Annotated in this window: 70 protein-coding genes and 1 other annotated feature (2 of these 71 only partly in view); of the genes, 66 read left to right on the top strand and 4 right to left on the bottom strand. The window is 43.3% G+C overall.

The genetic code is table 11. The annotated features are described in order from the left end of the window. The 51 genes from rpmG to rpsI form a co-directional block, all read left to right on the top strand. Positions 1–118, top strand: partial view of a 50S ribosomal protein L33 gene (gene rpmG, locus EC328_RS08940; protein WP_128426470.1) — the 3' portion only. It extends 32 nt beyond the left edge of the window; 118 of the gene's 150 nt are visible here — the last part of the coding sequence; the start codon falls outside the window, past its left edge; the stop codon is at positions 116–118. 25 nt (positions 119–143) lie between these two features. Beyond that, positions 144–356 (top strand): preprotein translocase subunit SecE, encoded by a 213-nt coding sequence (gene secE, locus EC328_RS08935; protein ID WP_128426469.1) that lies wholly within the window; start codon positions 144–146, stop codon positions 354–356. A 39-nt stretch (positions 357–395) separates the two neighbouring features. Beyond that, the gene (nusG, locus tag EC328_RS08930; protein ID WP_128426468.1) at positions 396–950 is read left to right on the top strand and encodes a transcription termination/antitermination protein NusG; all 555 of its coding nucleotides are present in this window, start codon (positions 396–398) and stop codon (positions 948–950) included. 89 nt (positions 951–1,039) lie between these two features. After that, a complete protein-coding gene (gene rplK / locus EC328_RS08925; RefSeq protein WP_128426467.1) occupies positions 1,040–1,465 on the top strand; it encodes a 50S ribosomal protein L11 in 426 nt (141 codons plus the stop codon). Positions 1,466–1,511: 46 nt separating this feature from the next. Further along, entirely contained in the window at positions 1,512–2,210 is a 699-nt protein-coding gene (gene rplA, locus EC328_RS08920) for a 50S ribosomal protein L1 (protein ID WP_128426466.1), read from the top strand. A 34-nt stretch (positions 2,211–2,244) separates the two neighbouring features. Next, positions 2,245–2,372: a sequence feature (ribosomal protein L10 leader region), on the top strand. Between the two features lie 22 nt (positions 2,373–2,394). Then, entirely contained in the window at positions 2,395–2,922 is a 528-nt protein-coding gene (gene rplJ / locus EC328_RS08915) for a 50S ribosomal protein L10 (protein WP_128427036.1), read from the top strand. 29 nt (positions 2,923–2,951) lie between these two features. After that, the gene (gene rplL, locus EC328_RS08910; protein ID WP_128426465.1) at positions 2,952–3,335 is read left to right on the top strand and encodes a 50S ribosomal protein L7/L12; all 384 of its coding nucleotides are present in this window, start codon (positions 2,952–2,954) and stop codon (positions 3,333–3,335) included. Positions 3,336–3,561: 226 nt separating this feature from the next. Further along, positions 3,562–7,290 carry a DNA-directed RNA polymerase subunit beta gene (gene rpoB / locus EC328_RS08905; protein ID WP_128427035.1) on the top strand — a complete coding sequence of 1,243 codons (3,729 nt, stop codon included), beginning with the start codon at positions 3,562–3,564 and terminating at the stop codon, positions 7,288–7,290. A gap of 142 nt (positions 7,291–7,432) precedes the next feature. Beyond that, the gene (rpoC, locus tag EC328_RS08900; RefSeq protein WP_128427034.1) at positions 7,433–10,951 is read left to right on the top strand and encodes a DNA-directed RNA polymerase subunit beta'; all 3,519 of its coding nucleotides are present in this window, start codon (positions 7,433–7,435) and stop codon (positions 10,949–10,951) included. 105 nt (positions 10,952–11,056) lie between these two features. Beyond that, on the top strand, positions 11,057–11,305 hold the full coding sequence (locus EC328_RS08895) for a ribosomal L7Ae/L30e/S12e/Gadd45 family protein (protein WP_128426464.1): 249 nt from the start codon (positions 11,057–11,059) through the stop codon (positions 11,303–11,305). A 14-nt stretch (positions 11,306–11,319) separates the two neighbouring features. Next, a complete protein-coding gene (rpsL, locus tag EC328_RS08890; protein WP_128426463.1) occupies positions 11,320–11,742 on the top strand; it encodes a 30S ribosomal protein S12 in 423 nt (140 codons plus the stop codon). Positions 11,743–11,846: 104 nt separating this feature from the next. Then, positions 11,847–12,317 (top strand): 30S ribosomal protein S7, encoded by a 471-nt coding sequence (rpsG, locus tag EC328_RS08885; RefSeq protein WP_128426462.1) that lies wholly within the window; start codon positions 11,847–11,849, stop codon positions 12,315–12,317. Positions 12,318–12,381: 64 nt separating this feature from the next. Next, positions 12,382–14,451: an elongation factor G gene (gene fusA, locus EC328_RS08880; RefSeq protein WP_128426461.1), complete on the top strand. Its 2,070-nt coding sequence runs from the start codon at positions 12,382–12,384 to the stop codon at positions 14,449–14,451. A gap of 23 nt (positions 14,452–14,474) precedes the next feature. Then, positions 14,475–15,668, top strand: coding sequence for an elongation factor Tu (gene tuf / locus EC328_RS08875; RefSeq protein ID WP_128426460.1), 1,194 nt, complete (start codon positions 14,475–14,477; stop codon positions 15,666–15,668). 341 nt (positions 15,669–16,009) lie between these two features. After that, a complete protein-coding gene (gene rpsJ, locus EC328_RS08870; protein ID WP_128426459.1) occupies positions 16,010–16,321 on the top strand; it encodes a 30S ribosomal protein S10 in 312 nt (103 codons plus the stop codon). 55 nt (positions 16,322–16,376) lie between these two features. Further along, entirely contained in the window at positions 16,377–17,003 is a 627-nt protein-coding gene (gene rplC, locus EC328_RS08865; RefSeq protein WP_128426458.1) for a 50S ribosomal protein L3, read from the top strand. 27 nt (positions 17,004–17,030) lie between these two features. After that, positions 17,031–17,654: a 50S ribosomal protein L4 gene (gene rplD, locus EC328_RS08860; protein ID WP_128426457.1), complete on the top strand. Its 624-nt coding sequence runs from the start codon at positions 17,031–17,033 to the stop codon at positions 17,652–17,654. Continuing rightward, positions 17,654–17,947, top strand: coding sequence for a 50S ribosomal protein L23 (gene rplW, locus EC328_RS08855; protein WP_128426456.1), 294 nt, complete (start codon positions 17,654–17,656; stop codon positions 17,945–17,947). The genes rplD and rplW overlap by 1 nt, the downstream gene beginning before the upstream one ends. A 26-nt stretch (positions 17,948–17,973) precedes the next feature. Then, positions 17,974–18,804: a 50S ribosomal protein L2 gene (rplB, locus tag EC328_RS08850; protein ID WP_128426455.1), complete on the top strand. Its 831-nt coding sequence runs from the start codon at positions 17,974–17,976 to the stop codon at positions 18,802–18,804. A gap of 23 nt (positions 18,805–18,827) precedes the next feature. Then, positions 18,828–19,115 (top strand): 30S ribosomal protein S19, encoded by a 288-nt coding sequence (gene rpsS / locus EC328_RS08845; RefSeq protein ID WP_128426454.1) that lies wholly within the window; start codon positions 18,828–18,830, stop codon positions 19,113–19,115. A gap of 19 nt (positions 19,116–19,134) precedes the next feature. Then, positions 19,135–19,470 (top strand): 50S ribosomal protein L22, encoded by a 336-nt coding sequence (gene rplV, locus EC328_RS08840; protein ID WP_128426453.1) that lies wholly within the window; start codon positions 19,135–19,137, stop codon positions 19,468–19,470. A gap of 17 nt (positions 19,471–19,487) precedes the next feature. After that, positions 19,488–20,162 (top strand): 30S ribosomal protein S3, encoded by a 675-nt coding sequence (rpsC, locus tag EC328_RS08835; RefSeq protein ID WP_128426452.1) that lies wholly within the window; start codon positions 19,488–19,490, stop codon positions 20,160–20,162. A 29-nt stretch (positions 20,163–20,191) separates the two neighbouring features. Further along, positions 20,192–20,635: a 50S ribosomal protein L16 gene (gene rplP / locus EC328_RS08830; protein WP_128426451.1), complete on the top strand. Its 444-nt coding sequence runs from the start codon at positions 20,192–20,194 to the stop codon at positions 20,633–20,635. After that, positions 20,625–20,831 (top strand): 50S ribosomal protein L29, encoded by a 207-nt coding sequence (rpmC, locus tag EC328_RS08825; protein ID WP_128426450.1) that lies wholly within the window; start codon positions 20,625–20,627, stop codon positions 20,829–20,831. Before rplP ends, rpmC begins: the two co-directional genes overlap by 11 nt. Positions 20,832–20,838: 7 nt before the next feature. Next, positions 20,839–21,093 (top strand): 30S ribosomal protein S17, encoded by a 255-nt coding sequence (gene rpsQ / locus EC328_RS08820; protein ID WP_128426449.1) that lies wholly within the window; start codon positions 20,839–20,841, stop codon positions 21,091–21,093. Positions 21,094–21,119: 26 nt separating this feature from the next. Continuing rightward, entirely contained in the window at positions 21,120–21,488 is a 369-nt protein-coding gene (rplN, locus tag EC328_RS08815) for a 50S ribosomal protein L14 (RefSeq protein WP_128426448.1), read from the top strand. 15 nt (positions 21,489–21,503) lie between these two features. Next, entirely contained in the window at positions 21,504–21,818 is a 315-nt protein-coding gene (gene rplX, locus EC328_RS08810) for a 50S ribosomal protein L24 (RefSeq protein WP_128426447.1), read from the top strand. Between the two features lie 24 nt (positions 21,819–21,842). Next, positions 21,843–22,385 carry a 50S ribosomal protein L5 gene (gene rplE / locus EC328_RS08805; RefSeq protein WP_128426446.1) on the top strand — a complete coding sequence of 181 codons (543 nt, stop codon included), beginning with the start codon at positions 21,843–21,845 and terminating at the stop codon, positions 22,383–22,385. A gap of 17 nt (positions 22,386–22,402) precedes the next feature. Beyond that, positions 22,403–22,588, top strand: a complete 186-nt coding sequence (locus EC328_RS08800; RefSeq protein WP_128426445.1) for a type Z 30S ribosomal protein S14 — start codon at positions 22,403–22,405, stop codon at positions 22,586–22,588. A 30-nt stretch (positions 22,589–22,618) separates the two neighbouring features. Further along, the gene (gene rpsH, locus EC328_RS08795) at positions 22,619–23,014 is read left to right on the top strand and encodes a 30S ribosomal protein S8 (RefSeq protein WP_128426444.1); all 396 of its coding nucleotides are present in this window, start codon (positions 22,619–22,621) and stop codon (positions 23,012–23,014) included. A gap of 34 nt (positions 23,015–23,048) precedes the next feature. Next, a complete protein-coding gene (gene rplF, locus EC328_RS08790; protein ID WP_128426443.1) occupies positions 23,049–23,588 on the top strand; it encodes a 50S ribosomal protein L6 in 540 nt (179 codons plus the stop codon). A 16-nt stretch (positions 23,589–23,604) separates the two neighbouring features. Further along, entirely contained in the window at positions 23,605–23,967 is a 363-nt protein-coding gene (rplR, locus tag EC328_RS08785; RefSeq protein WP_128426442.1) for a 50S ribosomal protein L18, read from the top strand. Between the two features lie 17 nt (positions 23,968–23,984). Beyond that, positions 23,985–24,491, top strand: a complete 507-nt coding sequence (rpsE, locus tag EC328_RS08780) for a 30S ribosomal protein S5 (RefSeq protein ID WP_128426441.1) — start codon at positions 23,985–23,987, stop codon at positions 24,489–24,491. A gap of 11 nt (positions 24,492–24,502) precedes the next feature. Beyond that, the gene (rpmD, locus tag EC328_RS08775; protein WP_128426440.1) at positions 24,503–24,679 is read left to right on the top strand and encodes a 50S ribosomal protein L30; all 177 of its coding nucleotides are present in this window, start codon (positions 24,503–24,505) and stop codon (positions 24,677–24,679) included. A 17-nt stretch (positions 24,680–24,696) separates the two neighbouring features. Next, positions 24,697–25,146 (top strand): 50S ribosomal protein L15, encoded by a 450-nt coding sequence (rplO, locus tag EC328_RS08770; RefSeq protein WP_128426439.1) that lies wholly within the window; start codon positions 24,697–24,699, stop codon positions 25,144–25,146. Then, entirely contained in the window at positions 25,147–26,421 is a 1,275-nt protein-coding gene (gene secY / locus EC328_RS08765) for a preprotein translocase subunit SecY (RefSeq protein ID WP_128426438.1), read from the top strand. Positions 26,422–26,439: 18 nt separating this feature from the next. Then, complete coding sequence (locus EC328_RS08760; protein WP_128426437.1) at positions 26,440–27,084, top strand: adenylate kinase; 645 nt, start codon at positions 26,440–26,442, stop codon at positions 27,082–27,084. 14 nt (positions 27,085–27,098) lie between these two features. Further along, positions 27,099–27,380: a KOW domain-containing RNA-binding protein gene (locus EC328_RS08755; protein ID WP_128426436.1), complete on the top strand. Its 282-nt coding sequence runs from the start codon at positions 27,099–27,101 to the stop codon at positions 27,378–27,380. A 28-nt stretch (positions 27,381–27,408) separates the two neighbouring features. After that, on the top strand, positions 27,409–27,630 hold the full coding sequence (infA, locus tag EC328_RS08750; RefSeq protein ID WP_128426435.1) for a translation initiation factor IF-1: 222 nt from the start codon (positions 27,409–27,411) through the stop codon (positions 27,628–27,630). Positions 27,631–27,646: 16 nt separating this feature from the next. Then, a complete protein-coding gene (gene rpmJ / locus EC328_RS08745) occupies positions 27,647–27,760 on the top strand; it encodes a 50S ribosomal protein L36 (RefSeq protein WP_128426434.1) in 114 nt (37 codons plus the stop codon). Between the two features lie 34 nt (positions 27,761–27,794). Next, the gene (gene rpsM, locus EC328_RS08740) at positions 27,795–28,157 is read left to right on the top strand and encodes a 30S ribosomal protein S13 (RefSeq protein WP_128426433.1); all 363 of its coding nucleotides are present in this window, start codon (positions 27,795–27,797) and stop codon (positions 28,155–28,157) included. A gap of 18 nt (positions 28,158–28,175) precedes the next feature. After that, complete coding sequence (gene rpsK, locus EC328_RS08735; RefSeq protein WP_128426432.1) at positions 28,176–28,574, top strand: 30S ribosomal protein S11; 399 nt, start codon at positions 28,176–28,178, stop codon at positions 28,572–28,574. 18 nt (positions 28,575–28,592) lie between these two features. Next, complete coding sequence (gene rpsD, locus EC328_RS08730; protein WP_128426431.1) at positions 28,593–29,216, top strand: 30S ribosomal protein S4; 624 nt, start codon at positions 28,593–28,595, stop codon at positions 29,214–29,216. 64 nt (positions 29,217–29,280) lie between these two features. After that, the gene (locus EC328_RS08725) at positions 29,281–30,228 is read left to right on the top strand and encodes a DNA-directed RNA polymerase subunit alpha (RefSeq protein ID WP_128426430.1); all 948 of its coding nucleotides are present in this window, start codon (positions 29,281–29,283) and stop codon (positions 30,226–30,228) included. Positions 30,229–30,252: 24 nt separating this feature from the next. Beyond that, the gene (gene rplQ, locus EC328_RS08720; protein WP_128426429.1) at positions 30,253–30,594 is read left to right on the top strand and encodes a 50S ribosomal protein L17; all 342 of its coding nucleotides are present in this window, start codon (positions 30,253–30,255) and stop codon (positions 30,592–30,594) included. A 152-nt stretch (positions 30,595–30,746) separates the two neighbouring features. Beyond that, complete coding sequence (locus EC328_RS08715; protein ID WP_206363970.1) at positions 30,747–31,568, top strand: energy-coupling factor transporter ATPase; 822 nt, start codon at positions 30,747–30,749, stop codon at positions 31,566–31,568. Continuing rightward, positions 31,565–32,428 carry an energy-coupling factor transporter ATPase gene (locus tag EC328_RS08710; RefSeq protein WP_128426427.1) on the top strand — a complete coding sequence of 288 codons (864 nt, stop codon included), beginning with the start codon at positions 31,565–31,567 and terminating at the stop codon, positions 32,426–32,428. Before EC328_RS08715 ends, EC328_RS08710 begins: the two co-directional genes overlap by 4 nt. Further along, positions 32,421–33,221: an energy-coupling factor transporter transmembrane component T family protein gene (locus EC328_RS08705; RefSeq protein WP_128426426.1), complete on the top strand. Its 801-nt coding sequence runs from the start codon at positions 32,421–32,423 to the stop codon at positions 33,219–33,221. Before EC328_RS08710 ends, EC328_RS08705 begins: the two co-directional genes overlap by 8 nt. Positions 33,222–33,225: 4 nt before the next feature. Further along, entirely contained in the window at positions 33,226–33,963 is a 738-nt protein-coding gene (truA, locus tag EC328_RS08700; RefSeq protein WP_128426425.1) for a tRNA pseudouridine(38-40) synthase TruA, read from the top strand. Positions 33,964–34,077: 114 nt separating this feature from the next. Beyond that, positions 34,078–34,506 (top strand): 50S ribosomal protein L13, encoded by a 429-nt coding sequence (gene rplM, locus EC328_RS08695; RefSeq protein ID WP_128426424.1) that lies wholly within the window; start codon positions 34,078–34,080, stop codon positions 34,504–34,506. Positions 34,507–34,530: 24 nt separating this feature from the next. Then, positions 34,531–34,923, top strand: coding sequence for a 30S ribosomal protein S9 (rpsI, locus tag EC328_RS08690; RefSeq protein WP_128426423.1), 393 nt, complete (start codon positions 34,531–34,533; stop codon positions 34,921–34,923). A gap of 145 nt (positions 34,924–35,068) precedes the next feature. Here the strand turns inward: rpsI and EC328_RS08685 are convergent, their stop codons facing one another. Then, positions 35,069–36,193: an aldo/keto reductase gene (locus EC328_RS08685; protein ID WP_128426422.1), complete on the bottom strand. Its 1,125-nt coding sequence runs from the start codon at positions 36,191–36,193 to the stop codon at positions 35,069–35,071. 154 nt (positions 36,194–36,347) lie between these two features. Between EC328_RS08685 and gcvT the strand changes: the two genes are divergently transcribed. Genes gcvT through EC328_RS08655 form a run of 6 tightly spaced genes read left to right on the top strand, consistent with a single transcriptional unit; the run spans position 36,348 to position 42,762 of the window. After that, positions 36,348–37,448, top strand: coding sequence for a glycine cleavage system aminomethyltransferase GcvT (gcvT, locus tag EC328_RS08680; RefSeq protein WP_128426421.1), 1,101 nt, complete (start codon positions 36,348–36,350; stop codon positions 37,446–37,448). A gap of 12 nt (positions 37,449–37,460) precedes the next feature. Further along, positions 37,461–37,844, top strand: a complete 384-nt coding sequence (gcvH, locus tag EC328_RS08675) for a glycine cleavage system protein GcvH (RefSeq protein ID WP_128426420.1) — start codon at positions 37,461–37,463, stop codon at positions 37,842–37,844. 1 nt (position 37,845) lies between these two features. After that, positions 37,846–39,189, top strand: coding sequence for an aminomethyl-transferring glycine dehydrogenase subunit GcvPA (gcvPA, locus tag EC328_RS08670; protein WP_128426419.1), 1,344 nt, complete (start codon positions 37,846–37,848; stop codon positions 39,187–39,189). Beyond that, complete coding sequence (gene gcvPB, locus EC328_RS08665; RefSeq protein WP_128426418.1) at positions 39,189–40,643, top strand: aminomethyl-transferring glycine dehydrogenase subunit GcvPB; 1,455 nt, start codon at positions 39,189–39,191, stop codon at positions 40,641–40,643. The genes gcvPA and gcvPB overlap by 1 nt, the downstream gene beginning before the upstream one ends. Positions 40,644–40,652: 9 nt before the next feature. Continuing rightward, positions 40,653–42,068 (top strand): dihydrolipoyl dehydrogenase, encoded by a 1,416-nt coding sequence (lpdA, locus tag EC328_RS08660; RefSeq protein WP_128426417.1) that lies wholly within the window; start codon positions 40,653–40,655, stop codon positions 42,066–42,068. Positions 42,069–42,114: 46 nt separating this feature from the next. Continuing rightward, positions 42,115–42,762: a phosphatase PAP2 family protein gene (locus EC328_RS08655; RefSeq protein WP_128426416.1), complete on the top strand. Its 648-nt coding sequence runs from the start codon at positions 42,115–42,117 to the stop codon at positions 42,760–42,762. Here EC328_RS08655 and EC328_RS08650 read toward each other — a convergent pair. The 3 genes from EC328_RS08650 to EC328_RS08640 form a co-directional block, all read right to left on the bottom strand. After that, positions 42,759–44,576, bottom strand: a complete 1,818-nt coding sequence (locus tag EC328_RS08650; protein WP_128426415.1) for an ABC transporter ATP-binding protein — start codon at positions 44,574–44,576, stop codon at positions 42,759–42,761. The two genes, EC328_RS08655 and EC328_RS08650, sit on opposite strands and share 4 nt — an antisense overlap. A gap of 11 nt (positions 44,577–44,587) precedes the next feature. Further along, positions 44,588–46,381, bottom strand: coding sequence for an ABC transporter ATP-binding protein (locus EC328_RS08645; RefSeq protein ID WP_128426414.1), 1,794 nt, complete (start codon positions 46,379–46,381; stop codon positions 44,588–44,590). Between the two features lie 325 nt (positions 46,382–46,706). Further along, entirely contained in the window at positions 46,707–47,375 is a 669-nt protein-coding gene (locus EC328_RS08640; RefSeq protein WP_128426413.1) for a Crp/Fnr family transcriptional regulator, read from the bottom strand. 139 nt (positions 47,376–47,514) lie between these two features. On the opposite strand from EC328_RS08640, the gene EC328_RS08635 reads away from it, so the two are divergent. The 9 genes from EC328_RS08635 to EC328_RS08595 all read left to right on the top strand — a co-directional run. Then, entirely contained in the window at positions 47,515–47,799 is a 285-nt protein-coding gene (locus tag EC328_RS08635; RefSeq protein WP_128426412.1) for a hypothetical protein, read from the top strand. A gap of 90 nt (positions 47,800–47,889) precedes the next feature. Beyond that, positions 47,890–48,372: a ferritin gene (locus tag EC328_RS08630; RefSeq protein WP_128426411.1), complete on the top strand. Its 483-nt coding sequence runs from the start codon at positions 47,890–47,892 to the stop codon at positions 48,370–48,372. 128 nt (positions 48,373–48,500) lie between these two features. Beyond that, positions 48,501–48,806, top strand: coding sequence for an ArsR/SmtB family transcription factor (locus tag EC328_RS08625; RefSeq protein WP_206363843.1), 306 nt, complete (start codon positions 48,501–48,503; stop codon positions 48,804–48,806). Further along, complete coding sequence (locus EC328_RS08620) at positions 48,791–51,277, top strand: FAD-dependent oxidoreductase (RefSeq protein WP_128426409.1); 2,487 nt, start codon at positions 48,791–48,793, stop codon at positions 51,275–51,277. The genes EC328_RS08625 and EC328_RS08620 overlap by 16 nt, the downstream gene beginning before the upstream one ends. A 209-nt stretch (positions 51,278–51,486) precedes the next feature. Continuing rightward, on the top strand, positions 51,487–52,032 hold the full coding sequence (locus tag EC328_RS08615) for a rubrerythrin family protein (RefSeq protein ID WP_128426408.1): 546 nt from the start codon (positions 51,487–51,489) through the stop codon (positions 52,030–52,032). 58 nt (positions 52,033–52,090) lie between these two features. Continuing rightward, a complete protein-coding gene (locus EC328_RS08610) occupies positions 52,091–52,657 on the top strand; it encodes a DUF5317 family protein (RefSeq protein ID WP_128426407.1) in 567 nt (188 codons plus the stop codon). A gap of 41 nt (positions 52,658–52,698) precedes the next feature. Further along, positions 52,699–53,919, top strand: coding sequence for a CapA family protein (locus EC328_RS08605; protein ID WP_128426406.1), 1,221 nt, complete (start codon positions 52,699–52,701; stop codon positions 53,917–53,919). A gap of 102 nt (positions 53,920–54,021) precedes the next feature. Further along, complete coding sequence (gene cdaA, locus EC328_RS08600) at positions 54,022–54,852, top strand: diadenylate cyclase CdaA (protein WP_128426405.1); 831 nt, start codon at positions 54,022–54,024, stop codon at positions 54,850–54,852. After that, on the top strand, positions 54,836–55,997 hold the 5' portion of the coding sequence (locus EC328_RS08595) for a CdaR family protein (RefSeq protein WP_128426404.1). The gene runs 56 nt beyond the window's last position; the window shows 1,162 of its 1,218 coding nt (coding positions 1–1,162); the start codon lies at positions 54,836–54,838; the stop codon falls past the right edge of the window. The genes cdaA and EC328_RS08595 overlap by 17 nt, the downstream gene beginning before the upstream one ends.

The raw sequence follows: 55,997 nt of genomic DNA, 5'->3' as shown, positions 1-55,997 counted from the left end.
GTGCAAGCAAAGAAATTACATCACTAAGAAGAACAAGAAAAACACGACTGAAAGAATTGAGCTTAAAAAATACTGCAAGTTCTGCAAGACACACACTGCTCACAAGGAAACAAAATAATAACTCAAAGTAAGGATGTGAAACAATGGCGGCAGGAACTGAAACTGTTAAATTCAAGGATAAAATAGCCACTTACTTCAGAGGGGTCAAGTTTGAGCTAAAGAAAGTTCTTTGGCCAAATAAAAAAGAGCTAATCAACTACACAGGTGTAGTATTATTTATCAGTGTCCTTACAGCGCTGGTAGTATATGTTCTGGATCTTGGAATAGGCGGTATTTTATCACTTATTATTTCTTAAATACAAGGGAGGGAAGGGCCTGTATAGGTCCTGTGCATTATGACGGACAAAGAATTAAGTAGGGAAGAAAGAGCCAAACAAGCAAAATGGTATGTAGTCCACACTTATTCTGGTCATGAAAACAAAGTGAAGGCCAACCTTGAAAAAATGGTGGAAAACAGAGGGATGAGGGATGATATATTCGAAGTGGCGGTGCCTACGGAAGAGTATATAGAAACCAAGTCTGGGAAGAAGAAGCTGAAGGAAAGAAAAATGTTCCCAGGCTACGTTCTCGTCAAAATGATAATAAATGACGAATCCTGGTATCTAGTAAGGAACACCAGGGGAGTGACCGGATTTGTCGGACCTTCGTCAAAGCCCGTACCTCTATCCGATTCAGAAGTAAGAGCACTGGGAGTTCAGGAAAAGGTAGTAATGCCTTTGGTCGACTTCAAGTCCAAGGATGTTGTGAAGGTTATCACTGGTCCTTTCGAAAACTTTATCGGAACCATCGACACCATCAGCATGGAGAAGCGCAAGGCAAAGGTCTATGTTTCCATGTTCGGGAGGGAGACATTGGTGGAGCTTGAATTTGATCAGATAGAAAAAATGTAATCGGTTTATAAGCAATATTGCTTTATAAATAGGAAGTGCAGTGGGAGGGATTTTCCCGCTAAACCACAATGAAATGAGGAGGTGGAATTATGGCAAAAAAAGTCATAGCTCTAGTAAAATTGCAAATCCCGGCAGGTAAGGCAACACCAGCCCCACCTGTAGGTACAGCATTGGGACCCCATGGTGTAAACATAATGCAGTTTACTAAGGAGTTCAACGCAAGGACAGCAGACCAGGCAGGCATGATCATTCCGGTTGTACTGACAGTATATCAGGACAGATCCTTTACTTTTATAACGAAGACTCCGCCGGTACCGGTTCTTATTAAGAAGGCTGTCGGAATCGAGTCAGGTTCAAAGGAACCTAACAAGAAAAAGGTAGCTAAGCTGACCCAAGCTCAGGTAAGACAAATAGCTGAGACAAAGATGCCTGACCTAAACGCTGGATCAGTAGAGGCAGCGATGAGCATGGTAGCAGGAACAGCAAGGAGCATGGGAGTAGAGGTAGAACAATAATTATGTGGGAGATTTGATCGCTAATACCACGAGGAGGTTTTAAGTTATGCCAAAGAGAGGAAAAAACTATCAGGAGAGCATGAAGCTTGTTGATAGAACAAAGCTCTATGACACATTAGAGGCATTGGAGCTTGTTCAGCAAACAGCCAAAGCCAAATTTGATGAAACTATAGAATTGTCAGTAAGACTTGGAGTAGACCCAAGACATGCTGATCAGCAGGTAAGAGGAGCAGTAGTCCTTCCACATGGTACTGGAAAGACAAGAAAAGTACTTGTTATCGCCAAGGGCGAGAAGGTAAAGGAAGCTGAGGATGCAGGCGCTGACTTCGTCGGTGGAGACGAAATGGTTGCAAGGATCCAAAACGAGGGATGGCTGGATTTCGATGTAGTAGTCGCTACTCCGGACATGATGGGCGTTGTTGGTAGAATAGGTAGAGTCCTTGGACCAAAAGGACTTATGCCTAACCCAAAATCAGGAACAGTAACCTTCGATATTGAAAAGGCTGTTAATGAGATCAAGGCCGGTAAGGTAGAATACAGAGTAGACAAGGCAAGTATCGTGCATGTTCCCATAGGAAAAGTTTCCTTCGGAACCGATAAGCTTAGAGAAAACTTCCAGGCTATCGTAGAGGCATTGATAAAGGCTAAGCCGGCAGCAGCAAAGGGTAAATACCTTAGAACCGTAACAGTTGCCAGCACTATGGGCCCTGGAGTAAAAATCAATCCAGGAAAACTCACTGAGTAGTTGACACGGTAGAATACATCTGGTACAATTCAAGGGTCAATTAAATAAGGAACCGCAGACAGCAGGTGCCAATGGCTCAATACCCTGCCGAGGTGAGATAATACAAATATGATTATTTGGGTCTCTGCGTGTCTGCGTGTGAGACCCTTGTTTATTAGGAGAAGAAATCAGGAGGTGAACAATGGTGAAGGAACAAACCCTTCAAGCGAAAGCTCAAATAGTTGAGGAAATCAAAGAAAAGATCAGTTCATCTCAATCAATGGTGTTGGTCGATTACAGAGGCCTTAACGTAGCTCAGCTGACTGAACTCAGAAAAAGATACAGAGATGCGGGCGTTGACTACAAGGTTTACAAAAACACAATGATGAGATTTGCATTCAAGGAGCTGGGATTAGAGGAATTCAATGAATTTCTTAAAGGGCCGTCGGCAGTTGCCTTCGGAATCAATGACCCGGTTTCAGCGGCAAAGATTTCAACAGAATTTGCTAAGACAAATGACAAGCTGGAAATCAAGGCTGGTATCGTAGATGGCAAGGTAATCAGTGCTGAGGGAGTAAAGAGCCTGGCAGAGCTTCCACCAAGAGAAGTTCTTATTGCACAGGTACTGGGTGGTTTCAATGCACCGATCCAGGGATTCGCAAATGTTCTTCAGGGAACGATCAGAGGCTTGGCTATTGCTCTTAACGCAATAGCAGAGAAAAAGAGTGCGTAAGCATAATACAAATCGGAGGGATAAATAAAATGGCAAGTGAAAAAGTATTAAATCTTATTGAAGAAGTTAAAAACCTTACAGTATTAGAGCTTTCAGAATTAGTAAAGGCTCTTGAAGAAGAATTCGGAGTAAGCGCATCAGCTCCGATGGCAGTAGCAGCAGCTCCAGTTGCAGGTGCAGCAGCTCCTGTGGAAGAAGAGAAGACTGAGTTCGACGTAATCCTTACATCAGCTGGTGCTGAGAAGATAAAGGTTATCAAGGTTGTTAGAGAGCTTACTGGCCTTGGACTTAAAGAAGCTAAGGATCTTGTAGACGGAGCACCAAAGCCAGTTAAGGAAGCAGTAACAAAAGAAGAAGCAGCTTCCATGAAGGCTAAGCTTGAAGAAGTAGGAGCAGCTGTAGAGGTAAAATAGTTAACTTAAGAGGCTTTCGAGGAAAGCCTCTTTTTTTTCAATAATTCTGTCGTATAAGTGTTTGACAATATGATACTCGTATGATAATGTAATATATTGCATAATAATAATTATAATGGGAATTTTATACGATTAAAGACGACCCGTTATATTGGACGACTGGCAGAAAATTTTACCAAAAGCAAGTGCTTTTGGGTATTTTAGTTTAATGAGGGGTGAAATTTTAATGGTACATCCTGTAACATTTGGAAAGCGGGTCAGAATGAGTTACTCCCGCATCGACGAGGTACTTGATCTGCCCGATCTGATTGAGGTACAGAAATCCTCCTACGATTGGTTTCTCAAGGAAGGATTGAAGGAGGTTTTTGAAGACATCTCCCCCATCCAGGACTACACAGGCAATCTCATTTTGGAATTTGTCGACTACCATATCGGCGAGTCCATAAAATATGATGAGAATGAAGCCCGAGAAAGAGACGCAAATTACTCAGCACCATTGAAGGTCAAGGTAAGGCTAATAAACAAGGGAACCGGTGAGGTGAAGGAGCAGGAGGTATTCATGGGTGAAATGCCGCTGATGACCGACAAGGGTACCTTCATTATCAACGGAGCAGAGAGAGTAGTAGTAAGCCAGCTGGTCAGATCCCCTGGTGTATACTACAACGAAGAAATCGATAAATCCGGCAAGCGGCTTTATTCTTCGACCCTTATCCCTAACAGGGGAGCCTGGCTTGAGTACGAGACTGACTCAAACGACATCGTTTACGTCAGGATCGACAGGACCAGAAAGGTTCCGATAACAACTCTTCTTAGAGCTTTGAAAATTCAATCGGACAGCGAAATAATCGAACTGCTCGGAGAAACTGAGCAGCTGTTGACGACTCTTGAAAAAGACACTACCTCAACTGAAGAGGAGGCTTTGCTTGAAATATACAGAAGACTGAGACCAGGTGAACCGCCGACAGTCGACAGTGCAAAGAGTCTGTTGAACAACCTTTTCTTTGATCCAAGAAGATATGACCTGGCTAAGGTAGGAAGATACAAATTCAACAAGAAACTGGCCCTCTACAGCAGGATAACCGGCAAAAGAGCTGCCCATGACGTGATAGATCCCTCAACTGGCGAGATATTGCTTGAAAAGGGAGAAAAAATCTCCAGGGAAAAGGCTTTGGAGATCGAGGCTACAGGAATAAATACTATAAAGGTCCTCCTTGATGACGGGAAGGAAATAAAAGTATTGAGCAATAATTTTGTCAGTGGAGAAATCTTTGGACTTCCATTCTCTCTGAAGGAGCTTGGCTTGAGAGAAAAGGTATACTTCCCGCTAATGAAGGAGCTTGTGGAGTTGTATCCTGACAAGGAAGAGCTTAAGTCGGCTATAAAAGACAGAATTAAGGAGTTGTCTCCCAAACATATAATCATTGACGATATTGTAGCGAGCATCAATTACGAATTCAACCTGTTCTACGGAATTGGAAATACAGACGACATCGACCATTTAGGCAACAGAAGACTGAGAAGCGTTGGAGAGCTTTTGCAGAACCAGTTCAGGATCGGTCTTGCAAGAATGGAAAGAGTTGTCAGGGAAAGAATGACCATCCAGGATGTCGAGATGGCAATACCCCAAGCTTTGATAAATATAAGGCCGGTTGTTGCTTCTATCAAGGAGTTCTTTGGAAGCAGCCAGCTGTCGCAGTTTATGGATCAGACGAACCCGTTGGCTGAGCTGACTCACAAGAGAAGGATGTCAGCGTTGGGACCAGGCGGTTTAAGCAGAGACAGAGCAGGCTTCGAGGTAAGAGACGTTCACAACTCCCACTATGGAAGAATGTGTCCCATAGAGACGCCTGAAGGACCGAACATCGGACTGATAACCTCCCTGACCACTTATGCAAGGATCAATGAATACGGCTTCATTGAAGCTCCTTACAGAAGAGTCAAAAATGGCAAGGTAACCGGTCATATAGACTATATTACTGCAGATATCGAGTATGAACTGATCATCGCTCAGGCAAATGAAAAGCTTACTGAAGACAATGAATTCGAGAACAAGAGGATAATAGCAAGAGGCAAGGCAGGTGTAGCAGATATATTCAGTCCTGAGGACATCGATTATATGGATGTTTCGCCAAGGCAGATAGTATCAGTCGGTACAGCAATGATACCATTCCTTGAGAATGACGACGCCAACCGGGCTCTGATGGGTGCCAACATGCAAAGACAGGCAGTTCCACTTTTGGTCACTGAAGCTCCTATTATCGGAACGGGCATCGAGTACAAGGCAGCCAAGGATTCAGGAGTTGTTGTGGTTGCCAGAAACTCCGGAGTCGTACACAAGGTAACCTCCAGTGAAATATTGATCAGAAGAGATTCGGATAACCAGATTGACAGATATAAGCTTTTGAAGTTCAAGAGATCAAACCAGGGCACAACGATAAACCAGAGACCGATTGTCAAGGCTGGGGAAAAGATCGAGAGAGATCAGATAATTGCCGATGGTCCGAGTACAGATCAGGGCGAGATAGCACTTGGCAAGAACCTGCTTATAGCATTTATGACCTGGGAGGGGTATAACTACGAGGACGCGATACTCCTTAATGAAAGACTTGTCATAGAGGACGTTCTTACCTCAGTTCATATTGAGGAGTACGAGTCAGAGGCAAGAGATACAAAGCTGGGTCCGGAGGAAATAACCAGAGATATTCCTAACGTTGGAGAGGAAATGCTAAAGGATCTCAACGAAAAAGGTATCATCAGGATCGGAGCGGAGGTAAAGGCCGGAGATATTTTGGTCGGGAAGGTTACTCCTAAGGGAGAAACTGAGCTTACAGCTGAGGAAAGACTTCTAAGGGCCATATTCGGTGAAAAAGCAAGAGAGGTCAGAGACACATCTTTGAGAGTGCCTCATGGCGAAACCGGTATCATCGTTGATGTGAAGATCTACTCCAGAGACAACGGCGATGAGCTGCCTCCTGGCGTAAATCAAATGGTCAGGGTATATATAGCAACCAAGAGAAAAATAAATGTCGGAGACAAAATGTGTGGAAGACATGGAAACAAGGGTGTCATCTCCAGGATTATGCCTCAGGAGGACATGCCTTATATGCCGGACGGAACCCCTGTTGACGTAGTGCTGAATCCTCTTGGAGTACCATCCCGTATGAACCTGGGACAGGTATTGGAGGTCCACCTTGGACTTGCAGCCAAGAAGCTTGGTATAAACATTGCCACGCCGGTATTTGACGGGGCAAACGAGGAAGACATCATGGAAGCCCTGAGAAAAGCCGATTATCCGGAAAATGGAAAGATCAATCTCAGAGACGGCCGTACAGGAGAGGAATTCGCAAATCCCGTAACAGTGGGATATATGTATATGCTTAAGCTTCACCATCTTGTAGACGATAAGATCCACGCCAGATCGACGGGACCTTATTCACTGGTAACTCAACAGCCACTGGGTGGAAAGGCACAGTTTGGAGGTCAGAGATTTGGTGAGATGGAGGTGTGGGCCCTGGAGGCATATGGCGCAGCCCATACTCTGCAGGAGATCCTTACTGTAAAATCTGACGATATAATTGGAAGAGTAAAAACTTATGAAGCCATAGTCAAAGGCGAGAATATTCCTGAACCGGGTATACCTGAATCCTTCAAGGTACTGATCAAGGAGCTGCAAAGCTTGGCGCTTGATATTAAGGTAATGGGTGAGCAAAGAGAGGAGATCCCGATAAAGGAATCTACTGATGATGACTTGACGGAGCTCGATCTGCTGACTGATGATTCAGCAAGAGGAAGATTGTTCCTCGATGATGAGGAAGATGAGGACGAGGACGCTGACTTTGGATCCAAATCAAAGACTATATCTAAAAAGCCTGTTGCGGAGATTCCAAAGGGATTCCTGATAGAAGAGGACGATGAGGAAGATTTCCCTGGATTAGATGACGAGGATTTGGATTAAGGAAGGCTTCATATAATATTATGAAAGGAGAGAATGCTCCTTGGCAACTGATAAAATCATAACCCCAGAGCAGGAAATTGAGGATGCAAGTATAAATTCACCTGATAAGCTGAATATCTCCGATGCAGGTCCCAACGACAAGGTGTTTACCTTCGACTCCATAAGGATCGGGCTTGCATCACCGGAGAAAATACGACAATGGTCGAAGGGTGAGGTCAAAAAGCCGGAGACTATAAATTACAGGACTTTGAAGCCGGAGAAGGAAGGCTTGTTCTGTGAAAAGATTTTCGGACCTACTAAGGACTGGGAATGTCACTGCGGCAAATATAAAAGAGTAAGATACAAGGGCGTTGTATGCGACAGATGTGGAGTCGAGGTAACCAAGGCAAAGGTAAGAAGAGAGAGGCTGGGACACATCGAGCTTGCAGCTCCCGTATCTCACATCTGGTATTTTAAGGGTATACCAAGCCGTATGGGTCTTATACTTGACATGAGTCCAAGAGCTCTTGAAAAAGTGCTTTATTTCGCTTCATATATTGTTACAGATCCGGGAGATACTGCAATGTACGAAAAACAGCTTCTCACAGAGGCTGAATACAGGGATGCCCTGGATAAGTACCACAATAAGTTCAAAGCAATGATGGGTGCGGAGGCGATCAAGACCCTGCTTGAGAGGATAGACCTTGAGGCGGATTCAAAGGAGCTTAAGGCTCAGCTTAAGGACGCTACCGGACAGAAAAAGATCAGGATCACAAGGAGACTCGAGGTAGTTGAGGCATTCAGAAAGTCCGGAAACAGACCGGAGTGGATGATCCTCGACGTAGTGCCGGTAATACCGCCGGATCTCAGGCCGATGGTACAGCTGGACGGCGGAAGATTCGCAACCTCTGACCTTAATGATCTTTACAGAAGAGTAATAAACAGGAACAACAGGTTAAAGAGACTTCTTGACCTTGGAGCACCGGATATAATAGTAAGAAATGAAAAAAGAATGCTTCAGGAAGCTGTTGATGCTCTGATTGACAACGGCAGAAGAGGCAGGCCGGTAACAGGGCCCGGGAACAGACCGCTTAAGTCCCTTTCAGACATGCTCAAGGGCAAGCAGGGAAGATTCAGACAGAACCTTCTTGGGAAGCGTGTAGATTATTCCGGAAGATCAGTAATAGTCGTAGGCCCTGAGCTGAAATTTTACCAGTGCGGTCTTCCTAAGAAGATGGCATTGGAGTTGTTCAAGCCGTTTGTCATGAAAAAGCTTGTAGAAGATGGTCATGCTCACAATATAAAGAGTGCAAAGAGAATGGTTGAAAGAGTCAAGCCTCAGGTTTGGGACGTTCTGGAGTCTGTAATAAAGGACCATCCCGTACTTCTGAACAGAGCCCCTACTCTTCACAGACTTGGGATCCAGGCGTTTGAGCCGGTGCTTGTAGAAGGCAAGGCAATAAAGCTCCATCCTCTGGTTTGTACTGCATATAATGCTGACTTCGATGGAGACCAGATGGCAGTGCACGTTCCATTGTCAACTGAAGCTCAGGCTGAAGCAAGACTGTTGATGCTTTCTACAAACAATATTCTTGCACCAAAGGACGGAAAACCAATAACCACTCCTTCTCAGGACATGGTATTGGGAAGCTACTACCTGACTGTGGCCAGAGAGGGAGAGGCTGGAGAAGGCAAGATATTCAAGGACTTCGATGAGATGCTCCATGCTTACCACAATGGAGACATTGGCATTCACGCAAGGGTGAAGGTAAGAGTCAAGCTGGACAAGGAAGACAAGGGCAAGCTTGTTGAAAGCACCGTTGGAAGATTTATTTTCAACGAGAATATTCCACAGGACCTTGGATTCGTCGACAGGGAGAATGACCTCTACTCGCTTGAAGTAGACAGAGTAGTTGATAAAAAGTTCTTAAGCCTTATAATAGATAAATGCTTCAGAAAGCATGGCAATGCAGTCACTTCAGATACTCTGGATCATATCAAGGAGATGGGCTTCAAATACTCCACAGTCGGTGCTATATCGATCTCCATGGGAGATGTCATCGTACCTGATGAGAAGCCGGCAATGATCAAGCTGGCAGAGGAAGAAGTAGACAAGTTTGAGAAGTCCTACAGAAGAGGACTTATCTCCGACGATGAGAGATATGAAAAGGTAATTGAAATCTGGAACCAGACAACTGAGGATGTAACAGACGTCCTTATGAAGGGCCTGGATCCCATGAATAATATATATATCATGGCAATTTCAGGAGCGAGAGGAAGCAAGAACCAGATCAGACAGCTTGCAGGAATGCGTGGACTAATGGCCAGTGCATCAGGACGTACTGTCGAGGTTCCAATAAAGTCTAACTTCCGAGAGGGACTTTCAGTACTTGAGTTCTTTATCTCAACGCACGGCTCCAGAAAGGGACTTGCTGATACAGCACTTAGAACGGCAGACTCAGGATATCTTACCAGAAGACTTGTCGACGTCAGCCAGGATGTTATCGTAAGAGAAGTAGACTGCGGTACAGATCAGTATTTCCTGGTAAAGGCATTTACTGACGGAAAGGAAGTCCTTGAAGAGCTGAGGGACAGAATTGACGGAAGATATACCTTTGAGGATATAGTTCATCCTGAAACAGGAGAGGTCATGGTTAAGGCGAACACTATGATCAGCGAGGATATGGCTGACAAAATCCAAAGTGTCGGTATCAAGGAAGTAAAGGTACGCTCAGTTCTTGGATGCAAAGCCAAGTTTGGTGTTTGCGCACATTGCTACGGCAGGAACCTTGCTACCGGAAAGGAAGTCAATATCGGAGAGGCAGTTGGAATAATAGCAGCTCAGTCCATAGGTGAGCCTGGAACTCAGCTTACGATGAGAACCTTCCACACCGGTGGAGTTGCGGCAGCTGCTGACATCACACAGGGTCTCCCCAGGGTCGAGGAGCTTTTTGAAGCAAGAAAACCAAAGGGACTTGCGGTGATCTCAGAGATCGACGGGGTGGTGAGCCTCAACGAGAATAAAAGAAGGAAAGAAGTTATCGTTACCTCCGAAAGTGGAGAAACGGCAACCTACAGTATAGTTTATGGATCAAGGATCAAGGTAAAACCTGGTGATATTATAGAGGCTGGAGACGAGCTTACCGAGGGTTCTGTCAACCCGCATGACATCCTGAGAATAAAGGGCGTGAAGGGCGTACAGAATTACATCGTCAAGGAAGTTCAACGTGTATACAGACTGCAGGGTGTAGATATCAACGACAAGCATATCGAGATAATAGTCAAGCAGATGCTTGGCAAGGTAAAGATTGAGAACTCAGGAGATACTGACATGCTGCCAGGCAGCCTTGTAAATGTACTTGAGTTTGAGGATACCAACAAAAGGGTAACAGAGGAAGGCGGAACGCCTGCAGTCGGAAGGATGACCTTACTGGGAATCACCAAGGCATCGCTGGCAACTGACTCATTCCTGTCTGCAGCCTCATTCCAGGAGACAACAAGAGTTCTTACTGAAGCCGCAATAAAGGGCAAGGAAGATTTCCTTCTTGGGCTTAAGGAGAACGTAATAATCGGTAAACTTATACCAGCTGGAACGGGAATGAAGAGGTATAAGAATGTCGAAATTCTGGACTCTGAGACAAAGTCAGTGGAAGAAAATTTTGTTGACAGTGCTAATCTCTAATGTTAGAATGATTAAGTGTGCAAACTTGTGAGATTCTTGATGACATAAAGATTATGTGGCCAAATGGCCACATAATCTTTGGCATGTTCTAAGGAGGAAGAAAGAATGCTTTCAATGTTAAAGACACATGACAAAATAGTTGGGGCGAAGCAGGTTAAAAGAGCCCTTGCAAAGACAGGTGTCGAGATGGTTTTTATAGCCCTTGACGCCGATAGGAAAGTGACAGGTGAGATTGAGGAGCTTTGTCGCTTGAGGTCTGTTCCCATTACCTACGTAGACAGGATGGAGGAGTTGGGAGAGGCCTGTGGGATAGATATTAATGCGGCAGTCGCTGCGTTATTAAATAAAAATTAGAAGGAGGTGCCTTAATGCCAACAATTAACCAGCTTGTTAGAAGAGGAAGAGAAAAGGTAGTCTACAAATCAAAGTCCCCAGCGCTTGGAATGTCATTGAACACTCTTAAGAAAAGGGAATCAGAAGCTAACTCACCACAAAAAAGAGGTGTTTGCGTAGCTGTTAGAACTGTAACCCCGAAGAAGCCTAACTCAGCTTTGAGAAAGGTCGCAAGAGTAAGACTTACAAACGGACTTGAAGTTGCTGCCTACATTCCTGGAATCGGACATAATCTTCAGGAGCACAGCGTTGTTCTTATAAGAGGTGGAAGAGTTAAAGACCTTCCAGGTGTTCGTTACCACATCATCAGAGGTACGCTGGATACCGCAGGTGTCGACAAGAGACTCCAGGCAAGATCCAAGTATGGTGCCAAGAGACCAAAGAAGGTTAAGAAGTAAAGTGCTTGAAATGCTAACTACTTTAATATAGATGCATTTTGAGGCGCGACGGCTACGGCCGAGTACCAATGAATTTACTCTATATAGTTGAGGAGGGAAGAATAGTGCCTAGAAAAGGACATGTGCCAAAAAGAGAGGTTATGCCAGATCCGATCTACAATGATGTGGTAGTAACCAAGCTTATTAACGGAATTATGCTTGACGGGAAAAAGGGTATCGCAGAAAACATCGTTTACGGTGCGTTCGATATGATTGCCCAAAAGACAGGAGATGACCCATTAGAGGTTTTCTACAAGGCAATGAACAACATCATGCCTGTGCTTGAGGTTAAGGCAAGAAGGATCGGTGGTGCAAACTACCAGGTTCCAATAGAGGTTAGAGCTGAAAGAAGACAAACGTTAGGACTCAGGTGGTTGGTTACCTACTCGAGAAACAGAGGAGAGAAGACCATGGTTGAGAAGCTTGCAAAGGAATTGATGGATGCAGCAAACGGTCTTGGCTCAAGTGTTAAAAAGAGAGAAGATACACATAAAATGGCTGAAGCCAACAAGGCTTTTGCACACTACAGATTCTAGTAAGTGTCATATTGCATAAATGTGTGGATGGGACTGATTAGTAGGTAATTAAGGAGGAAAAATTGTGCCAAGACAAGTATCACTTGAAAGAACCAGAAACATCGGCATAATGGCTCACATCGACGCAGGAAAAACGACCACCACAGAAAGAATTCTATTTTATACAGGTAAAATACACAAAGTAGGCGAGACCCACGAGGGTGGAGCCCAAATGGACTGGATGGAGCAGGAACAAGAAAGAGGTATCACTATCACCTCTGCTGCAACTACAGCTTTCTGGAAGGATCACAGGATCAACATCATAGATACACCAGGGCATGTTGATTTTACTGTTGAAGTTGAAAGATCCCTGCGCGTACTTGATGGAGCTGTTGCTTTATTTTGTGCTAAAGGAGGAGTAGAGCCTCAGTCGGAGACTGTTTGGAGACAAGCGGACAAATACCGCGTACCCAGATTGGCTTTCGTAAACAAAATGGATATAACAGGTGCTGACTATTACAGAGCGGTAAGTATGATGAAGGACAGGCTTAAGGCCAATGCAGTTCCTATTCAGCTTCCGATCGGAAAGGAAGACACCTTTGTTGGAATGGTTGACCTTGTAACGATGAAGGCAAGGATATACAAGGACGATTTGGGACAGGAGATCGAGATCACAGACATTCCCCAGGATATGGCAGGAATGGCTGAAGAGTACAGAGAAAAGCTTATAGAAGCGATTTCTGAGTACGATGAGACTCTGATGATGAAATACCTCGAAGGGGAAGCTCTTAACGAGGAAGAGATTAAAGCTGGAATAAGACAAGCGACGATAGATGTTAAGATGACCCCTGTTCTTTGCGGATCATCCTACAAAAATAAGGGAGTCCAGATCCTTTTGGATGCTGTTCTGGATTACCTGCCTTCACCACTTGATATTCCTCCGGTAGTTGGTATAAATCCATCTACTGATGCAGAGGAATTAAGACATGCAGACGACAGCGAGCCTTTCTCAGCATTGGCCTTTAAGATAGTTACAGACCCATTTGTAGGCAAGCTTGCTTACTTCAGGGTATATTCCGGTTCCCTAAAGGCTGGAAGCTATGTAACAAACTCCACAAAGGGCAAGAAGGAAAGAATCGGCAGGATCCTTTTGATGCATGCAAACAAGCGAGAAGAGGTTGAAGAGGTTTATGCCGGCGATATCGCTGCAGCAGTAGGTCTTAAGGATACTACTACTGGAGACACACTTAGCATCGACACAAATCCTATCGTACTTGAATCTATGGTATTCCCTGAGCCGGTTATCCATGTCGCTATTGAACCAAAGACAAAGGCCAGCCAGGAAAAAATGTCCATTGCACTTGCCAAACTTGCAGAAGAGGACCCAACCTTCAGGACATATACTGACGAAGAAACAGGACAGACTATTATCGCCGGTATGGGCGAGCTTCACCTTGAGATCATCGTAGACAGACTTCTCAGAGAATTTAAGGTGGAAGCAAACGTCGGTAGCCCTCAGGTTGCCTACAAGGAGTCTATTTCCAGGCCAGCTGATGCTGAAGGCAAGTATGTAAGACAATCAGGCGGTAGAGGACAATACGGTCATTGTAAGCTTAAGGTAGAGCCTAATGAACCTGGCAAAGGCTATGAGTTCATTAATGCTATCGTAGGTGGAGCAATACCAAGAGAATTTATCAATCCAATCAACAACGGGATCCAGGAGGCATTGGAATCTGGAATTCTGGGCGGTTACCCTGTACTGGATGTAAAGGTAACCCTTTATGATGGATCTTACCATGACGTTGACTCATCAGAAATGGCGTTTAAGATAGCGGGATCAATGGGAGTTAGAGAAGCCCTTAGAAAGGCTGGACCTACTCTGCTTGAGCCTATGATGAAGGTAGAGGTTACAGTACCTGAGGAATACATGGGGGATGTAATCGGAGATATCAACTCAAGAAGAGGCAAGATGGAAGGAATGGAGTTAGTCAGCGGAGCACAGATAATCAGAGCATATGTGCCGCTGTCAGAAATGTTCGGTTATGCAACGGACCTTAGATCAAACACCCAGGGTAGAGGACTTTACTCGATGCAATTCGACCATTACGAGCCAGTTCCTGCAAGTATATCTGAAAAGGTATTGGGAAACAAATAAAGCAATCAAGGGAGGATCAAGAAATGGGTAAGCAAAAATTTGAAAGAACGAAACCCCACGTTAACGTAGGAACAATAGGCCACGTTGACCACGGTAAAACCACACTGACAGCAGCGATAACATTAGTATTGAACAAGAGATTCGGAACAGGTGAATTCATCGACTACGCACACATAGACAAGGCACCTGAGGAGAGAGAAAGAGGAATCACCATATCTACATCCCACGTAGAGTATGAGACAGCAAACAGACACTACGCACACGTAGACTGCCCAGGCCATGCTGACTATGTAAAGAACATGATCACCGGAGCAGCACAGATGGACGGAGCAATCCTTGTAGTATCGGCAGCAGACGGCCCAATGCCACAAACAAGAGAGCACATCCTACTGTCAAGGCAGGTAGGAGTACCTAAGATAGTAGTATTCCTTAACAAGGAAGACATGGTAGACGACCCTGAGCTAATCGAGCTTGTAGAGATGGAAGTAAGAGAGCTTCTGACAGAGTACGAATTCGATGGCGACAACACACCGATCGTAGCAGGATCAGCATTGAAGGCACTTGATGATCCAATGGGACCATGGGGAGACAAGATAGTTAAGCTGATGGAAGAAGTAGACACATACATTCCACAGCCACAAAGAGAGATAGACAAGCCATTCCTGATGCCAGTAGAGGACGTATTTTCAATCACAGGAAGAGGAACAGTAGCAACAGGCAGAGTAGAAAGAGGAGTAGTAAAGACCGGCGACAACGTAGAGATAGTAGGTCTAACAGAAGAGTCCAGAACAGTAGTAGTAACCGGAGTAGAGATGTTCAGGAAGCTTCTTGACGAGGCACAGGCAGGAGACAACATAGGAGTGCTTCTAAGAGGAGTACAAAGAACTGAGATCGAAAGAGGCCAGGTACTTGCAAAGCCGAAGTCAATAAAGCCCCATACAAAGTTTGACTCAGAGGTATTCGTACTGAGCAAGGAAGAGGGCGGAAGACATACCCCATTCTTCAACGGCTACAGACCACAGTTCTACTTCAGGACAACAGACGTAACAGGCAATATCAAGCTTGAAGAAGGCGTAGAGATGGTAATGCCGGGAGACAACGCAAGATTTTCGATCGAGCTTATCACACCGATCGCGATGGAAGAAGGATTGAGATTCGCGATAAGAGAAGGCGGAAGAACAGTAGGAGCAGGCGTTGTAACTAAGGTTTACGAATAATTTATAAAAGCATACTTGCGATACTTGAAAGAAGGGGTTTTACTCCTTCTTTCGGTGTCGTTCAAGCTCATGAAAAGACATCGAATTTTCGAGGCAAAACAGTAAAAAATACTTGTGTTTTGCTTTGTTTTGATGTAAACTATATTAGTGTTTTGATTTAGACATTGCGATGAGGCAAAAGGTTGCTGCATTTGCAGGGAATTTTTGCTGAGAATGTCCGGTTATAAATCGGGCGGCTGAGATCCGTAAATTTTAAAAAAAATAGAAAACACCCGGGAGGGTGTATCGGTGTCTCAAGTCGCATGTAGAGTATCAACATGCGATAGAAGGAGGGAAATTAAATGTCAAACAAGCAAAAAATAAGAATCAGGTTGAAGGCTTACGATCATGAGCTGCTGGATTCATCAGCACAGAGAATCGTAGAAACTGCTAAGAGGACAGGGGCTTCCGTATCAGGTCCGGTTCCATTGCCGACAGAGAAGGAGATCATAACTATCCTTAGAGCGGTTCATAAGTACAAGGATTCCAGAGAGCAATTCGAGCAAAGAACTCATAAGAGACTTATCGATATCCTCAACCCGAATCAAAAGACGGTCGATTCACTAATGAAGCTGAATCTTCCTGCAGGCGTAGACATAGAGATAAAACTATAATAATTTATATGATTGCCAAAGAGGCAATCCGCTATAAAGTCGGAGGTGTAAAGCAATGAAAAACATGTTGGGCAAAAAAGTTGGTATGACTCAAATTTTCAAGGAAGACGGAACTTTGGTTCCAGTTACTGTAATCGAAGCTGGTCCGCTTTTCGTAGTTCAGAAGAAGACAGTGGAGAAGGACGGATACAATGCGATTCAGGTTGGATTCGGCGATGTCAAGGAGAAGAGAATGACTAAGCCCGCTAAGGGTCACTTTGACAAAGCAAATGTTGCTTACAGAAAGTTCCTTAGAGAATTCAAGGTCGAGAATCCTGATGAGTTTGAAATAGGCCAAGAGATAAAGGCAGATGTATTTTCCGAGGGAGACATGGTTGATGTGACCGGAAGCTCCAAGGGAAAAGGAACAGCCGGCGTAATCAAGAGACACGGCTTTGGAAGAGGTAGAGAGACTCATGGTTCCAAGTTCCACAGAATGCCTGGTGGTATGTCAGCAGGTACCTATCCCGGGAGAGTATTCAAGGGACACAGAATGATGGGCAGAATGGGTAACGAAAGAGTTACTGTTCAAAATCTTGAGGTTGTAAGAGTGGACTCTGAAAAGAACCTGATACTTGTTAAGGGAGCAGTTCCCGGACCAAAAAAGGGTCTTGTATCCATCAAGGCAACCGTTAAAAAGTAATAATCCAGGCGGAAAGGAGGATGCAAAATGCCTAAAGTTAATGTATATAACATGCAAGGTGAAATAGTAGAAGAGATGGAGCTGAGTGAAGAAATATTCGGCGTTGAAATAAACGAGCACGTTGTCTACGAGGTTGTCAAGAACCAATTGGCAAACAGGAGACAGGGTACACAGTCTGCCAAGACGAGAGCTGAAGTTAGAGGTGGTGGTAGAAAGCCATGGAGACAGAAAGGCACCGGCAGGGCAAGACAAGGAAGCATCAGATCCCCACAATGGAAGGGCGGCGGAGTTGTTTTCGCACCTAAGCCAAGAGATTACAGCTACAGCGTACCGAAGAAAGTCAGAAGACTGGCTCTTAAGTCAGTGCTTACCGACAAGCTTCAAAACAATGAGATGATAGTTGTCGATCAACTAAGCTTTGATGCTCCAAAGACAAAGGAAATGAAGAAGGTTCTTGCTAACCTTAAGGCTGATAAGAAGGCATTGATAGTTATGGCAGAGAAGGACGCCAACGTTATCAGATCTGCAAACAACATACCAAATATTGCAACCGCACTTGTCAACACTATCAACGTTTACGACATACTGAAGTACAACTCATTCATAATAACGAAAGAGGCTGTTAAAAGAGTCGAGGAGGTGTATGCATAATGCGTATCCCACACGATATTATCATTAAACCGATAATTACCGAGAAGAGCATGGAGGATATGTCCTTCAACAAATATACATTCGCAGTTGACAAGAAAGCTAATAAATCTGAGATCAAAAAAGCGGTAGAGACGATTTTCGGAGTAAAGGTTGAAAAGGTCAACACTATGAACATGCTTGGGAAAATGAAGAGACAAGGAATTCACAGCGGAAGAAGACCAAGCTGGAAAAAAGCAATTGTGAAGCTTACTGATGACTCCAAGAAGATTGAGTTCTTCGAAGGGATGGAATAATTAGGAGATAAAAGGAGGGAAAACCAATGAGTATTAGGAAATTCAAACCTACTTCCCCTGCCAGAAGACAGATGAGCGTGTCAACATTCGAGGAAATCACTAAAACAGAACCTGAAAAATCATTAGTGGTAAGCCTAAATAAGAACAGCGGAAGAAACTCACAAGGTAGAATCACTATCCGTCATAGAGGCGGTGGTGCAAAGAAAAAATACAGAATGATCGACTTTAATAGATCCAAGGACGGTATACCTGGAAAGGTAGCAGCCATTGAATACGATCCAAACAGAACTGCTAATATTGCCCTGATCAACTATGTTGACGGCGAGAAGAGATATATATTGGCACCACATAACATCAAGGTTGGAGACGTTATTGAATCCGGCGAAAACGCAGACATCAAGATCGGAAACGCTCTTCAGCTTAAGGACATCCCCGTTGGTACAACAGTGCACAACGTAGAGCTTAAGCCTGGAAAAGGCGCTCAGCTTGTAAGATCAGCAGGAGCAAGTGCTCAGCTAATGGCTAAAGAAGGCAAAATGGCACAGCTTAAGCTTCCTTCAGGCGAATTCAGGCTGGTACCTGTTGAATGCCGTGCGACTATAGGTCAGGTTGGAAATATCGATCACGAGAACATCACAATAGGTAAAGCCGGAAGATCAAGACATATGGGAATAAGGCCAACCGTAAGAGGTTCAGCCATGAACCCTGTTGATCACCCACACGGTGGTGGAGAGGGTAGAGCACCGATCGGTATGCCTGCACCAAGTACTCCATGGGGCAAGCCTGCTCTTGGATACAAGACAAGGAAGAAGAACAAGAGCTCAGATAAATATATCGTAAGAAGAAGAACGAAATAGTACTTCTGAAAGGAGGAAAAAACATGGGCAGATCCCTTAAAAAAGGACCATTTATCGACGGACATCTACTTAAAAAAGTAGAGGAGCTTAACAAGACTAACGACAAGAAAGTTATAAAGACCTGGTCACGTCGTTCAACTATATTTCCACAAATGGTAGGACATACCATAGCAGTACATGACGGAAGGAAGCACGTCCCCGTATACGTAACAGAGGATATGGTAGGACACAAGCTGGGAGAATTTGTACCAACCAGAACTTTCAGAAGTCACGTGGACAAGAATGAAAAATCATCTGGAGTAAGAAGGTAAATCGAAGGGGGTTAGAAAAGTGGAAGCTAAAGCTATAGCTAAATATGTTAGGATTTCTCCTTTGAAGGTAAACTTCATATGTGCTGAAATCAGAGGCAAGCAAGTGGACGAAGCTCTCTCGATCCTGAAGTTTACACCTAAAAGAGGTGCAAAGGCTCTGGAGAAGGTATTGAATTCCGCTGTTGCAAACGCTGAAAACAACTTCAACATGGATAGAGAAAATCTTTATGTTTCAGAGGCTTATGCCAACGAAGGACCAAGGATGAAGAGATTCAGACCTAAAGCAAAGGGTATGGCATATCCTATCATAAAGAGAAGCAGTCACATTGGAGTAGTTGTCAAAGAACGCGAGTAGAAAAGGAGGGAAAGTTAATGGGTCAAAAAGTTAACCCGCACGGTCTCAGAGTCGGCATAATCAAGGATTGGGATTCAAAGTGGTATGCAGACAAGAAGACCTTCAATGAGTATCTGGTAGAAGACTTTAAAATCCGTGAATATATCAAGGAAAAGCTTTATATATCAGGCGTATCCAAGATTGAAATAGAAAGAGCAGCCAACAAGATAAAAGTTACCGTATTTACAGCTAAGCCGGGAATGGTAATAGGCAGAGGCGGAGCAGGAGTTGAGGAGCTTAGAGTCGCTGTTGAGAAGATGACAAAGAAAAGCGTCGTCGTCAACGTTGAAGAAATCAAAGTTCCAGAGCTGGACGCTCAATTGGTAGCAGAGAACATAGCTTCCCAGCTTGAGAGAAGGGTAACCTTCAGAAGAGCGATGAAGCAGGCTATCCAAAGAACTATGAGATCCGGAGCAAAGGGAATCAAAACTGCTGTTGCAGGGAGACTTGGTGGGGCTGATATGGCAAGAACGGAAGGCTACAGTGAGGGTACTATTCCTTTGCAGACACTTAGAGCAGACATTGATTATGGATTTGCAGAAGCCAACACAACTTACGGAAAGCTTGGAGTCAAGGTATGGATTTATAAAGGAGAAGTTCTTCCTACTAAAAAAGTAGAAAAGCATGCAGTTGAGATAGCAACCGTAGAATAATTATTGCCGTAGGAAGGAGGAAAGTTGAAATGTTAATGCCTAAAAGAGTTAAATATCGAAGAGTTCATAGAGGAAGAATGAAGGGCAAGGCAATGAGAGGAAACACCATTACCTATGGTGAGTTCGGACTTCAGGCACTTGAACCTGCATGGATCACTTCCAACCAAATAGAGTCAGCAAGACGTGCTATGACAAGGTACGTAAAGAGGGGCGGGAATATATGGATCAAGGTGTTCCCTGACAAGCCTGTTACTGAAAAACCAGCTGAGACTCGTATGGGTTCCGGGAAAGGATCACCTGAGTACTGGGTAGCAGTAGTCAAGCCAGGCAGAATATTGTTTGAAATGGGTGGCGTAACAGAGGAAGATGCAAGGGAGGCTATGAGACTTGCAGCTCACAAACTGCCTATAAAGACAAAATTCGTAACACGTGAAGAAACGCAAGATAAGGGTGGTGAAGCTAATGAAAGCTAAAGAAATTCGCCAAATGTCAGAGCAGGAATTAAACACAAAACTAATGGATTTAAAGTCAGAGCTTTTCAATTTGAGATTTCAATTGGCTACAGGTCAATTAGATAACCCCATGAGAATAAGTTCGGTTAGAAAAGATATCGCTCGTGTGAAAACCATCGTACGAGAAAGAGAATTATCCGTAAGGAAGGAGGTTTAATCTCTAAATGGAAAGAGGAAATCGTAAAGTTAAAATCGGTACAGTTGTAAGTGACAAGATGGATAAGACAGTTGTCGTTGCCATAGAGACATTTGTTACTCACCCGATGTATAAGAAGCAGGTAAAGAGAACGACCAGATTCAAAGCCCACGATGAGAATAATGAATGTGCTGTCGGGGATAAGGTTCAAATAATGGAGACTAGACCACTTAGCAGGGATAAGAGATGGAGAGTAGTCGAGATTATTGAAAAAGCCAAATAGGACTTATTGCGAAGGGAGGTATTCAAATGATTCAAACCGAAAGCCGTATGAGAGTCGCTGATAATTCTGGAGCAAAAGAGCTTTTAGTTATCAGAGTTCTTGGCGGAACCAATAAAAAGTATGCCAGTGTAGGAGATATAGTAGTTTGTGCGGTCAAAAGCGCAACACCTGGCGGGGTTGTAAAAAAAGGACAAGTTGTTAAGGCTGTTGTAGTCAGAACAAAGAAGGAAGTAAGAAGACAAGACGGAACTTACATCAAATTTGACGATAATGCAGCTGTTATTATAAAGGAAGATAAGAATCCAGTAGGAACCCGAATATTTGGGCCGGTTACAAGAGAACTCAGAAGAGGAAACTACATGAAGATCATATCATTGGCACCGGAAGTACTATAGAAGGAGGTGTAGAGCATGCACGTTAAAAGTGGAGATACCGTTGTAGTAATATCAGGAAAAGATAAAGGCAAGACTGGCAAGATATTAAGGGCTATGCCTAAAGAAAATAGAGTAGTTGTTGAAGGCGTAAACATTGTAACTAAGCACAAGAAGACTGCCGGACCTACAAAACCGGGCGGGATCGTGAAGTTCGAGGCACCTTTGAACGTATCCAAGGTAATGATATATTGCCCCAAGGACAAAACAGGAGTGCGTGTAGGCCATCAGATCCAGAAGGACGGAACAAAGGTAAGAGTCTGCAAAAAGTGCGGAGAAGTACTTGACAAATAATCAATGTAGAGAGGAGGTAATGGAATGACTTCCAGATTAAAAGACAAATATCAAAATGAAGTAATAAGTGCCTTGATGGAAAGGTTTAATTATACGAATGTCATGGAAGTACCAAAGCTTGAAAAGGTCATCATAAACATGGGACTTGGAGAAGCCAGGGACAACCCAAAGGTTCTTGAATCAGCTGTAAAGGAGCTTGAAATCATAACCGGACAAAAACCTGTCGTGACTAAAGCTAAGAAATCCATAGCTAACTTTAAGCTTAGAGAAGGTATGAAGGTAGGAGCTAAGGTTACCTTAAGAGGTCAAAGAATGTATGAGTTCCTTGACAAGCTTATGAACATTGCTCTTCCAAGGGTTAGAGACTTCAGAGGTGTCAGCGACACATCCTTCGACGGAAGAGGAAACTATGCGCTTGGAATTAAAGAACAGCTAATATTCCCTGAGATCGAATACGATATGGTTGACTCAATCAGAGGACTTGATATTGTAATCGTAACTACAGCTAAGACTGATGAAGAGGCTAGAGTATTCTTAGAGAAAATGGGAATGCCCTTTAGAAAGTAAAAGAGGAGGGGAAAATCTTGGCAAAGAAATCGATGGTTGCTAAACAACAAAGAAAGCAAAAGTTTAGCTCACAAGAATATAGTAGATGCAAGCTATGCGGAAGACCTCATGCCGTATTGAGAAAATATGGCATATGCCGTATCTGCTTCAGAGAATTAGCTTATAAGGGTCAAATCCCTGGAGTGAGAAAAGCCAGCTGGTAATTCTAAGGTTATGAAAGGAGGTAACAAAACATGATGACAGATCCAATCGCGGATATGTTAACGCGTATAAGAAACAGCAGCAATGCTAAGCATGATTCAGTAGATGTTCCTGCTTCCAATATAAAGAAAGAAATTGCCCAAATCCTTCTAAGCGAAGGCTTTATAAAAGGATTTGACGTGATCGAAGACGGCAAGCAAGGTATTATTAGAATAGATTTGAAATACGGCAAGAACAGTGAGAAGGTAATAAGCGGGATCAAGAGGATTTCCAAGCCAGGACTTAAGGTTTATGTGAAGAGCGACGAGATCCCAAGAGTGCTTGGCGGCCTTGGAATTGCTGTATTATCCACATCTAAAGGTATAATGACTGACAAGCAGGCTAGAAAAGAAAATGTGGGTGGAGAAGTAATTTGTTACGTTTGGTAATAATTACTAGATTATTGGAACAGGAGGTGCACTCATGTCAAGAATAGGTTTAAAGCCAATTAATCTGCCAAGCGGAGTAGAAATCAAGATAAACGACGGAAACTTCGTTGAGGTAAAGGGTCCAAAAGGACAGTTATCTGAGCAAGTAAGCCCTGAGATGGCTATTACAATAGAAGACGGCGTACTGAATGTATCCAGACCGTCAGAGACAAAGAAGCACAAGTCCCTTCATGGATTGACAAGGACATTGATATCAAACATGATCGTTGGGGTTACTGAAGGTTATTCAAAGACACTGGATATAGTTGGTACAGGATATAGAGCTGCAAAGAATGGGAATAAGCTGGTTCTAACACTAGGCTATTCACATCCGATAGAGCTTGAGGATCCAAGCGGAATAGAAGTAGAGGTTCCTGCACAAAACAAGATAATTGTTAAGGGAATAAATAAGCAGCAGGTTGGAAACTACGCGGCTAAGATCAGAGATTACAGAAAGCCTGAGCCATATAAGGGCAAGGGAGTCAAGTACTCTGATGAGGTTATCAGACGTAAGGTTGGAAAAACAGGTAAGTAGAAGGGAGTGAACAGATTTGCTTAAGAAAATAGATAAGAACAAGACCAGAAAGGTTAGACATACCAGAGTAAGGCAAAAAGTTTATGGCACTCCTGTGAAACCAAGACTGAACATATATAGAAGCGGAAGCCATATATATGCACAGATCATTGATGACGTTGCAGGCCACACCTTGGCTGCTGCATCGACCCTGGACAAAACTTTGGACCTTGCCTCAACTAAGAATAAGGAAGCTGCAAAGGTTGTTGGACAGACAATCGCAAAAAGAGCTCTTGAGAAGGGCATCGAAGAGGTTGTCTTCGACAGAGGCGGCTATCTGTACCATGGAAGAGTAAAAGAGCTTGCTGACGGAGCAAGGGAAGCAGGACTGAAATTTTAGTAGAAGGAGGGGAATAAATGGAACGTTTGTATATAGATGCAAGTGAATTGGATTTGAAAGAAAGAGTTGTCAATATTAACCGTGTAACAAAGGTTGTTAAGGGCGGAAGAAACTTCAGATTCAGCGCATTAGTAGTAGTTGGAGACGAAAATGGTCATGTAGGCGTTGGAATGGCTAAAGCCATGGAAGTTCCTGAGGCGATAAGAAAAGCGATCCAGGATGCTAAGAAGCACGTTATAGAGATACCGTTGGTAGGAACCACTATCCCTCACGAAATTACTGGAATCTACGGAGCAGGAAGAGTTCTGTTGAAGCCGTCAAAAGAGGGTACTGGAGTTATTGCAGGCGGAGCAGTTCGTGCTGTTTGCGAGCTTGTAGGTATCAGAGATATCAGAACCAAATCACTTGGTTCAAACAACCCGAGAAACGTAGTTAACGCAACATTGGAAGCCCTTAAGGGACTTAAGAAGGTAGAGGACGTTGCTAAACTAAGAGGAAAAACCATAGAAGAAATACTAGGTTAGGGGGGAAGGAAATGACTATGATCAAAATCAAATTGGTTAAGAGTCTCATCGGGAGACCTGAAATCCATAGAAAAACAGTCAAAGCCCTTGGATTAAGGAAGATCGGTCAAGTAGTGGAAAAGAATGATACCCCTCAAATCAGAGGTATGATACATCAAGTAGACTACATGGTTGAAGTAATAGACTAATAAAGGAGGTGTACCAATTGAAACTGAATGATTTAAGACCAAACGCCGGTGGTGGGTCCAAACCCAAAAAGAGACTTGGACGTGGAATCGGATCAGGACTTGGTAAAACATCTGGTAAGGGACACAAAGGCCAAAATGCAAGATCAGGCGGTGGAGTAAGACCTGGTTTTGAGGGTGGCCAGATGCCTTTGTTTAGAAGAATGCCAAAGCGTGGTTTTACCAATATTTTCGCTACTGAATACGCGATCGTGAATCTTGAAGATTTAAATAGATTTGAAGAAAATACAGTTGTTACTCCTGAGCTGCTTTTTGCAGAAGGGATCGTTAAACCAGGAAAAGCTAAGGATGGGGTTAAGGTCCTTGGGGATGGAGAATTGAGCGTCAAATTGACAGTTCAGGCACATAAATTCAGCAAAACCGCCGCTGAGAAGATCGAAGCCGCGGGGGGAAAGGTTGAGGTGATTTAGATGCTTTCAACCTTAAGGAATGCATGGAGAGTGCCGGACATAAGAAAAAAGCTGATATTCACGGTGTTGATGCTTTTAGTAGTTAGACTTGGAGCAGCTATACCTGTACCTTTTATGAATAAGGATATCATCAGCAGCATTTTCAACAGCAGTCAAGGTGGGATCCTTCAGTTCCTGGACATGATGGGAGGGGGAACCTTCAGCAGCTACAGTATATTCGCTGCAAACATCTATCCATACATTACAGCATCGATCATCATACAGCTATTGACCATCGCGATCCCTAAGCTTGAGGAGCTTGCTAAGGGAGGCGAGGAAGGTAAAAAGAAGATCAATAGATACACAAGATATGGTGCCATAGTATTGGCAGCTGTTCAAGCCAGCGGATATACCTTTGGATTGTTCAGACAAGCCTTGGAAACGACAAATATCATGCAGACAATAATAGTAATACTATCCATGGTGGCTGGTACTGCATTTCTTATGTGGATTGGGGAGCTTATATCGGAGAGAGGAATTGGAAACGGTATATCACTTCTGATCTTCATAGGAATCATCTCAAGACTTCCATCTGATATCATCAACTGGATCAGACTGGTAAGCATAGGACAAATGAGCGCGATCACGCTTATACTTTTCGGAGTGGTACTGCTTGCAATCATAGTATTCGTAGTTGCATTGCAAGAAGGTGAAAGAAGGATACCGGTCCAGTATGCAAAAAGAGTGGTAGGTAGAAAAATGTACGGCGGACAAAGCACTCATATACCTATAAAGGTATTGATGGCTGGGGTAATCCCCGTAATATTCTCTTCATCATTACTGGCACTTCCACAGACACTGGCACTGTTCTCACAAGGGGGAGTTACCCAGTGGATAGAGAAGTATCTGACACCTTCAGGGAACGTTGGAATTTGGATATATTCAATACTAAATATACTGTTGATAGTGTTCTTCACATATTTCTATACAGCAGTCCAGTTCAATACTGTTGAGTACTCAAAGAACCTGCAGCAGCATGGAGGCTTCATCCCAGGCATCAGACCCGGAAGGCCAACCTCAGATTATCTCAACAAGGTAGTCAATAGAGTAGTTTTCGTTGGAGGTATATCACTGGCTATACTGGCGACACTTCCGACTGTAATGTCGAAGGTGTTTGACATGAATATCAACTTTGGCGGAACTGCAATAATAATAGTAGTCGGCGTTGCACTGGAAACTATGAAACAGATCGAGTCTCAGCTATTGATGAGACATTACAAAGGATTCTTGAAATAGACTATAGGAGATGATTACATGAGATTAGTATTACTAGGTCCTCCTGGGGCAGGTAAGGGTACTCAGGCATCAGCTATAGTAGAAAAATACAAAATACCCCACATTTCCACAGGGGACATATTCAGAGCGAATATAAAAGAAGGTACAGCACTTGGCAAGGAAGCCAAGTCCTATATGGACAAGGGACTTCTTGTTCCTGACGAGCTGGTTGTTTCGATCGTTAAGGACAGGTTGCTGAAGGACGATTGTACAAAAGGATTTTTGCTCGATGGTTTTCCAAGAACGGTAAACCAGGCAGAGTCATTGGATTCCGAACTCAGCAAAATGGGTATCGAATTAGACAGAGTTATTAATATAAACGCAAATGCTGAAATACTGATTGAGAGAGCGGTTGGAAGGAGAATATGCAGGGAGTGCGGAGCTACCTACCATATCAAATTCAATCCTCCCAAGGTTGAAGGTGTATGCGACAAGGATGGAGGAGAACTCTATCAAAGAGATGACGACAATGAGAGTACGGTTTCTACGAGGATAAATGTTTACATGGAGCAAACTCAACCGCTTATAGATTACTACGGCGACAAGGGTCTTCTGTTGGACGTTGATGGAACACTTGAGATAAGTACCGTGTTTGAACTCATCACCGAAGCACTGGATAACTAGAAGAGGTGAATACAATGGATTCAACTGCTGACATATCCATCGGACAGGTGGTAAAGTCAAGAGCTGGCCGCGACAAGGGAAGGATCTTCCTTGTTTATGGGATAGCTGATGAGCAGTACGTCTATATAGTGGACGGAGACCTCAGAAGGCTTGACAGCCCAAAGAAAAAGAAGATCAAGCACTTGATAGTGTTCAACACTGTGCTTCCCGAATTCAAGGAAAAGATAGAAAACAGCGTTAAGATTAACAACTCATATATTAGAAAGATATTGGAACCTTTCAATAAGAGTTTCTAAACGTTCTGAACAGGAGGTTCGAAATCCAATGGCTAAAAAAGAAGACGTCATCGAGGTTGAGGGTACTGTGGTGGATGCGCTGCCAAATGCCATATTCAAGGTTAAACTTGAAAATGGTCATGAAATTTTAGCCCATATCTCCGGCAAACTGAGGATGAATTATATCAGGATATTGCCAGGGGACACCGTAACCGTGGAGCTTTCTCCCTACGATTTGACAAGGGGCAGAATAACCTGGCGAAACAAGTAGCATAGGAGGGATTATTGTGAAAATCAGACCATCCGTAAAAAAGATGTGTGAAAAATGCAAGATAATAAAAAGAAAAGGACGAGTAATGGTTATCTGTGAAAATCCTAAACATAAACAAAAGCAAGGCTAATGGAAGATATTGATAATAGGAGGTGTAGAAGTTAATGGCTAGAATTGCAGGCGTGGACTTACCAAGAGAAAAACGCGTTGAAGTTGGCTTGACATATATTTTCGGCATTGGCAGAACAAGGTCAAATGAGATCCTTAAGAAAGCCGGAGTAAATCCTGACACCAGAGTAAAGGATCTTACTGAGTCTGAGGTTTCCAACCTTAGAGCAATTATTGACACCTATCATGTAGAGGGTGACCTTAGAAGAGATATCGCACTGAACATAAAGCGTCTCAAGGAGATCAACTGCTACAGAGGCTTAAGGCATAAGAGAGGGCTTCCGGTTAGAGGTCAAAGGACCAAGACTAATGCAAGGACCAGAAAAGGCCCTAGAAGAATTGTATCCAAGAAGAAGTAGGTAAAGGAGGGGAATTAAATGGCACCTAAAAAAGGTAAAGCAACTCGTGTGAGAAGAAGAGAGCGTAAGAACATCGAGAGAGGTCAGGCTCACATTTCTTCATCATTCAATAATACAATGGTAACTTTGACAGACATGCAGGGAAATGTTATTTCTTGGGCAAGCGCTGGTCAATTAGGCTTCAGAGGGTCAAGAAAATCCACTCCGTATGCCGCTCAACAGGCAGCTGAGGAAGCAGCCAAAAAAGCTATGGAACATGGACTAAAGATCGTTGAGGTATTCGTTAAGGGACCTGGTTCAGGAAGAGAAGCTGCAATAAGGTCACTTCAGGCATCAGGACTTGAGGTAAGCATGATAAAGGATGTTACCCCAATCCCACACAACGGCTGCAGGCCGCCGAAGAGAAGAAGAGTTTAATAGGAGGTGTAGATAGATATGGCAAGATATACTGGCCCAGTATGCAGGTTGTGCCGAAGAGAGGGGACAAAGCTGTTTCTTAAGGGAGACAGATGCTATACGGACAGATGTGCTTTGAACAAGAGAAACTTTGCTCCTGGTCAGCACGGTACGTCCAGAAAGAAAGTAACCGAGTACGGCATGCAGCTAAGGGAGAAGCAAAAGGTTCGTAGATTCTACGGGATCTCAGAATCACAAATGGCCAAGTACTTCGACATGGCTGACAAGATGAAAGGTATAACAGGTGAGAACCTGTTTAAGATATTGGAGTCAAGACTTGATAACGTAGTTTACAGAATGGGCTTTGCATCCTCAAGAGCTGAGGCAAGACAGCTAGTAACTCACGGTCACTTCCTACTAAACGGCAATAAGGTAAACATCCCTTCACTGTTGACCATAGCAGGAGATGTTGTCGAAGTTAAGGAAAAAAGCAGGGGAAGCGAGAAGTTCAAGGCACTTGTGGAAAACCACAATGGCAATACAGTACCCTGGATAAATGTTGACCTTGAGAAGATGAGAGGTACAATTGTGGCTGAATCCACAAGAGCAGACATAGACCTCCCAGTGGAAGAGCACTTGATTGTCGAGCTTTACTCGAAATAATAGATAGACAATATCAGTTGCCCTCGTCCGTTAGAAAACCAAAAGCCAAGGAGGGTTATGATTAATGATTGAAATTGAAAAGCCCAGAATTGAAATCATCGAATTAAGCGAAGATGGAAGCTACGGGAAATTTGTTGTAGAGCCTCTTGAGAGGGGCTATGGAACAACTCTTGGCAACTCATTGAGGAGAGTATTATTGTCATCTCTCCCCGGAGCTGCTGTGTCATCAGTAAAGTTCCAGGGCGTATTGCATGAATTTGCAACAATACCCGGAGTACTTGAGGACGTTCCTGAAATCATACTCAACATCAAGGAAATTGCTGCTAAAATGTACACAGAAGAGCCTGTAACTATGATCATAGATGCTGAAGGACCTCAGGTTGTAACAGCAGGAGACATAGCTACAGGGATGGATGTTGAAATAGTAAACAAAGATCAATACATTGCCACTGTCAATGAGGATGGAAGGCTTTATATTGAGCTGGAGCTAATAAGAGGAAGAGGCTATTCCATAGCTGAGAAGAATAAGAAGGACAGTCAGCCTGTTGGGGTTATTCCAGTGGATTCATCCTTCACACCAGTAACAAAGGTAAACTACCACGTGGAAAACACAAGAGTTGGTCAGATAACCGACTACGATAAGCTTGTCCTGGAGGTATGGACCAATGGTACTATGAGTGCTGACGAGGCCACTTCTTTGGGAGCAAAGATCCTTACTGAGCATCTTAACCTATTCATCGGTCTTACTGAGCATGTAGGCGACGTAGAGATCATGGTGGAAAAGGAAGAGGACAAGAAGGAAAAGGTTCTTGAAATGACAGTCGAAGAGCTCGATTTGTCAGTAAGGAGCTACAACTGCCTTAAGAGAGCAGCAATTAACACTGTTGAGGAGCTCACACAGAAAACTGAGGACGACATGATGAAGGTAAGGAATCTGGGTAAGAAATCCCTTGAGGAAGTCCAGAGAAAGCTTGCTGAGTTGGGTTTGAGCCTAAAGAGCAGTGATGAGTAATCATAGCAAGAAGGAGGGATTAATGTGACAACTTTAAGAAAGCTGGGTCGTCCCACTGCCCACAGAAAAGCAATGCTTAGAAACCAGGTTACTTCATTGCTTAGGGAAGAGAGGATAGAAACCACAGTTACAAGAGCAAAAGAAACGAAGAGAATGGCCGAAAAGATGATCACTCTTGGCAAGAGGGGAGATCTTCACGCAAGAAGACAAGCATTGGCCTTTATATATGATGAAGACGTAGTAAAGAAACTTTTTGATGAAATTGCTCCCAAGTATGCCGAGAGAAAAGGCGGCTATACAAGAGTTATCAAAGCAGGTCCACGCCGCGGAGACGGAGCAGAGCTGGCAATATTGGAATTGGTGTAGATTGTGGGGGATTAAGTTGAAATGCTTAGTCCCTTTAGCTTTCACCATCTTTTTTCCAACAATGAATCCAAAATTGAAATAAGGGTATCCATATGGTATATTGGATAAGGAACAGAATAATCGATTGAGGTAGCGTCATGAACGAAGATATAATGATAAAAATTGAAAATGTCAGCTATGAGTACAGCTCCTATATTGACGAAAGCATCCAGCTGGCTGTCAAGGACCTTAGCCTGGAGGTCAAGAGAGGCGAATTTCTCGCAGTTCTTGGGCATAACGGCTCAGGTAAATCCACTCTTGCCAAGATGATCAACGGGCTTATCCTGCCATCAAAGGGCAATGTGTTTGTGAATGGCATCAACACAAGGGATGAAGAACGGATATGGGACATAAGATCTACTGCGGGGATGGTTTTTCAGAATCCTGACAATCAGATAGTCGCAACCATTGTCGAAGAGGATGTGGCCTTCGGACCAGAAAACCTTGGGATACCGCCAGCAGAGATCCGCAAGAGGGTTGATGACGCTCTTGAGGTAGTAGAAATGTCAGAGTATAAAAGACATGCTCCCCATCTTCTTTCCGGAGGACAGAAGCAAAGGGTGGCAATAGCTGGCATACTCGCAATGGAACCTGACTGCATAATTTTTGATGAACCAACGGCAATGCTTGATCCGGTTGGTCGCCAGGAGGTATTGGATACTGTTAAAAAGCTCAACAAGGAGAAAAACAAGACTATAATCCTGATAACACATTTTATGGATGAAGCAGTTGAAGCCGACAGGATACTTGTATTGAATGAAGGCGAATCTGTAATGCTTGGGACTCCAAATGATATATTCAGAAAGGTAGATCTCCTAAAATCTATGGGTTTGGACGTACCCCAGGTAACCGAGCTGGTATATGAGCTGAACAAAGAAGGTTATGACTTCAGAGACGACATTCTCTCAGTCGAGGAGCTGGTGGACATATTATGATAATTGAAATAAAGAATCTTAGCTACGTATATAATCCAGGGACCCCTTTTGAGAAAAAGGCACTTGACGATATCAGTCTTGGAATTGAAGAGGGAGAGTTCATTGGGCTTATCGGTCATACCGGATCAGGGAAATCAACTCTCGTTCAGCATCTCAATGGACTTATTAAGCCAACATCCGGAGAAATAATTATAGATGGAGACAGCCTTTCTGACAAAAGCACCAAACTTAAGAATATAAGACAGAAGGTTGGCTTGGTATTTCAATACCCGGAGCATCAGCTGTTTGAAGAGACCATATACAAGGACATAGCCTTTGGACCGAAGAATCTTGGACTGTCACAGGAAGAAGTGGACGAAAGAGTCAGGCATGCTATGGATCTTGTAGGTCTTGATTTCGAGGAGCTGAAGGATAGATCCCCGTTCGAGCTGTCAGGTGGGCAGAAGAGAAGGGTGGCCATAGCTGGTGTTGTGGCGATGAAGCCAAAAGTACTTGTTCTGGACGAGCCTACAGCAGGATTGGATCCCAAGGGCAGAGATGATATACTCGATGAGATCAGGACATTGTATGAGAAAGAAAATATCACAATAATACTCGTTTCCCACAGCATGGAAGACATTGCGAGGTTGGTTAACAGGATATTTGTCATGCACAGAGGAAGGCTCGCCATGGATGGATCGCCAAGAGAAATATTCGGAAGATCTGACGAGCTTGAGGGTATGGGCTTAGGCATACCCCAGATTACTAAATTCATGAAAAAATTCAAGGCATCCGGACACGATGTCAAGGATGATGTGCTGACTATTGAAGAAGCCAAGGTCGAGATATTGAAATATTTGAGAGGTAAGAAGGATGCTTAAGGATATCACTATAGGTCAATATTTCCCGGGAACGTCACTTATACATAAGCTTGATCCCAGAGTCAAGATAGTGGTGACGGCACTTTTTATTGCATCCCTTTTCTTCATATCCAAGTTTTATCCGTATATTTTCATAGTCCTATTCATTGCTGCAGTCATAAAAACTGCAAAGCTCCCTGTTAAGTTCATTTTAAAGGGGCTAAGACCCTTGATGTTCATAATACTTATCACCTTTGCAATTAACCTGTTTATGACCAAGGGAGAGGTGCTTTTTGAGCTTGGCCCGCTTACTGTAACCAAGGAGGGACTTAGACAGTCTGTGTTTATGGCCTTAAGGCTTGTTTTCCTTATAACAGGAACATCATTGTTGACCTTGACCACGTCTCCAATTGCTCTAACAGATGGTATAGAAAGACTATTGTCCCCATTTAAGAAAATTGGATTGCCTGCACATGAGCTTGCAATGATGATGACAATCGCTCTGAGATTCATACCGACTTTGTTGGAGGAGACCGACAAGATAATGAAGGCACAAATGGCAAGAGGTGCTGATTTCGAATCTGGAAACATCCTTAATCGCGCCAGGAATCTCGTTCCCCTATTGGTACCATTATTCATAAATGCCTTCAGACGGGCAGATGATCTTGCGACTGCAATGGAAGCAAGATGCTATAGAGGCGGGGATGGCAGAACGAGGCTTAATGAACTTAGCTTTAAAAACATGGATTATGTGGTTCTTACCGGTATGACAGCATTCTTTGGTATCCTAATAGCCACCAGATATCTGGGGTGATCAAATGAGAAACATAAAGCTGGTATTGGAGTATGACGGGACGGCATATAATGGATGGCAATATCAGGAGAACGGCGTTTCTGTGCAGCAGAAGATCGAGGAAGCGATCCTTGCAGTCACTGGAGAGATGATATCAGTAAAAGGCTCCGGAAGAACTGATGCCGGAGTGCATGCGCTGGGTCAGGTCGCCAATTTTCATACAGGTTCTACGATACCGGGTGATAAATTCAAGTTTGCTCTGAATAATGAGCTTCCTGATGACATCAGGGTAATAGATTCACAGGAGGTGGATATGAGCTTTCACTCAAGGTTCAGTGCTACCCATAAGCGATACAGGTATAGAATCTATACTGGTGAGGTGGAAAGACCGATGTTTAGAAATTTCTGCTATCACTTCAAGTATCCACTGGATATTGATATTATGAGGTACGCAGCAGAACACTTCATAGGCAGTCACGACTTCAAGTCCTTCAAGGGGAGAAGGAGCATAACCAAAACAACTGTCAGAAAAGTTAACAGGATAGATATCAGGCAAAAGGGAGAAATGGTTGATATTTGGATCGATGGCGACAGTTTTATGAGAAATATGGTAAGAATAATGGTTGGTACCTTGGTGGAGATTGGAAATGGGCAGAGAGATAAGGATTCCATCCCATGGATACTCGAGCAAAGAGACAGAAACTGTGCAGGTCACACTGCTCCTGCAAAGGGATTATTCTTAGAAAAAGTTTTTTACGAGTAAATAGGCTGTTGACAAGCTAATTAGGTTGTATTAGAATGTATAAGAGTGTGTAAGAAGAAGCCCGGAAACTTCTTATTAACACCTTGAAAAAAGTTGTTGTAAGGAGGGAAACAGATGAAAAGCTACATGGCAAAAGCCAATGAAATCGAAAGAAAATGGTATATAATCGACGCTGAAAATAAAGTGTTAGGTAGATTAGCCACTGAGATCGCTACGATTCTGAGAGGTAAGAATAAACCTATATATACACCGTATGTAGATACTGGTGACTTCGTTATCGTCATCAATGCCGATAAGGTGAAGTTGACAGGGAAGAAACTGGATCAGAAAAATTACACTTATCATACAGGATATCCCGGAGGATTGAGACAGATTCCATACAGAAATCTGATTGTCAAGAATCCAGAGAAGATCATCGAGCTTGCAGTAAAGGGTATGTTGCCAAAGAACAGCCTTGGAAGAAGCATGTACAGAAAATTGAAGGTATACAGAGGCACTGAGCATGGACATGAAGCTCAAAAGCCGGAAGTATACGAATTTTAATCTGGTAGGAAGGGAGGACTGTAAATGGCTGCAATACAATTTATCGGAACAGGAAGAAGGAAGACATCTGTTGCAAGAGTTAGATTGATTCCTGGAAACGGGAAGATGACTATAAATGGAAGAGATATTGACGAGTTTTTCAACTATGAGACTCTTAAGGTAATAGCTAAGGAGCCTTTGACAATAAGTGATACCGTGGACAAGTACGATGTAAAGGTCACCGTACATGGAGGCGGATTTACAGGTCAGGCAGGAGCTATTAGACATGGAATCGCAAGAGCCCTTCTACAGGCGGATGGAGAGCTGAGACCTTTACTTAAGAAGGCTGGGCACCTCACAAGAGATCCAAGAATGAAGGAAAGAAAGAAATATGGACTTAAGAAAGCAAGAAAAAGTCCACAGTTCAGCAAGAGATAATTGGAAGCACCGGAAAACCGGTGCTTTTCTTTTTTAGGTAATGAAGCAGATTTGAAACTGTTTCAAATTTATCCACTGTGGATTGTGGATAATGTGGATAATGTGGGAAAATAAATGCCCTGGTCAAATTTGGTCAGGGCATCGCTTATATCAAGGCTTTGTGTGCATCCTTAAGTTGACTGATGATCGAAAGCTGCTGTGGACAGATCGCTTCACATTCTCCACATTCAACACAGGAAAGTGAAGAGGCTCCTTTCTCTACATAGCCTTTGTATGATGATTTCGACTGGTCAACAGTCTCATATACCGTAAGATTATTGTACAGCTCAAATATTCCAGGTATCCGAACTCCGGCTTTACAGGGTTGACAATACTCGCATCCGGTACACCCAACGGCAATCCTGCTCTCGAAGAAGGATTTAAGATAATCCACTGCCTCAAGCTCAGATTCCGACAAAGGAGTATTATCAGAATAAATTTTGATGTTTTCCTCCACCTGTTCCATGCTTGACATTCCGCTGAGAACAACCTTGACACCATCCAGCTGCTGCAGCCATTTAAGGGCAAGCTCTGCAGCAGTCCTTTCAGAAGCTTTGCTCTCAATAGCTTCTTTTGACTTTTGAGGAATATTTGCCAGTTTCCCTCCCTTTAGGGGCTCCATTACGACAACATCTATTCCTTTGTTTTTCGCATACATCAATCCTTCAAGTCCTGCCTGATATCCTGTGTCCATATAGTTCAGCTGGATCTGGCAGAAGTCCCAATCGTAAGAATCTATTATTTCCTTGAATACTTTAAGATCGTCATGAAATGAGAACCCGATATTTTTTATTTTACCTGAAGACTTCGCTTCATGGATGAAATCGAATACTTCAAGCTCAACGATTTTTTTCCAGGATTCTGCATCAAGGGAGTGGAGAAGATAAAAATCAAAGTAATTTGTCCGTAAATTAACGAGCTGTTCATCCAAATATTTTATGAAGTCATCATATTTTTTGACGAGCCAGACAGGGCTTTTTGTCGCGAGATATACCCTTTCCCTCAATCCGAGGGACAGTACCTGACCTACAAAATCCTCAGATTTCCCGCCATGATAGGGGTAGGCCGTATCGATGTAGTTTACACCATTTTCGATCGCATACTTAAGAAGCTTTTCCGATTCCTCAAAATCTATCCTTGAATTATCTCCTCCCACCACTGGAAAGCGCATACATCCATAACCTAATAGTGAAACATTTAACTTTTCACTGGTAATCTCACGGTATTGCATATAAAAACCTCCTTATGTATAATGAAATCATACTACCCGCTACAGCACTGAATTAGCTTATCTTTTAGGTTTCTCAGTTTAGAGGAGACCTTAAGGGGTAGAATTAGTGTAGCATATTGAGATTATAACACAACAAATGGGAAGGAGTGATTAAATGGACGCAAAAAAAACCCCGCTTTATGAAGAACACGTCAAGCTGGGGGGGAATGTTGTCGATTATGCCGGTTGGTTTTTACCGGTGGAGTACAAGGGATTAGTTCCTGAGCACCAGGCAGTTAGAAACGCTGTGGGATTGTTTGATGTATCCCACATGGGAGAAATCACTGTCAAGGGCAAGGATGCACTGGCCTTTGTTGATTACCTGGTTTCAAACGATGTAACCAAGCTGGTCGACAACCAAATCATCTATACACATTTTTGCAACCCTGAGGGAGGAGTCGTCGATGACCTTCTGGTTTACAGATTCGGCGAAGAAGATTTCTACCTGGTAGTTAATGCTTCAAACACCGACAAGGACTATAAATGGATACTTGCTAACAAGGGAGACTTCGATGTCGCGACCGAAAACATTTCCGACACAGTAGGTGAGTTGGCTATCCAGGGTCCGATGGCACAAAAGGTTCTCCAAAAATTGACCGATTTTGATCTTTCACAAATCAAGTTTTTCTTCCTTGAAAGGAACGTATCTGTTGCAGGTGTCGATTGTATGGTTTCAAGGACTGGATATACCGGAGAGGACGGATTTGAGATCTATACAGACAACACAGGGATAGTCAAGGTCTGGAATGCTATCCTTGAAGCTGGCAAGGACGAGGAGATCATGCCTTGCGGGTTGGGATGCAGGGACACCTTGAGGTTCGAAGCTTCGCTGCCTCTTTACGGGCATGAATTCGACGACACCATATCACCATTGGAGGCTGGATTTAAATACTTCGTCAAGCTTGACAAGGTATCAGACTTTATTGGAAAGGAAGCTCTGAACAAACAATGGAGCGAAGGCCTTAAGCGCAAGCTGGTGGGCTTTGAGATGATCGACAGGGGAATAGCAAGAGAAGGATATGAAATCTATAAAGACGGAGAGAAGATAGGCCATGTAACCACAGGCTACATGAGTCCGACTTTAGGTAAGATCATAGGCAATGCTCTTGTGAAATCTGAGTACACTGAGCTTGGTACTGAGCTTGATATAAAGATCAGAAACAAATTTGCCAAAGCGAAGGTAATAAGCAAAAAATTTTTGAATAAGAAAAAATAGGAGGGTTCAAATATGAAAGTTGCAAAGGGGTATCATTACACTAAGGATCATGAATGGGTAAAGGTCGAGGGAGATCTTGCATTTGTAGGGATTTCAGACTATGCGCAGCATCATCTTGGAGACATAGTTTATGTTGAGCTTCCAGAGGTCGATGATGAATTTGAAAAGGGAGAGGCATTTGCAGCTGTTGAGTCAGTTAAGGCAGCGTCAGACGTTTATCTGCCAGTTGGCGGAAAGGTTGTAGAGGTAAATGAAGAACTGGTTGATGATCCGGCACTTCTTAATGCAGATGCTTTCGAAAACTGGATGATCAAGATAGAGATAGCTGACAAGGCTGAGCTTGATGAATTAATGACAAGTGAGGATTACGAAAAGTTTTTAGCTGAGGAGGTATAATATGCATCCCTATATACCCAATACACCTGAGGATATCCAGGAAATGCTCAAGGCCATTGGCCTTGAAAGCGTAGACCAGTTGTTTGAGGATATCCCGAAAGAGGTCCACATGGACAGGGAGCTTAACATTCCCAAATCCAAAAGCGAGCTGGAGGTAGTGTCATACATTAAGAGCCTGGCTGACAAGAACTGTTCAATGACAAAACTGACAAGCTTTTTAGGTGCAGGCGCATATGACCACTATATCCCATCGGTTGTGAACCATATAATATCAAGAAGTGAGTATTATACTTCCTATACACCATACCAGCCTGAAATAAGCCAGGGAACTCTCCAGTATATATTCGAGTTCCAGACACTTATTTGTAATCTGACTGGAATGGATGTTGCAAATGCTTCTTTGTATGACGGAGGAACAGCTGTTGTTGAGGCTGCGCTTATGGCGGCAGCATACTCAAAGAAGGACGAAATAATAATATCCAAATCAGTTAAACCTGATGCAAGAAAGATCCTTCACACATATGCCCATGTTCAGAATTTGAAGGTCATCGAAGCTGACATCAAGGATGGAGTGACTGATATCGAGGCCCTGGAAGGTCTGGTAAATGACAATACAGCTGCAGTTATAGCACAGAGCCCTAACTTTTTTGGTATAATCGAAGATCTGAAGGCACTTGGAGAAGTTGCTCACAAAGGCAAGAAAACTACATTTGTAGCGTCAGTTGACCCAATATCCCTTGGCATCTTGAAGAAGCCTGGTGACCTGGGAGTTGACGTTGTGGTTGGCGAAGGACAATCGATGGGTATACCAGTAAGCTTCGGAGGCCCATACCTTGGATTTATGGCTGTAAAGAACGACTATATTAGAAAGCTTCCCGGAAGGATCGTCGGTCAAACAGAGGACCTTGACGGCAAGAGATCATTCGTTCTTACACTAACGGCAAGAGAGCAGCATATCAGAAGAGAAAAAGCGACATCAAATATCTGCTCTAACCAGGGATTAAACTCACTGGCAGCTACTGTCTATATGGTTACTCTCGGAAAGGAAGGCTTGAGAGAGGTAGCTATGCAGTCAACCAAGAAGGCTCATTATGCTTTCGAGCAACTGACAAAGTCAGGAAAATACAAGCCTATGTTCGATAAACCATTCTTCAAGGAGTTTGCAGTAGTTTCAGACAAGGATCCTATGGATATTAATAAAGCCCTGAGAGCTGAGAATATGATCGGCGGCTATGACCTGGGCAAGGAGTATCCTGAAATGAAGGGCGGTATCCTATATGCAGTCACTGAGAAGAGAACGAAGGAAGAAATTGATAGGCTGACTGGCGTATTGGAGGGGATATAATGAGAAAATACGATAAATTGATATTCGAACTTTCCAAACCAGGAAGGAAAGCTTATATGCTTCCGCCGCTTGATGTGGAGGACAAGGAGCTTGGCAGCCTTATTCCAGATGACTTCGTCAGTAAGGAGGAGCTGAAGCTTCCTGAGTTAACTGAGGTTGATGTCATAAGACATTACACAAATCTATCCAACAAAAACTATGGAGTCGATACGGGATTTTATCCGCTGGGCTCCTGTACAATGAAATACAATCCAAAAATTAACGAGGATACTGCAAGATTCGATGGCTTTGCAAATCTTCATCCTCACCAGTCAGAGGACTGTATCCAGGGATCTCTGCAATTGCTTTATGAGCTGGAAAAGTATCTGTGTGAAGTTGCCGGAATGGATAGAATGACCTTACAGCCAGCGGCCGGTGCACATGGAGAGTTGACTGGAATAATGCTGATAAAAGCATACCATGAGAAGAGAGGAGATCTTAATAGAAACAAGATCATAGTTCCGGACTCTGCTCACGGCACTAACCCTGCTACTGCAGCTATGGCCGGCTATAAGATAGTTGAGATCAAATCCACTAAAGACGGACTGGTTGACCTTGATGCCCTTAAAGCAGCTGTTGGTGAAGATACTGCAGGCTTGATGCTTACAAATCCAAATACTCTTGGTATATTTGACAAAGGTATTCTGGAAATAGCGAAAATTGTTCATGATGCTGGCGGATTATTGTACTATGACGGTGCAAACGCTAATGCTATTATGGGCCACGCAAGACCTGGTGACATGGGCTTTGACGTAGTACACTTCAACCTTCACAAGACATTCTCAACTCCACATGGTGGAGGAGGACCTGGTTCAGGACCTGTAGGGGTCAAGAAGGAACTGGTTGAATTCCTTCCTGTTCCAATGGTGGAAAAGGAAGGGGAAAGATATTTCTTCGACTATGACTATCCAAATACCATAGGTAAGGTAAAGGATTTCTACGGACACTTTGGTATTCTTGTAAGAGCATTCACCTACATCCTGACATTGGGTGGTGATGGTCTTAAGAAGGCTTCCGAAATGGCTGTTCTTAATGCAAACTATATTATGAGTCAGCTGAAGGATCACTATTATCTGCCGATAGATACTATATACAAGCATGAATTTGTCCTTGGCGGCTTGAAGGATACCCTAAGCGAAGTAACTACCTTAGATATTGCCAAGAGATTGCTGGATATGGGATACCATCCGCCTACGATCTACTTCCCGCTGATCATAAACCAGGCGCTTATGATAGAGCCTACCGAAACTGAGAGCAAGGAGACTCTTGATGAGTTTATCCAAGCCATGATAAAAATAGCCGAGGAAGCAGAAGCGGATCCTGAGATGGTCAAATCAGCACCTCACGACACAGTAGTACGAAGACCAAACGAAGTAAAGGCTGCCCGTGATATAATCGTCAAATATGAAGGGTAGGTGTACCGTTTGACAAAAAGAATTGCTATAATCGGTGCCGGGCCTGGAGGCTACGTCGCTGCAATAAGGGCTGCACAGCTGGAAGCCCAGGTTTATCTTATAGAGAACAGGGAAATAGGAGGAACTTGTCTCAACAGAGGCTGCATACCGACAAAAACTTATTTTCGAAATGCTCAGATATTGTCAGATCTCAGGAATTCACATGAGTTTGGCATTAAGGTGGATGGCTTCAGTCTTGATGGGAAGGCATTGCTTGAAAGAAAAAACAAGGTAGTAAACGACCTGGTCAGCGGCATTGAGCGGCTGATCGGTTCTTACCAAAATATTGAACTGATACAGGGTAAGGCATCCTTTAAGGATAAGAACACCCTTAACGTACAGCTTAATGGGGGTGGCTCCAAGGAAGTAGAGGCTGACAATATAATAATTGCAACAGGCTCATTTCCCCAGATGACTGAGACAAAAGGTATAGACCTTCCGGGCGTGATCACTTCAGACGATCTTCTGGAGCTGGATCATGTACCTGAAACACTTATAGTTGTTGGCGGTGGAGTAATAGGACTTGAGTTTGCAAGCATTTACAAGGAGTTGGGTTCTCACGTAATACTTCTGGCATCCAGGATACTGAAGGATGGAGACAAGGAGATAGCTAAAAGACTGACTCCTATGTTGAAGAAGCAGGGGATCGAAACTTATGTCGACATCAGGGCAAAGGAGATCACAAAGGACGGCGAACATCTGAAGGTGGTCGCACGTTATAAGGAAAAGGACGAGGAAATTGAAGTAATTGGCGATTATGTACTGATAGCATCTGGCAGAGCCCCTTTGGTTGAGGGATTAAACCTGGAGGGAATCGGAGTAGAATTCTCGGGACGAGGCATCAAAGTCAACGACAGCTATGAGACTACTGTACCAGGGATATATGCTATTGGTGATGTAAATTCCAAGGGGATTCAGCTGGCTCATGTTGCATCATCACAGGGCGAGTATGTCGTTGAAACCATAATGGGTCATAAGCCCGATTTAAACCACGAGCACTGGCCTGCATGCGTATTCACAATGACTGAGGTTGCCCAGGTTGGATTCACAGAGGAGCAGCTAAAGGAGAAGGGCATAGACTACAGATCGAGCAAATTCATGTTCTCAGCCAACGGCAAAGCTCTATCCTTAGGGGAGACAGACGGGATAGTAAAAATCCTTGCATCCAATGAAGACAACAGGATATTGGGGGTACACATCATCGGGCCTCATGCAAATGACCTGATACACGAGGGTGCACTGGCAATATCGAACAACATGGATGTATCTGCAATCAAGCGTACGATCCATGCACATCCAACCCTGTCAGAGGCTTTTTTTGAGGCAGCATTGGGCTTGGATGAGGCTGCTATCCATATAGCGCCAAAAAAGAAAAGAAGAGGTTGAGAAAGAAGCAACGGGCTTTCCCGTTGCTTCTTTTAGAAAGAGGGAAATGCAGAAAATGAAAAATGCCAGGAAGATTTTGATCATCTTTAGTTTTGCAATCTTGATCTATTTGGGTTTACTTTCAGGGTGGGATAACAAGGGTATCCTCTTCGATGAAAAGCTTTTGATAAGGATCAGTGAAAATCAGAGCCCTGGAATGCTGGCATTTATGAAGGTAATTTCATTCCTGGGATCGGAGTTGTTTCTGTTTCCTGCTGTAGGACTGGTAATTGCTTATATGCTGATCAAGAGGTACAATTATTCTGCCTGCATGCTTTTATCTGCATCATTGGGAAGCTGGATTGCAAATCATACTCTCAAGCAGATATTTCAAAGGGTCAGGCCTGAGGAATTTTTTAAAGTCCAGCAGGGAGGATTTAGCTATCCAAGCGGTCACTCCATGGTTTCAATGTCCATGTTTCTGACTATAGCATTTCTAATAGCAAGGAAGCAGGAGGGTAAAACCGATCCAAGAATTCCATATGCAGCAGCTATCCTGTATATAGTTATCATGGGACTTAGCAGGCTTTCGCTGGGTGTCCATTGGCCAACAGATATTTTAGGAGGATATGCAGGCGGATACCTATACTATCTGGCATCTGCAAGACTGATAGATCAATTGTATAATAAGAAAAAGAGCAAGGCTCTTAGTTAACCTAAGATCGCCTTGCTCTTTTCATCCATAAACTGATTGCTGTAAAGGCTGTAGTAGTAGCCTCTTGCCTTTATAAGTTCTCTGTGGGTTCCATCCTCTATAACCCTTCCATCCCTGATAACCAGTATCCTGTCAGCATTTCTAACGGTAGACAGCCGGTGGGCAATTACGAAACTGGTTCTGCCCTCAAGCACCCTGGAAATAGCATCCTGGATTATCTTTTCTGTCTCGGTATCGATCGATGATGTCGCTTCATCCAGGACAAACAGCTGCGGGTTTCTGACTATAGCCCTGGCAAATGAAACCAATTGCTTCTGACCTGTCGATAGAAGATTTCCTCCCTCTCCTACCTGGGTATCGTACCCATCCTTCATCTCTGTTATGAAGCTGTGTGCATTGACAAGCCTGCAGGCTTCCTCTATCTCTTCATCGGTTGCATCAAGCTTACCATATCTTACATTATCCCTGATTGTTCCGCTGAAAAGGTGCGGTGCCTGAAGAACATAGCCAAGATTATCATGGATCCAGTTGAGTGGCATATCCTTGTAATTGTAACCATCGATCAGTATCTCACCCTTAACAGGCTCGTAAAACCTGCAGAACAGATTGACTATAGTGGACTTCCCTGACCCGGTTTCGCCAACCAAAGCGATCGTCTGGCCTGGTTCCACTGAAAGGTTAAAGTCGGTGAGAACGGGCTCATCAGGATTATAATGGAAGCTTACGTTTTTGAATTCCACCTTTCCCTTTATACTTGGCCAAAGCTCTTTTTTCTGGTCGAATATATCGCCATATTTGTTCAATACTTCCTCGCTGTCCTTAATAGCAGGCTCCTCACGGAGTAAAGAAAATACTCTTTCTGCAGATGCCTGTGCACCCTGTATTTCTGCGAAAATTACTGCCATCTGTCTTACAGGTTCAAAAAATTGAGAGGTATAGGAAATAAAAGCAACCAAGGTACCGTAGGTTATCGCTCCTGTAAGGATATACCCTCCTCCAAAGCTTAATGCAAGTGCAGTCCCAACACTGCCAAGGCCGATTACTATAGGGAGGTAAACTGATGATAGTACCGCGGCTCTGATAGAGCTGTTTCTGAGTGAAGAAGTCAAACCAGAGAATTCATTAAGGTTCAATATTTCCCTTACCAGAGTCTTCGTTGTTTTAGCTCCCTGTATATCCTCGTTGTAAGCACCGGTTATTTGTGAATTTATCTTTCTTACCTCTCTTTGTGCGACCAATATCTTTCTCTGGAAGTAGACGCTTATGATTGCAAGTATAGGAATAACCGACAAAGTTATAGCTGCAAGCCTTGCATTCAGAATAAACATGTATATCGTTACTCCTGTCATCATCGTCATACCCCAGGCCAAATCCACCAACCCCCAGCTTATAGTCTCGCTGAGTCTGTTTATGTCGGAGGTCATTCTTGCCATCAGCCACCCAACTGCCTTATCGTCATAATAAGACAGAGAAAGCTCTTGCAGCCTTACAAACCCTATCCTTCTTATATCGTGTGCCATTGAGGTTTCAAGTCTTCCCGCAAGCTTTATGAAGACAAATATTATACCGCTTAGCAGCGCAACAGCAAGAATATAAATAACTATAAAGCCCCCAAGCCCATCGAGGGAGTTTTTTTCTATAAAATTATCAACCGCATATTTTGTCAACAGCGGAAAGGTACTGTCCATAGCGCCCAAGGCAGCCATAATTCCGGTAAGCCTAAGGAATTCCCTTTTATAGGGCTTCAGATAGGTAAAGAAATCCTTCCATACCCTCAGATCTACTTTCGGTGCTTTATTTTTTACTTCATCCATAGATCCACCTCCTAAACGGCTTCCAGATCCTCATCAATTGATGATTGGATCTCATAAACTCTTTTATATAGCCCTTCTGTATTGATAAGCTCCTCATGTGTACCCTTCTGAACTATTTTCCCTTTGTCCATGACTAAAATAATGTCTGCCTCGGAAACTGTAGAAATCCTATGGGATATTATTATCGTTGTGGATTTGTTCCTCCTGGCTGAAAGAGCTCTTCTTATTTGTACATCTGTTTCAGTATCAACTGCAGAGAGTGAATCGTCAAATATGACTATCGGGGTTTCGCTTATTATTGTCCTTGCAATCGACATCCTTTGCTTCTGACCCCCTGAGAGCGACACCCCTCTTTCTCCTACGAGAGTGTCGTACTTCTTATCAAATGACTGTATATCATTGTGGATAGATGCAGTCTTTGCAGCTGTAAAAACAGTATTATCCTCCTTAGTGGGATCTGTAAGTCTAATATTTTCCTTGATCGTTTTTGCATAAAGGAATGGCTCCTGAAGAACCAAACCGACATTTTTTCTTACCCACTGTCTGTCGATCGACTTAAGCTCTCTTCCATCAATTTTAATTGAGCCGTCATCGTAATCATAAAGTCTTGGCAGCAAATGGACCAATGAGCTTTTTCCTGAGCCGGTTGAGCCGATTATAGCCAAGGTCTGACCCTTTTCTACAGAAAAGCTTATATGATCCAGAACCATCCTGTCCTTTTCGTAGCTGAAGCTAACATCCCTGAACTCGATATTTCCATGGACCTCAGGTTCTTCCCCATTCTCTACGAGTACCTCAACAGGAGTAGAAAAAATCTCATCAATTCTCTTAATGGAAACAGTTGCCTTTCCCATGTCAGTGAGGGTCCTTCCAAGCTGCCTCACTGGCCAAACCATCATATTGACGTAGCTAATAAAAGAGATAAGGACACCAAGTGTCAGGTTTCCCTGAACGACCATCCAGGTACCTACCACTATTGTCAGGCCGACCTGAAGCATACTGATAAAATCTGAAACTGACCAGTACATTGCCAGATTCATAATTAGCTTATTAACAAGAACTCTGTACTCGCTATTTCTGATATCGAATTTTCCAAGTTCGTATGCTTCTCTTGCAAATGCCTTCACTACCCTTATCCCTGTAAGATTCTCCTGTAAGGTAGTTGTAAGCCTCGCCTCTGACTCATCTGATTCTTTAAAATCCTTTTGGACCCTCCTGAAGAAAATAAGGGCAAATGCAAAGGTAAAGGGCAGGAGAGCCACGGATACAAGAGCCATGCTAATATTGAGTCTAAGCATTATCTGAAGTATAAACAGCAACATGAATAATGAACCTGCAACCTCGATCAGCTGCACTGATAGGAACCTTTTAATAGTTTCAACATCGGATGTGCACCTTTGTATAAGATCTCCGGTATCTGCCTTCACATGGTAGCTGTAGGGCAGCTTTTGTATGTGATCATAAAGAGAATTCCTGATCTTCATGGAGATATCCTCTGCGCTTTTAACCGACAAATAACCCTTTAGGTATAGAAAGATTCCTCTTAATACAGTATTTAGAACTATTATTGCTCCGATTATCCACAGACTGTCCCTTAATACTTCCCTTCCTCCAAGAAATTGTATAACGCTGCCGGCTATTGCAGACGAAGCAGCCTTGTCACCAATTACTGAGTCTACTGCAGTTCCTATTATAAGAGGACCCAGAGTATTGAACAGCTGAGATATTATAACAGCCAGTATACCCAGCAAGTATAGTCCGGCGTAGCCCTTGGTAAAGGGCAGAATTTTTTTCACATCCTTCATAGTAAAACCTCCCAATATAAAAATGCCATAAGTCATAGACCTATGGCATGTCAGTTGCTTTAGCATAATAAAGAAAACGAGGACAAAAAAAAGGCCATAGGCGTACGCCTGTGGCTAAAGTACTAGTTTACCTGATACCAGAGCATAGGTCGTGACCAGAAACTACGATTATTTTATTAGCAATGCTTTCATTTATTCTGATTATCATCTTCACGACCTCCTTTCTTTTACCTCAAATTTCATTTTATACTAAAATGAGTAAATGTCAACATTTATTTTTTAAGGATATTCTATGAATAGAGCAATGTCGATTAAAGGAGCATATTTATTGCTGGAGTATCGACTCCAAAGCTTTAAGATCAATGATCTTGAACCTGTTTTTGTAGAAATCGATCAGCCCATCTTCCTTCATCCGGATAAGCTCCCTTGAGAGAGAAGGTCTCGGGATATTTATCAGCTCTGCCATTTTCTTTCTGCTGTAAGGAAGAGCAATATATCTGGATTTCTGACGACTATACTCCAAAAGCAAAATATTAACAATTTTTTTCCTGGCGGTATCCAGAGAGAGATCTGTAATCCTGTCATTGAGCATATGGATCCTTTTAGAGAGTACACCTGCAAAGTTCTTGAGAACCCTGCCATTTTTTGTAAGCAGCAAAACCAGCTCATCCCTGGGTATCATAAGTATGACGCTCTCAGTAGTTGATAAAACCGTTGCAGGATACTCCTTCTTGTGTGAAAAAACCAAGGACTCAGCGAAAACATCTCCGGCGCTGAAGTGATTTATAGTTACAACCTTCCCTGATGAGAAGGGTTTATGGATCTCGATTTCACCTTCCAGTATTATTGAGAGATGATCGCACGGCTCACCCTCCAATGCAATATAATCACCAGCATTATAAGTCCTTCTAAGGGAGTTCGTTCCACTGATCAGCCCGATAGCTTCCTCAAGCCGAACACCTTTGAATAAAATACATTTTTCCAACGCATCCATAGCTTCTCCACCTCCTTACCGATACTAAGTCATTATACCCAAATAACCGGTAAGTTACAAAGAAAAATAGAGAAAAATAGAGTCAACGCTTCAGTATTGGGTATCATATCCACATAGCTCGAGATAAAGGGGTAAGAAGATGAATGAGATTTTACTTATAAACAGAATCGATCATAGGGATTATAGCGGAAAAAAACAGAGGGTTTTTTTTCAGATCGGAGGTATGAACCTTCCGAGGGTAGAGGAAAGTCTTACCGGCTTACTTAACATATCAAGGCTGGTTGAGAAAGAGGATGTTATATTTAAGTACAATGGTATTGAGCTGAATATTTTAACTCAATCCATTCCCATTATTGTCAAGCTAATGGCAGAAAGCAATCTTTCAGTCTATTCAGTCTATGCAATATACGATCCCAGATCGTGATGCCTGGCCTCAGGCTGATTATAACCGATCTTAATGGGTATACATAAAATTGAGCGAATAGAGCAAATCAAATTATCACAGGAGGATAAAATGAACGAAAAATTACTTGCAGCACTAAACGACCAATTTAACTTCGAACTGCTTTCAGGCTATTATTATCTTGCCATGGCAGCTTACTGCGAATCAGAAAACATGAGAGGAATGAGCCATTTCCTGGTTGAGCAGGCAAAAGAGGAATATGAGCATGCAATGAAATTCTATGGGTTTATCAATGATATGGATGGAAGGGTAACTATGAAGTCAATGACTGAGCCTAAGAATGACTACGGATCATTCCTGGAGGTTTTTGAGGCGGCACTTGAGCACGAGAAGCTTGTAACATCAAGGATATACAATCTTGTTGATATTGCAACCGAGGAGAAATGTTACCCGGCGATCCAGTTCCTGCAATGGTTTGTAGAAGAACAAGTCGAGGAAGAGAATAATATGAAGGACATCATATTCAAGCTTAAGGGAGTTCAGCACCAATTCCATGGCTTGATGATGATAGATAAGGAGCTTGGAGCAAGATAAAGTTATAAGAAAGGGCAGCCCTGCACGGGTTGCTTTTTATTTTTTGATTACTATTGACATATATATGCTAATATTCTAATATTGAGATATGAGAATATTTAACAATATCCTATGATTGGAGGTTGAGGATGAAATACGATCTTAGCAAGCTGGAGGAGAAGGCAGCATTGCTTAAACTGATGTCACATCGTGTAAGGCTCTGCATCCTTAGGGGACTGGTAAGAGAGGGAGCAAATAATGTCACCTATATGCAAGGGTGTCTTGACATCCCGCAATCAACCATATCTCAGCATCTCTCCAAGCTAAGGCTTGGTGGTTTGGTGAAGGATGAAAGGAGAGGGACTGAGGTATACTATTCAGTCTCAAGCAGGGAAGCAGAATCGATCATAAACCAGTTATTTTTAGAGGAGGAGTCCAATTGTCAAGAAAAGTAGTAATAGTAGGTGGTGTAGCGGGAGGTGCAACCGCACTTGCCAGATTGAGAAGGCTTGATGAGAGTGCAGAAATAGTACTATTTGAAAGAGGAGAATATATTTCCTTTGCGAACTGCGGTCTTCCATATTACATTGGTGGAACTATCGAGGAGAGAGATTCTCTTCTGGTAAGTACACCGGAAACCATAATGAGTAAATATAACGTCGATGTCAGAAATCTGTCAGAGGTAACGAAGATCAACAGGGAAGAGAAGACGGTAGACGTGAAGAACATAAAAACAGGAGAGCAATATAAGGAAAGCTATGACTATCTGTTGCTTTCCACAGGCTCGAGCCCAATAAAACCGCCGATACCGGGAATTGACTCCCCGAATATTTTCAGTCTTTGGAACATACCAGACACAGATGCCATAAAATCATATCTTCAGGATAAAAAACCCAGAAGCGCCGTAGTTGTAGGCGGGGGCTTTATAGGCCTTGAGATGGCTGAGAATCTCCATAACCAGGGTTTAAAGGTTTCAATTGTTGAGATGCTTGATCAGGTAATGGCACCAATAGACTACGAAATGGCTCAGATAGTCCACGAGCATTTAAAGACAAAGGGTGTAGAGCTTCATCTGAAGGATGGAGTAAGTAAATTTGAATATGGAGACGGATCGACAACTATCACGCTTCAATCAGGTGCTCAAGTATCCGGGGACATAATAATACTATCTATAGGCATAAGGCCAAATGGAGAGCTTGCCAAGGCTGCTGGACTTGAACAGAACCAAAGAGGTGGAATAGTCGTAGATAAGTACCTTAAAACCTCTGACGATTCGATCTATGCAATAGGAGACGTAATAGAGGTTGAGGATTATGTAAATAAGGTACAAACAATGGTTCCACTGGCTGGACCGGCTAACAAGCAGGGAAGGATAGTTGCGAACAATATCCTCGGAACCTATAAGGAAGAGTACAAGGGGACCCAGGGAACCAGTATCGCCAAGGTTTTCGATCTTGCTGTTGCAAGTACCGGTGTAAATGAAAAGACCTTGAACAGGATGGGCAAGGAGTATAAGAAAGATTACAACATAGCTCTTATTCACCAGAACTCCCACGCCGGGTATTATCCTGGAGCTCTGCCTATGACCATGAAGCTGTTGTTCGATATGGAGGGTAAAATCCTCGGTTCACAGATCGTAGGATATGATGGAGTAGACAAGAGGATAGATGTAATTGCAACTGCGATTAGATTTGGTGGAAAGATAGAGCACTTGATCGACCTTGAGCTGGCGTATGCTCCACCTTATGGATCAGCAAAGGATCCGGTAAACATGATAGGATTTGTAGCAGACAATCTTATGAGGGGAATGACCGAGCAGGTATTGTGGAGAGAACTGGATTCCCTGGATAAGGATCAGCATAAGGTTCTTGATATTCGTGAGGATATTGAACGAGAGATCGGAACAATAGAAGGCTCTATACACATTCCCCTGGGTGAGTTAAGAGGCAGACTGGATGAGCTGGACAGAGACAAGACTTATATAACACTTTGCGCTGTCGGTTTAAGGGGATATATTGCGGAAAGAGTTCTTAAGGATAATGGCTACAAAGCCTTGAACCTGGCTGGAGGTTTCACAACCTATAAAAACATGTACAGGCAAAGCGATAAGGCTGAACCTCAGGAACCAAAGTCATTCTCTGATTCGGGAGTATCAAACGTGACCGTGGGAAAGGCGGTAACCCCATCAGGTGAGACAGTAAAGCTTAATGCTTGTGGTCTTTCCTGCCCGGGGCCTATTATCCAGGTTGCAGACAGAATGAAGACATTGAATGAAGGAGATATATTGGAAGTATCCGCTACGGACCCGGGCTTCCTAAGCGACATAAGAGCGTGGTGTCGAAATACAGATAATACATTTATCTGCGATGAAAAGCTCACTAACAAGTGGGTGGTTCAAATCAGAAAAGGTCTTGAGGGTGGGCTGCCTGTTGCTTCCCAAGTCAAGTCCGCCCCTGTAAAGGAAAAAACCATGATCGTTTTTAGTGGTGATCTTGATAAAGCTATAGCATCTTTTATAATAGCAAACGGGGCTTCTGCAATGGGGAATAAGGTAACTATGTTCTTTACCTTCTGGGGCTTGAATATACTAAGAAAGCCTGAGCCTGTAAATGTAAAGAAAGATTTCATGGCTTCAATGTTCGGCAAAATGATGCCAAGAGGAAGTAAAAAGCTTGGCCTTTCAAAAATGAACATGGCTGGAATAGGTCCAAGGATGATCAGAAAGGCAATGAATGATAAGAACATATCATCTCTGGAAGAGCTTATCAAAACAGGTATAGATTCCGGAATAAGGATGGTTGCTTGTCAGATGTCTATGGATGTAATGGGTATAACTCAAGAGGAGTTACTCGATGGAGTTGAGATTGGTGGAGTAGCTACAATGCTCGATGCATCAGATAGTTCAAACATGAATCTATTTATTTAGAATCGCGAAGGACCAGGTGGATAACCTGGTCTTTTTTTGATAATTCTCTTATTTTTGGGTAAACATAAGGTGGGTTTTACTCCCAATTACGGTATGGACTTGACCATAGGAATCGGGTATAATGACCTTAGTGGTTAATTTTGAAATGATTACAGCAATAATTGACCAAACACAAAAACTACTTGAGAAAACAAAAAGGAGGAATTACTATGAACGCTATGACCCAGGACAATTTGAGATCCGCTTTTGGTGGTGAGAGTCAAGCCCACATGAGATACAGGATCTGGGCGGAGAAGGCTGAAAAGGATGGTTTTCCAGCTGTAGCAAGACTTTTTATGGCTACTTCAGATGCTGAGCAGGTACATGCGACGCTCCACTTCAAAGCGCTTAAGGATATCCATGGTGGTTTCACAGTAGTATCCGGAGGAGAGTTCGGACTGGGAACAACGTCCGAGAACCTTGCAGGTGGAATCGCTGGCGAGATGCACGAGGTTACTCAAATGTACCCTGCTTACATATCAGTTGCTGAAATGCAGGGTGAAAAAGCAGCAGTACAAGCCATGAAATTTGCTGTCGCTGCTGAACAGGTACATGCTGATTGCTACAGACTGGCAAAAGCATCTGTGGATGCTGGAAAGGACCTCGAGGCTAAAGCCATTGAGCTTTGCCCTGTTTGCGGATACATTTCCCTGACAGGTGAAGAGGACAGCTGTCCAATCTGTAATGCAAAAAAATCAGTTTTTGTAGCATACTAAAATGACAGACGCCTATGGCGTCTGTTTCATTGTATGAGATAATGGAAGGATGTTGGGAATGCTTTTTGAGACGCTTTTATTGGTGATTATCATAGGATATATCAGGAAGGGAAAGCTTTCCAACCTCGAGGATTTACCACTGAAGGGCTGGCCTCTCATTGCCGCGGGAATTTCAGTTTATTTCTTTCAGATATTTACCTTAAGATTTTCCAATGGCGATATTGCAAATATGGTATTCAATAACCTTAAATGGTTTCAGGCAGCTTCAAGCATTGCAATAATCGCAGGTCTACTGATATCTTCAAGAGATACGGGATATATTCTTTCGTCTCTTGGTATGCTTCTCAATATGATCGCTTCCTTTGTAAATGGCGGAAGGATGCCCGTATCCCCTGCAGTTCTGGAAAGGCTCGGATTGCTTGAACAGCTTTCAGTCCTCCAGACTGGAGGAACTTCGGTTCATCAGCTGATGAACGAAACAGCCAGCTTGAAGCTTCTTTGTGATGTGATACCGATACCCATTGTTACCCCGAAGGCTGCAAGTATTGGTGACCTGATTCTTTCAACTGGAATTTTTCTAATTATTCATAAATATATGATTTCATCTAAAGCGTTGCATAGCTGAGAAATAAAAGATAAAATGTACTTGTCGGAGTTGATGGTGCTATGAAAAAGTTGTCATTCTTAATTGCAGCCGTCTTATTATTTGCAGGCATCTTTATCTTAGGCGAAGTGGTCACTGCAAGGATAAATGGGGTTGTTCCGGTTGAAAATGAAAACGTTATCCCGATTGTGGATGCTCCTGCTACTGATTTACCTCTACCTGAAGAGCCGGTACCTGTGCCAGAGGACACAATAGTAACTTTGATCGCTGCTGGAGATATAATGTTTCATAATCCTCAGGTAGTAAGCGCCAAGGCAGAGGATGGAAGCTATGACTTTTCAGCTCCATTTCAATATTTAAGGGGTCATCTCCAGGGAGTGGATCTTGCTATTGCCAATCTCGAGACTGTTATTGCGGGTGAAGGTGAAACACTCAGGGGATATCCCAGGTTCAGAAGTCCCAAGGAGGTTCTGGATGGAATCAAGGAAGCGGGTTTTGATATTCTCGTGACGGCAAACAATCATTCTGCCGACATGGGAAGAGATGGGATCATTAGGACCATAGAGGAGCTTGAAAAAAGACAGCTGGAATATATTGGAACAAGCAGGGGAGAAAAGCGGGACTATATAATAAAAGAGGTCAAGGGAGTCAAGATAGGAATTTTGTCCTATACCTTTGGTCTTAACGGTCTTGAGAGCCTTTTGACGCCTGAGGAACTGCAGAATATGGTCAACCTCATCGATGCCGAAAGTATCTCAACGAGTATTGCCGAGGCACGAATGAATGGGGCCGAGGTCATCATAGTTTATCTCCACTGGGGCCATGAATACCTTAGAGATGCTTCAGATGAGCAACGCTCACTTGCAGAATTTCTTTCTGAAAATGGCGCTGACCTGATCCTTGGGAGCCACCCGCATGTCATCCAGGAAATGGAAACAATAAGCGTCGAGGGCAAGGATATACCAGTGGTTTATTCCATGGGGAATCTGTTGTCCAATCAAAGGTATGAAACTATGGGTGTATCATATACAGAGGACGGACTCCTGGTTTCCATCAGGATCGTTAAAAAATGGGATACTGGAGAGGTATTGATAGAACCACTGGCACCCATACCAACCTGGGTATACAGATGGAGTACAGGAAACGGCAAGTATGCTTACAGGGTGCTTCCTGTTGAGGATGTGCTCTCAGGAAAGCTTGTATTAGAGCTTCCTCCTGAAACGACGCTCAGGATCCGGAAATCCCTTGACGAAACCATGGATACTCTCGAGGGATCAAATTGATCAGGCTTATTATTGAAAAGTAGGATATATTTATATATACAAATCGAAGCGCTGCTAATGTATAATAGAATTGAAGGATCCCAGAGAAAAGGCGTGATTTGATTGCAATACCTGGCCGACATTTTTGCAAACATAAGAATAAGGGATATCGTAGACATCCTCATAGTAGCTTTGGTCATCTACAAGCTGTTCACGCTCATTAAGGAGACCCGGGCTGAACAGCTGATCAAGGGGATCGGGGTATTGCTGGTACTTACAAAGGTAAGTGAATGGCTCCAGTTGTACACTATCAACTGGATACTTAGCAATGCAATGACTGTGGGAACTTTGGCGATACTCATTGTCTTCCAGCCTGAGCTCAGGAGAGGACTTGAGTACATAGGGAGAAGCAGATTTTTCTCGAAATCCCTGATTGAAATAAGGGGAGAAAACATGTCAAGGGTTGTGGATGAAATAGTTGAAGCTACAGCCTCGTTGTCGCGACAAAAAATAGGAGCGCTTATGGTTTTGGAAAGGCAAACAGGTCTTAACGAGGTCGTAGAGACCGGAACAAAGATAGGAGGAACCGTAAGCAGCGACCTTCTCATAAATATATTTATTCCAAATACTCCGCTGCACGATGGAGCTGTCATAATAAAGGACGATATCATAAAGGCTGCTGCTTGCTTCCTGCCGCTGACCGACAGCTCTACAGTCAGTAAAGAGCTGGGAACTCGGCATAGAGCTGCTCTTGGTATATCTGAAAGGTCTGACAGCCTGTCGATCGTAGTTTCAGAAGAAACTGGTGCAATATCCATCGCTGAAAATGGAACTATCTCCAGATATCTAGATGCAAAGACCCTTAGGCAGATATTAATTGACATGTATAAACCGAAGGGGAGCAACCAGACGTTCATTATGAGATGGAGGCGAAAAGATGAAGAGGAAGAGTGATATCACAGCAAAAATTCTAACTCTCGTCATAGCCATTTTTCTGTGGAGTTATGTCATGAGTGATACCAATCCCATAATTGAAAAGCCTGTAAGAAATGTTGCAGTAACTTATGCAAATACTGCAGCCTTGGACAGACAAGGACTTGTAATAATGGGACCGGAGGAAGTAAAGATAAACGTTAGAGTCAGCGGCCAGAAGGCTGATATGGACAAATTCCTGACTTCAAATATATTTGCACAGGTCGATTTGAGCGGCTATAGTGAGGGACAGGTCAAGGTACCGGTAACAGTCGGCATCCTGGATCAGACCTCAGGAATATCAATATTGAGTTATGAACCAAAGGAGGTCTTGTTTACCTTTGACAGGATAATTACTAAGGAGATCCCAATAACAATAACTACCTCCGGCGAATTGCCTGAGAGCTATGTTCTGGGAGAAATCCTCGCAAGGCCGCAAAGCATACTGCTTAGAGGTCCCCGAACGTGGGTAAATGAGGTGGATTCAGCGGTTGCTCTGGTAGATATTTCAGGAAGGACTAATATTACAAATCTGTCGGTGCCTATAAAGGCCGTCACAGATTCCGGAGAAGAGGTAAGAGGAGTCGAAAAAGAACCTGGAATAATTGACATTACACTGCCTGTATTCAAAACTGCGCTGGTACCTGTACAGCTTACAACTGTAAACGAGTTGCCGGAAGGCTTGTCTTTAACGGAGATAACTATTTCACCTGAAGAGGTCATGCTAAAGGGCGATGAGAGTGTCGATCTTCTCGACAGGATAGAGACAATGCCCATAGATGTCAATGGCTTGCTCGACAACAACTCGGTCGAAGTCCAGCTAAATCTACCCGGCGGGATAACGATGCTGAATCAAAACGAGAAAATAACAGTATCCTACAAGGTAGAGGAGACGGTTGAGGAAACAAGGCAATTCACACTTGATCAGGTAATGATATTAAATCTTCCTGAAGGATTGAGACTTGGAGAAATGGACGATGGAATGGTCTATACGGTTGTAGTCAAAGGATATAAATCAATCATTGAGAGCATGGATTTTGTAACAGACTTCAAACCGGCTTTAGACCTGAAGGACCTTGAGGCCGGAAACCATGAGATCGGTTTGAGCTTCTCGTCAGTACCTGATG

The organism is Gudongella oleilytica (genome assembly GCF_004101785.1).
GTDB lineage: Bacteria > Bacillota > Clostridia > Tissierellales > Tissierellaceae > Gudongella > Gudongella oleilytica.
The sequence above is the reverse complement of the archived record's forward strand: the minus strand, read 5'-3'. Positions and strand labels throughout refer to the sequence as shown.

Coding starts and splice junctions, on each gene's coding strand:
- rplB (WP_128426455.1), top strand. CDS start 17,974: ATGAGTATTAGGAAATTCAAACCTACTTCCCCTGCCAGAAGACAGATG.
- rplA (WP_128426466.1), top strand. CDS start 1,512: ATGCCAAAGAGAGGAAAAAACTATCAGGAGAGCATGAAGCTTGTTGAT.
- EC328_RS08895 (WP_128426464.1), top strand. CDS start 11,057: ATGCTTTCAATGTTAAAGACACATGACAAAATAGTTGGGGCGAAGCAG.
- EC328_RS08605 (WP_128426406.1), top strand. CDS start 52,699: ATGAAAAAGTTGTCATTCTTAATTGCAGCCGTCTTATTATTTGCAGGC.
- rpsE (WP_128426441.1), top strand. CDS start 23,985: ATGGAACGTTTGTATATAGATGCAAGTGAATTGGATTTGAAAGAAAGA.
- gcvPA (WP_128426419.1), top strand. CDS start 37,846: ATGCATCCCTATATACCCAATACACCTGAGGATATCCAGGAAATGCTC.
- EC328_RS08710 (WP_128426427.1), top strand. CDS start 31,565: ATGATAATTGAAATAAAGAATCTTAGCTACGTATATAATCCAGGGACC.
- truA (WP_128426425.1), top strand. CDS start 33,226: ATGAGAAACATAAAGCTGGTATTGGAGTATGACGGGACGGCATATAAT.
- rplN (WP_128426448.1), top strand. CDS start 21,120: ATGATTCAAACCGAAAGCCGTATGAGAGTCGCTGATAATTCTGGAGCA.
- rplD (WP_128426457.1), top strand. CDS start 17,031: ATGCCTAAAGTTAATGTATATAACATGCAAGGTGAAATAGTAGAAGAG.
- rplK (WP_128426467.1), top strand. CDS start 1,040: ATGGCAAAAAAAGTCATAGCTCTAGTAAAATTGCAAATCCCGGCAGGT.
- EC328_RS08760 (WP_128426437.1), top strand. CDS start 26,440: ATGAGATTAGTATTACTAGGTCCTCCTGGGGCAGGTAAGGGTACTCAG.
- nusG (WP_128426468.1), top strand. CDS start 396: ATGACGGACAAAGAATTAAGTAGGGAAGAAAGAGCCAAACAAGCAAAA.
- rplE (WP_128426446.1), top strand. CDS start 21,843: ATGACTTCCAGATTAAAAGACAAATATCAAAATGAAGTAATAAGTGCC.
- rpsJ (WP_128426459.1), top strand. CDS start 16,010: ATGTCAAACAAGCAAAAAATAAGAATCAGGTTGAAGGCTTACGATCAT.
- rplP (WP_128426451.1), top strand. CDS start 20,192: ATGTTAATGCCTAAAAGAGTTAAATATCGAAGAGTTCATAGAGGAAGA.
- rpsS (WP_128426454.1), top strand. CDS start 18,828: ATGGGCAGATCCCTTAAAAAAGGACCATTTATCGACGGACATCTACTT.
- gcvT (WP_128426421.1), top strand. CDS start 36,348: ATGGACGCAAAAAAAACCCCGCTTTATGAAGAACACGTCAAGCTGGGG.
- rpsD (WP_128426431.1), top strand. CDS start 28,593: ATGGCAAGATATACTGGCCCAGTATGCAGGTTGTGCCGAAGAGAGGGG.
- EC328_RS08645 (WP_128426414.1), bottom strand. CDS start 46,381: ATGAAGGATGTGAAAAAAATTCTGCCCTTTACCAAGGGCTACGCCGGA.
- EC328_RS08615 (WP_128426408.1), top strand. CDS start 51,487: ATGAACGCTATGACCCAGGACAATTTGAGATCCGCTTTTGGTGGTGAG.
- EC328_RS08755 (WP_128426436.1), top strand. CDS start 27,099: ATGGATTCAACTGCTGACATATCCATCGGACAGGTGGTAAAGTCAAGA.
- rplF (WP_128426443.1), top strand. CDS start 23,049: ATGTCAAGAATAGGTTTAAAGCCAATTAATCTGCCAAGCGGAGTAGAA.
- EC328_RS08610 (WP_128426407.1), top strand. CDS start 52,091: ATGCTTTTTGAGACGCTTTTATTGGTGATTATCATAGGATATATCAGG.
- rpmD (WP_128426440.1), top strand. CDS start 24,503: ATGACTATGATCAAAATCAAATTGGTTAAGAGTCTCATCGGGAGACCT.
- rplM (WP_128426424.1), top strand. CDS start 34,078: ATGAAAAGCTACATGGCAAAAGCCAATGAAATCGAAAGAAAATGGTAT.
- rpsL (WP_128426463.1), top strand. CDS start 11,320: ATGCCAACAATTAACCAGCTTGTTAGAAGAGGAAGAGAAAAGGTAGTC.
- rpsM (WP_128426433.1), top strand. CDS start 27,795: ATGGCTAGAATTGCAGGCGTGGACTTACCAAGAGAAAAACGCGTTGAA.
- rpsQ (WP_128426449.1), top strand. CDS start 20,839: ATGGAAAGAGGAAATCGTAAAGTTAAAATCGGTACAGTTGTAAGTGAC.
- EC328_RS08725 (WP_128426430.1), top strand. CDS start 29,281: ATGATTGAAATTGAAAAGCCCAGAATTGAAATCATCGAATTAAGCGAA.
- rpsK (WP_128426432.1), top strand. CDS start 28,176: ATGGCACCTAAAAAAGGTAAAGCAACTCGTGTGAGAAGAAGAGAGCGT.
- EC328_RS08625 (WP_206363843.1), top strand. CDS start 48,501: ATGAAATACGATCTTAGCAAGCTGGAGGAGAAGGCAGCATTGCTTAAA.
- tuf (WP_128426460.1), top strand. CDS start 14,475: ATGGGTAAGCAAAAATTTGAAAGAACGAAACCCCACGTTAACGTAGGA.
- rplW (WP_128426456.1), top strand. CDS start 17,654: ATGCGTATCCCACACGATATTATCATTAAACCGATAATTACCGAGAAG.
- EC328_RS08655 (WP_128426416.1), top strand. CDS start 42,115: ATGCAGAAAATGAAAAATGCCAGGAAGATTTTGATCATCTTTAGTTTT.
- rplC (WP_128426458.1), top strand. CDS start 16,377: ATGAAAAACATGTTGGGCAAAAAAGTTGGTATGACTCAAATTTTCAAG.
- gcvPB (WP_128426418.1), top strand. CDS start 39,189: ATGAGAAAATACGATAAATTGATATTCGAACTTTCCAAACCAGGAAGG.
- secE (WP_128426469.1), top strand. CDS start 144: ATGGCGGCAGGAACTGAAACTGTTAAATTCAAGGATAAAATAGCCACT.
- rpsI (WP_128426423.1), top strand. CDS start 34,531: ATGGCTGCAATACAATTTATCGGAACAGGAAGAAGGAAGACATCTGTT.
- EC328_RS08650 (WP_128426415.1), bottom strand. CDS start 44,576: ATGGATGAAGTAAAAAATAAAGCACCGAAAGTAGATCTGAGGGTATGG.
- rpmC (WP_128426450.1), top strand. CDS start 20,625: ATGAAAGCTAAAGAAATTCGCCAAATGTCAGAGCAGGAATTAAACACA.
- gcvH (WP_128426420.1), top strand. CDS start 37,461: ATGAAAGTTGCAAAGGGGTATCATTACACTAAGGATCATGAATGGGTA.
- EC328_RS08685 (WP_128426422.1), bottom strand. CDS start 36,193: ATGCAATACCGTGAGATTACCAGTGAAAAGTTAAATGTTTCACTATTA.
- EC328_RS08630 (WP_128426411.1), top strand. CDS start 47,890: ATGAACGAAAAATTACTTGCAGCACTAAACGACCAATTTAACTTCGAA.
- rpoB (WP_128427035.1), top strand. CDS start 3,562: ATGGTACATCCTGTAACATTTGGAAAGCGGGTCAGAATGAGTTACTCC.
- rplL (WP_128426465.1), top strand. CDS start 2,952: ATGGCAAGTGAAAAAGTATTAAATCTTATTGAAGAAGTTAAAAACCTT.
- infA (WP_128426435.1), top strand. CDS start 27,409: ATGGCTAAAAAAGAAGACGTCATCGAGGTTGAGGGTACTGTGGTGGAT.
- secY (WP_128426438.1), top strand. CDS start 25,147: ATGCTTTCAACCTTAAGGAATGCATGGAGAGTGCCGGACATAAGAAAA.
- rpsH (WP_128426444.1), top strand. CDS start 22,619: ATGATGACAGATCCAATCGCGGATATGTTAACGCGTATAAGAAACAGC.
- EC328_RS08705 (WP_128426426.1), top strand. CDS start 32,421: ATGCTTAAGGATATCACTATAGGTCAATATTTCCCGGGAACGTCACTT.
- EC328_RS08635 (WP_128426412.1), top strand. CDS start 47,515: ATGAATGAGATTTTACTTATAAACAGAATCGATCATAGGGATTATAGC.
- rpsC (WP_128426452.1), top strand. CDS start 19,488: ATGGGTCAAAAAGTTAACCCGCACGGTCTCAGAGTCGGCATAATCAAG.
- EC328_RS08640 (WP_128426413.1), bottom strand. CDS start 47,375: ATGGATGCGTTGGAAAAATGTATTTTATTCAAAGGTGTTCGGCTTGAG.
- rplX (WP_128426447.1), top strand. CDS start 21,504: ATGCACGTTAAAAGTGGAGATACCGTTGTAGTAATATCAGGAAAAGAT.
- EC328_RS08715 (WP_206363970.1), top strand. CDS start 30,747: ATGATAAAAATTGAAAATGTCAGCTATGAGTACAGCTCCTATATTGAC.